This is a genomic window from Sphingobacterium sp. UBA1498, from assembly GCF_002325125.1.
GTDB lineage: Bacteria > Bacteroidota > Bacteroidia > Sphingobacteriales > Sphingobacteriaceae > Sphingobacterium.
On sequence record NZ_DCRG01000009.1, the window covers coordinates 1 to 42945 of the forward strand.

The window sequence follows — 42945 nt, forward strand, 5'->3', positions numbered from 1 at the left end:
ATGCGTAAGTTTGAAGAAAAAGCAGGTCAACTTTACGGACAGCAAAAGATTCGTGGTTTCTGTCACTTGTACATAGGACAAGAAGCAGTTGTCGCTGGAACGATGTCGGTTATTAAACCTGAAGATTCTTTAATCACTGCTTATCGTGATCACGCCCACGCTTTGGCTAAAGGCGTTTCTGCCAATGCTTGTATGGCTGAATTATATGGAAAGATCACAGGTTGTTCCAAAGGTAAAGGAGGCTCTATGCACTTCTTCTCCAAAGAGCATAAATTCATGGGTGGCCATGGTATTGTTGGTGGTCAGATTCCTTTAGGTGCTGGTATTGCATTTGCTGAGAAATATCTTGGTACAGATAATGTGAACATCTGTTATATGGGCGACGGAGCTGTACGTCAAGGTGCATTCAACGAAACACTTAACATGGCGATGTTGTGGAAATTGCCTGTTATTTTTGTTTGTGAAAACAATGGTTATGCTATGGGTACGTCTGTACAACGTACAACTAATATGCAGGATATTTACAAGATGGGCTTGGGCTTTGATATGCCTTCAGCTCCAGTAGATGGAATGGATGTTGTTGCTGTACATAACGCGATGGATGAGGCTGTTCAACGTGCTCGTGCGGGCGAAGGACCTACATTCTTGGAAATTCGTACTTATCGCTACAAAGGACACTCGATGTCTGATCCAGCGAAGTATCGTACTAAAGAAGAACTGGAAGCTTATAAAGACCGTGATCCATTGTTGTCGACTAAACATGCTATCTTAGAAAACAACTATGCTGATGACGCTTGGTTTGCTGAAGTAGAAGCTGATGTGAAAAAAGTAGTTGAGGAATCGGTTAAATTTGCAGAGGAATCTCCTTATCCAACTGTAGATGAGTTGTACAAAGATGTCTATGTACAACAAGACTATCCATTTATTTTAGATTAATACTCTTTAACTTGATAATATAACAAAGAATGGCTGAAGTAGTAAGAATGCCGAAAATGAGCGATACAATGACCGAAGGGGTTATCGCGAAATGGCACAAAAAAGTTGGTGATAAAGTGAATTCTGGCGATTTAGTAGCAGAGATCGAAACGGACAAAGCTACTATGGACTTTGAGTCTTACCAAGAAGGAACTCTTTTATATATTGGTCCTAAAGAAGGCGAAGCAGTAGCTATTGACGCTGTTATTGCAGTTTTGGGAGAACCAGGAGAGGATTTTCAAGCGCTGTTGAGCGGAGATGCTCCTGAAGCTGAGAAAGCACCAGAAAAAACTGAAGACAAAAAAGAAGAAGAAGTTTCTGCTCCAGAATCTTCGGCAAGCACAGTAACTCCTGAGGAATTAGGATGTACCGTAATCACAATGCCGTTGTTGAGTGATACCATGAAAGAAGGTGTTATTGCGCAATGGAACTTCAAAGTTGGTGATACGATCAAATCTGACGATGCCATTGCAGATGTAGAAACGGATAAAGCTACGATGGAAGTTACTGCCTATGCTGACGGTACCTTGTTATATGTAGGTCTTGAAGCTGGAGAAGCTGCAAAGGTTAATGACATTATAGCAATCGTTGGTCCTGCTGGAACTGACATTACTCCTTTGTTGAATCAAAAATCTGATGCGCCAAAGGCCGAGTCGACTGAAGCTCCTAAAGCTGATGCTACTTCAACTGCATCATCTCCTGCGGCACCGGCTGTTAGCAACGACGATTCTCGGGTGAAAGCTTCACCTTTAGCACGTAAAATTGCGCAAGAAAAAGGGATCAACTTAAGTGATATTAAGGGGTCTGCAGATGGTGGCCGTATTGTGAAGAAAGACGTTGAGTCATTCGTTCCTGCTGCTGCACAACCTGTAGAGACTAAATCCGCAGCTGCCCCTGCAGAAGCAAAAGCGATTACTTTACCTACGTATGTTGGGGAAGAACGTTACACGGAAAAACCAGTTAACCAAATGCGTAAAACTATTGCGCGTCGTTTGGCTGAGTCATTGTTTACCGCACCGCACTTCTATTTGACAGTATCTATAGACATGGATAATGCTATGGCTGCTCGAGCTCAAATCAATGAAGTTGCTCCAGTGAAAGTTTCTTTCAATGACATCGTTGTAAAAGCTGTCGCTGTTGCATTGAAAAAACATCCTGCTGTAAACTCTTCATGGCAAGGCGATAAAATACGTTTCAATGAGCATACCAACATTGGCGTGGCAATGGCTGTTGAGGATGGTTTATTAGTTCCTGTTGTACGGTTCGCAGATGGCAAATCATTGTCTCATATCTCTGCAGAAGTAAAAGACTTCGCTCAAAAAGCGAAAGCTAAAAAATTACAACCTGCTGATTGGGAAGGATCTACATTTACTGTTTCCAACCTAGGGATGTTCGGAATTGACGAATTTACATCCATCATAAACTCTCCAGATGGGGCAATCCTTTCTGTTGGAGCAATTCAGGCTGTTCCTGTTGTTAAAAATGGCGCAGTAGTTCCGGGTAATGTAATGAAAGTAACATTGGGCTGTGATCACCGTGTGGTAGATGGCGCAACTGGAGCTGCATTTTTACAGACATTAAAATCTTTGGTTGAAAATCCAGTAAGATTGTTAGCATAGTCCTTTAACAAAGGAATGAAAGCCACTTTAGCAATAAAGTGGCTTTTTTTGTTTTTTTAACTAGTTTAAGCTCTCGGAAGTGAAAGGCTGGCCATTTTATGTTGGGAAGACCATCAAGATATTGCACCTAAATAGGCTTGAATGTTTTTAAAAGGAAGACCGTAGTAAGTAGACTAGGTAACATAAACGATGAATAACAATATAGTGAGGAAAAAATTCGTTTTTTTATACTAAAATCTTCATTTTAGCATTATTATCAATACGCTTGTTCTTCGATTACGAACTTTGATAATTTTATATCATTTAATAGAAGAGAAATAGGTGATATTTATTGATATGCAATACAAATAATACAAAAATCCGGGAGACATAATATAGTGAAATTATTTTTTTTAAAGGGAATGGTCGCTCTTTTGTTGGCATCTACAGTTGCCTGTAGCTCAAAAGAGAAAAAGCAGAAGGAAGCAGCAATAGAGCAGGCAAAAGTAGATAGTACAAGACTGGTTTATAATCCCAATAATGCAGATCTGAAAATCGATGCTTTTATGAAGAATCTTCATTCAAAAGCTGCATTCAACGGAAATGTTCTTATTGCCAAAGATGGAAAAATTTTATATCAAAATACATTTGGCTGGGCTAATTACCTAAAACGGGATAGCCTAAAAATTGACGACAAATTTGAGTTGGCTTCCGTTTCTAAACCGCTTACAGCCGTGGGGACTTTAAAGTTGGTGGAGGCTGGAAAGTTGCGCCTCGATCAAACGATCAATGACTTCTATCCTGATTTTCCATATCCAGGCATTACCATAAAAATGTTATTGACTCATCGTTCGGGATTACCTAATTACGTCTACTTTTCAGAAAAACACTGGCCTGATCGTAAGAAGGGGATGACTAATCAGGATGTAATGAAAATGCTGACCGAGTTTAAGCCTAATCGCTATGGGGCACCAGGGGGACGTTTTTTTTATAATAACTCGAACTTTATGGTCTTAGGAGCTATTATAGAGAAGGTTTCAAAGCAAGACTACGCTACTTATATGAAAGATAGTGTGTTCAATGTTGCAGGGATGACAAATACGGCTGCACTTTCAAAGGCTGTATATGATAAGATTCCTACCAATGTTATTGGACACGATAAGATATGGAGGAGATCCGTTGTACAAAATTTTCAGGATGGACCACTCGGTGACAAGGGGATCTATAGTACCGTTCGTGATCTTTATCGCTTTGACCTCGCTTTGAGGGATGGAAGGTTGTTAAAACAGTCCACATTAGATTCGGCATACAGAGGATATCCCGATGCGAAAAAAGGGATTTTTAGCTATGGTTATGGCTGGCGTACGTTTGAGCATGGCAATGAACATATTGTCTACCATACAGGTTGGTGGCACGGTTTTAGACATATTTACGTAAGAGATTTAAAAAGAAATATTGTTATTGTTCTGCTTTCTAATATGACTAATGGAAGTTTGGTTAAATTGGACGAGCTATATAAAATATTGGGAATGCCCATATTGCGTAAAAATGCCTATAGTAGTCACGGTGATTTTATCATTGATGAGTAAGTTTCCCGGGGCGATCAATAGGTGATATAAACGAATATAAAAATGAAAAAGACATTGATTTTGGGTGCTAGTAGCAACCCTTCTCGTTATTCGAATAAAGCCGCAAATATGCTGCATAGGTATGGACATGATATTGTTAATATTGGTCTGAGTGGTGGTGAAGCAGCTGGAGTTTCTATTGAAAAGAAAGGCGAGGTCTACCCCGATATTGATACTGTGACGATGTACGTCGGTGAACATAATCAGAAAGAATATTATGACTATATTTTGGCAACGAAACCGAGACGGATTATATTCAATCCAGGCGCAGAGAATCCTGAATTAGAGCAGCTCGCAATGGAGCACGGTATTAAAACTGAAAGAGCCTGTACCCTGGTTTTATTGAGTACAGGACAATTTTAGACTTTGGATTTCCGAAGTAGTTCAACCGATAAGTACTTTGTGATAAAATAGTTTGTAAGACCCACAGTATTACTGTCCAGATTCAAGCTGGAAACTTTTATTTCACAGTGTTCTTTCAATATTGCCATAGTATACGAATTAATAGCCTGTTGTATCGGAATAGTGATCAATTCATTTGCTTTTGCAATTTTTCCACCTAACACGATTAATTCCGGATTGAGCAATTGTATCAGTGATGCGAATGCTTTTCCAAGATTTGTGCCCAGTTTGGAAATCTGATTGATTGCAAATTGATCCCCTTTATTTGCAGCTTCAATAATATGAGTTGGTGTTAAATGTTGTAAATCTTCTGCTAGTAATTCATTTAATTTAGTCAGTTCTCCTTTTTGGATTTCCTGCTTGGCATTGTTAACCAACGCGATGCCCGAAGCAACAGTCTCTAGGCAGCCTCTTTTGCCACAGTAACAAAGTTCACCGTTGTCGATAAAAGGCATGTGACCCACTTCACCAGAGTAGCCATCCCGGCCAAGATAGACTTCACCATTTGATACAATTCCTAAACCTATTCCCCAATCCATTAAAATAATCAGGCTGTTTTTGGTGTTTTTTGCCAAACCAAATTTCAATTCAGCGTACGCTGCACCTTTAACATCATTCAGAATGAAGACTGGCTTTTTATATTTAAGCTCGAAATAGTCCGAAATAGATTGATTTTCATCGTGTAAAAATGTCTCATTGGTACCTTCTTCTGCATTGATCAATCCAGGCATGCCAATAATCAATCCTGTCAAGTTTTCGATATCAACAGATTTGTCGATCAGGTATTGATCAATAATTTGTGTAATGGTTACTAGATTTTCTGCATTGCGGGACAATTCATTTTCAAGCTCGATCGTTTCTGCAATTACATGTTGATTATTATCCATGATGCTCATAGTAATCGAAAAGCGTTGAAGCTCAATTGATAAAACCTGAAACAATCCATCCCGTAATTTGTATAAATTAGGTTTGCGCCCACCAATAGATTCTCCTTTGTCAAATTGACGTATAAAATCATCTTCCAGTAATTCTGCGATCAAGCTATTCACTGTAGGCAGGCTTAAATATAGGTTTTTAACAATGTCATTTACCGATACAGATCCTAATTCGGCTATTAATTTTATAATGGAGAGTTTATTGAATAGATTTTTCTTTTCAGGTTTACTCTCCAATTTTTTGTTAATCAGTAAATTTACGGCTTTAGTCATAAAACATCATATTTTTGAAATAGAATCCTCAGGGCTTTAATTTAGCAAAAGTTTTGGAATCATTTGGTTATTTTCTTAATCGGTAAGTAAGTTGGCTATTTAGCAAAAAGGGGATAAGATACCTTATCCCCCCGCTGCTTATACATCTATACTATTTGAGTTTTTTTACCCGAATGTCTTTGAAGAATACTTCAGTACCGTGCCCCAAGAATCCGATATGACCAGACGTACGTTTAAGTCCAGGATGTTGTTTTCCGTCCAGGGTACCGTTTTTACTTGCCTCTGCGATATCTGCATCCACAATGGCAGTACCATTCAGGGTAACTTTGATGCGATTCCCTTTCACGATTATTTCTTCAGCGTTCCACTCACCAACTGGTTTTAAGTAGCCTTTTTTAGCAGGAACAACGCCATAAATTGAACCGTGATATTGATACTGTTTCAAGTCTTTATAGACATCTGCATCATCATCCAGCACCTGGATCTCCATGGCTTCATAGGCGGCGTCTCCTTCCAAAGGTGCTCGTATTCCTACGCCATTGTTGGCTCCGGGAGTCAATTTGAAGTCGAAGCGGAAAATGAAGTCAGCGTATTCTTCTTTTGTATAAAGATTGCCACCAAATTTTGCATTTGGGTATACCCAGATATAACCTTCGTCATTGATCACATAAGCTTGGTTTTCTGTCCACTTGTCGAGATTTGTTCCATCAAAAAGTACTTCAAAACCTTCTTTTTTCTCTTGATCGTTCAACTTAAAGATTTGTTTTCTCGGGAATTCCTTGATAAAGAGATCTCTGTAATAGACTACCGAACCATGCGCTTGTAATTCAATTTGTTCAGTGGGGAAGATTGATTGGTTTCTATCCCAGTAGTTTTCGAGAGGGACATTATCGGTTACCAACTGCCCGTTTAACCAAACTGTGACTTTATCGTCCACCATCTTGATTTTAAATGTATTCCATTCGCCAGTAGCATTATCGGCAACTTTCAGGGGTTTGCTTTCATTTTTCTGGTTGTTATATAATCCGCCAGATCCCACTTGGGCGCCTACTCTTGTATTGGCGATATCCCAAATTTGTACTTGTGGCGTGCCTCTCAGGTAAATGCCAGCATCACCCTCTATTCCACCATAGTTTTCCAATTTCCAGTCTACCAGCATTTCGAAGTCACCATATTGTTTTACGGTTGCAAGATTGTCACCTTTTCCGCTGAATACAATTTGACCATTGGCTACTGTCCAGCCTTTGCGCATGATATCGTCCGCTTTAGCTTGCGCTGTCGCTAAAGTTTTTTCGTTCATCTTACTGCGTTTGATCGGGTCGGCGACCAATCCTTTCCAGCCAGTGAGATCCTTTCCGTTGAAAAGTGCGACATAGCCTTCTTTGATGGGCATTTCAGCAAGATAACGAACAACAGCTTCTTTGAGATATCCACTTTCGCTACCGGACAATTTACCGATTACCTGTTCCAAAACTTCTCTGACCTTCTTACCGTAGAATTTATTGTCCATTGCAATGTTCATCGCTACATTAGTTGCTGTTCCGGCAAGTTGAGCATCGTTCATCAAGTCAGCTGCGAAAACGAAAGACTGATATGTTCCTGTTGGTTGCAATGCCGATAGCGCAGCTCTTTTCTGTTCTGTTGTTTTGGCGACACTGGATGCATCTCGCAACAATAAAGTTTTCTGCTCAGGTGTATTTGAAGAAGAAGAGATTGATTTGATCAATCCTCTGTATACTGTATTGAAAAGATTATCGTCTTTTTCTGTTCTGGATAGTGTTATTAATTCTGGTAAAGCGTTTGCGGAAGACCAGGTCGCCAACGACTCGATTGCTGCTGATCGTAGAGTTGTGTTAGAGTTGTTAAGATATGCAGTTACAGCTTTCAATGACTGTGCGTCGCCCAGTCCAGCAAAAATAGGGAAATATTTGGCGGTATTTGTTGCTGCTGAGTTCGATAGGCGAGCGGCGATTTTTTCAGTTAATCCTTTTGAATCTGCGCTCGACCGAATCACGTTAACTAGGGCACGTTGCAATAGCGCAGCAGATTTACTGTCTGTCGTATTGTTTAATCTATTGAAGAGTTCTTCTAAATCTGCTTCCTGCGCTACATTGGGGAGAGCTTTATTGATCCCTTCTTCTACAGCAGGATTTACACTTTTTATTGCCAATACAGCTTTGGATGACGCATTATTGGAACGTTTACTCAAAATGTCCAGCAATTGAATCTTCTTGTCGTCGTCTACATTTGCAAGGGCATTGTTGACATCGGTAACGACATTTGCATCTTTAGATGAGAGGATCAATGCCTTTACCGAATTGTTGAATTGTTGGTCGGTATTAAGAGCTTGGATTAAAGTATTGGTTTCTTTTCCCTGTGAAAGCGTATTTAATGCACTCAATCCAGCCAATTTAGTTGCCGGAGACTCAGTCTTATTGACTAACCCATGGATTAGCTTTAAGCTGCTTGCAGAACCATTGTGCGCTAAATAGTTCAATACACTTTCTTGAACTTCCGGTGTACTTTTGCTCGCTAAAGCAAGCAAGCTTTTTGCGTCACTGCCTTTGCCATATTTTCCGAGTAATTGCAATGCGATATTCCGGTAGGCACCATTATCGCTCTTTACTGCAGCCAATAAGTTCTTTCGCTGTTTCGCGGGGTCAATTGTTGTCAATAATTTGAGCGATGCAATCTGACCGTTGATCGATTTTGCTTTTTGGGATTCCTGGAAAAATTTGTTCAGAAACTTGATCGCATCTTGGTCGTGCTTGTTATCGATCAGTGCTTGGGCATAGTCAATGCCAAGTCCAACCGCATCCAATTTATCATAGCTGTATCCCGCTGCATTCAATTTTTCGTCGAATAGCGATTGAGAAGCTGTGCCACCGATTTTGCTTAATGCAATTAATGTAGTCCGTTGGAAACCCTCCGATGGATATTTTTGTATTAGTCCTAAAATGGCATTTTCGGCATTTTTATCCTTTAGATCGCCGAGAGCTGTAACAATGGCGGTGGCAGTTTTCTCTGTCGTTGACGAAGTCAAAGCCTTTTCTAATGCTGCTGTCGACTCAGGGGTACGGATAGATACCAGCGTTCTTGCTGCCGCGTCGGCCAGATAATCATTTGTTAAACACTTTGCGACAGCAGGTATAGCTGCATTATCGGCACATTGACGCAACAGGCGTAACGCAAAAACTTGATTTGTCGGTTCGTCCAATTGTGATATGGCCTTCGCCAATCCTTCAACAAAAACTCTTTTTTGTTGTTCTTTGCCGGGCTGATTTACATAGAACGAATAGCTGTTTGCCGCAAATTCTATCGGAGCATTATTGCTACCTGGTGCTTTAAGTCTCTTAAGGAAAGTGACAACATCGTCAGCAGAGAAGCCTTCTAGCTCATGCATTGCAAGCAAAAACTTTTCTTTTTCTTCGGCAGGCTGCTGTGCCAATACGTCTGCTATTTTGGTTGCAGTCGTTCTATTTTGTGGTTGCTGAGCGTAGGTTGCACCAGATATAAGAAGCAATACAGTCAGCGAATTGAATATTCTTTTCATTAGGATATCTTTTTAAATAGACCAAGGGCCTCTCATTGGTTGGTGAATTAATCTATTTGCGGCATCGTCGTTAATAAATAGCTCATTTTGGGAGTCGTATTTTAGTGATCGGTTTAGTCGCAATGCTGCTAATCCCATGTTGACCAAAGTACAAGAACGATGTCCATTGATTTCATTCAGTGCAAACTTTTCTCTTGTGCGTACAGATTCCAGGAAGTCGACAATCTGTGGTGCAGGTTCAGGGTATTGTGCAAGCTTTCTTTCCAAATCGGGTATATCAGATTGAAATCCTTTATATAATTTACCTTTTGGTCCTTCGATATAGGCTGCCTTTTCATCCTTTGCATCGCCGTCTAGAATAATCTGGCAACCATCTGCATAAGTAAATGTAATGCGTCGCCATGTACCCACAGCATCCGGATGTTGTTGCGGAGCATCAACATCGACAGTAATGGGACTTTCATTGTCTTTACCTAAAAAGTATTGAACAGGATCCATATAATGTTGTCCCATATCTCCAAGGCCACCGCCATCATAATCCCAATAGCCTCTAAAAGTGGTGTGTACACGGTGCTTGTTGTACGGTTTGTATGGCGCTGGACCTAACCAAAAATCGTAGTCAAGTTCCGCCGGTACATTCTCCTCAGGTAAATTTTCCTTTCCTACCCAATAGAATTTCCAGTCAAAGCCTGTATGTTTGCTTATCGTAACTTTCAATGGCCAGCCCAACATGCCTGTATCAACTAATTTTTTGATTTTGCTTACGGGAACATTCATGCCATAAAAGTCGTCCTTGAAACGAAACCAGGTATTTAGACGAAAGATATTGCCGTGCTGAGCGATGGCTTCTTTCACTTTTTTACCCTCACCAATAGTTCGCGTCATGGGTTTTTCACACCAGATATCCTTTCCTGCTTTTGCTGCTTCAATAGACATCAATCCGTGCCAATGTGGGGGAGTAGCGATATGCACAATATCTACTTCCGGAGATTTAATCAACTCCCTAAAGTCATGGTATTCCTTCACGCCACCGCCTAAGTCTGCTTGTGCTGCCGCCAGATGAGTTTTGTCCACATCACAAATGGCTACTGTTTTAGTTCCGGCGTAGCCAAAGTGTCCACGGCCCATATTGCCGACACCAATGACACCTTTGGTTAGATGGTCGCTCGGAGCAAGATAGCCCTGTCCTCCGAGTACAAAGCGTGGTACGATAGAAAATGCCGCAGCACCGACCACGGATTTTTTTATGAAATCACGCCTTGATGAATTCTGTTCTTTCATTTTGGTTGGATTAGTTGTTTTATAATTGATCCTTTATTAGGCTGTTAAAATTAACGGCATTGGATATTTAGTCTTAAAAATAGATAAAAAACTGGTGAATGTAAACTGATAACTAAAATTTTACGTATTGTTTATTTAGGTTTTATTAAAAAATGGCAAAAGAGTAGCTGTAAATCCATTTCTTTCCAATATAGTAGGCGATTTTTTACCTATGATGTCATTTTTGTCTGAGAATTGTTACATTTCAGTACAGTGGCAAGCCGCCGCGACAATGTGCTAGTCCAGTAAGTTTCAATTATACTTAATCGTTTTCGTAAAAGGGGCTTGATTCCGGTAAAATATTGCAGCATCTTTATTGTCACTCTGATAGCAAATCCTAAAAAATGAATTCAAGAACACCAATTTTTTGGATTGTAGAATAGGTTGTAAAATCATATGGATGTAGCTAGAAACTGCACTTCCATGATTTGTTAATCAATTCAATTTGTGTTAGGGAGAAAGGGAATTATGTCCGATCGAATTGATTCGCGGGCATCGACTGACTAAAAATCTAATAGATAATGAAACTAAATCAATCTTTTGTGTTAGTATTAGCCGCGTTGGGCATATGCCCGATTGTTCAGGCGCAAACAGTAAAACCGAATTTGTCCAAAGCCTTTATTCAGGAACAGCTGGACGCTGCTGCGAATCAGATAAAGGTTCTTGCGGCAGAAACTCCTGCAGAAAAATTTCCGAAAACCTTTGAGCAGGGTGAACACGTATTTTCTTCTTCGAGCTGGTGGTGCTCGGGTTTCTATCCAGGGACGTTATTGTATCTATATGAAGGCACCAAAGAAAAAGCATTATTGGAGAAAGCAACAGAAAAATTGACGTATCTGGAGAAAGAAAAGAACAACAAAGGCACACATGATTTGGGTTTTATGCTTTTCTGTAGTTTTGGTAATGCGCTTCGTCTTACCGGTGATACGCTAAAGTATATACCCATATTGAGCACTGGTGCGAATTCTTTGGCATCTCGCTATAGTCCTATTACCAAAGCGATCCGTTCCTGGGATCATGGATCATGGCAATATCCGGTAATCATTGATAATATGATGAATTTGGAGTTTTTGACACAGGTATCTAAGGTGACTGGAGATAAAAAATGCTATGATATTGCGGTATCTCATGCTGAAACAACCTTGAAAAACCACTTCAGAAAAGATTATAGTTCCTACCATGTGATCGATTATGATAAGAAGACCGGTAAGGCCATCGGAAAAAAGACACATCAAGGAGCATTTGATGAGTCGGCCTGGGCAAGAGGACAGGGATGGGCACTATACGGTTATACCATGATGTATCGTGAAACAAAAAAGAAAGAATTCTTGAAGCAGGCACAGCAAATCGCAAAATACATACTAAGCAACCCAAATCTGCCTGCTGATTTGGTTCCATATTGGGATTTTGATAAAGATAAAATTGCGAAGTCGGATAAAATGTATCCGAACAGAGATCTAAGGGATGTATCTGCGGCAGCATTATATGCTTCAGCATTATTGGAGCTCTCACAATATACAAAGGGAACTGAAGCGTTGGATTATTTTAATAAGGCGGAAACGATTCTTAGAAGCCTTTCGAAGGCACCCTATCTCGCTCCTTATGGTCAAAACGGGGGTTACATCTTGCAACATAGTGTTGGAGCACTACCTTTGAATTCGGAAATCGATGTCCCATTGACCTATGCAGATTATTATTATGTGGAGGCTTTGGTGCGGTATCAACGTTTATTGGATGGTGAACCAATGATTAAAGCGATTGCTAAATAAAGCGATCAAAAAATAAGGCAAATTCTTGGGAGATGAACTCGTTTTAATGACTCCGGAATAGATCAAAAAGAGATGCTCTGAGCATCTCTTTTTTGTGGAACAGGATGGCGAGTTCATTGAAAATATACCTAAGATTTAGTCGTCTGGCTCGAATTTGCTGTTTGTTCTGATGGATTATGTCCAAACTGTTTTTTAAATTCCTTACTGAAGTATTTTCTATCCGAAAATCCTACAGCGTAGGCAACCTCACTGATGTTCATGGCCGAATTCAGTAATTCTTTCGCTTTGTTTAGCCTATACATTTTCACATAGTTATTGAGCGATAAATTGGATATCGCTTTCAACTTACGATAGAGGATTGGCGCACTCATCCCCATTGTTCGAGAAATAAAATTGACATCAAAACCGTCCGATTGAAGATTTTTTTCGATCAATTGATTTAAGGAGGAAATGAATTGTGCATCAAGTTCATTGTCGAAAGTAGTGGTCTTGACCTGAAACGCCTTACTTTTCGCCTGACTGATAGCGAGGAGATTTTGCGCAGAAAGAAAGAGTTGTTTATTATCAAAAGGCTTTGTCAAATAGATATTTGCGCCGTTTTCCAACGCTAAAGTCTGCGTGTTGCTATCAGTAACTGCGGTCAGCAAGATGAATGGGATATGGCTAGTGATTATATTTTTTTTAATGGCTTCGCACAGTTGAGCACCATCCATATAAGGCATCATCAGATCCGAAATAATTAGATCGGGGACATATTCCAATGCCCTCGAAAGAGCCTCTTCACCATTGTGAGCTGTAATGATCGTGTAGGCATCTTGAAACAGACCCACCACTGTTGCTATTAATTCTTTATTGTCTTCAACAATTAAAATAGTTTTTTGAACGGAGGTATCAAGGATGCTTGGGGCTAGTACTCTAACGTCTTCTATTTCCTTTGCAGGAGTCTCTATGAGCTGAGTATCTGGCTGATTATCTGCTTTGTGTCCAAGATCTTTCGGTAGATTTATGGTAAACACAGTCCATTTTCCTTTTTCATCGTCCTGTGTAAGGCAACAGATATCCCCCTTGTGCTGTTGTACAATATGTTTGGTTAACGCAAGTCCGATTCCAGTGCCTATTGCATCTTGAGCTTGTTCTTCGCGATAGTACTCTTCAAATATTTTGAATTGGTTATCGCTTGCGATCCCAATTCCATTATCGACGATGTTAATAGTTATTGTATGGTTGTTATCGACCAAATCCAGATAAACAGTGCCTTGTTCAGGTGTGTACTTGATCGCATTTGACAGCAGGTTGAACATGACTTTATCAAATTGTATTGTATCTATGGATTGTAAGCCTACGGAATCCAACTGCCTGATGTAATAGTTGAGATGCTTTGCTTTGGCAAGATCATTTAATAGGTAGAAGGTGTCTTCTATGTATTCCCTAAAAGAGATGTCCGTTTTTTTCAGGACAAAGTGCTTGTCGTCGAACTTTTTAAAGTCGAGTAATTCGTTGATGACTCCTAGGAGTTTGTTGGCATTCTTTTTTATTCGTTTTACTTTATTTTGGGTAGCGGTAAGATGAGCTGTTTCTGATATAATTTCATCTAACGGAGCAGTAATCAAAGTCAACGGAGTACGAATTTCGTGAGATATCTGCGTGAAGAATTTTATTTTCTTTTCCTGCTCCCGTTCCGAATTGATTAACATCTTCCTTTCGACAACAAACTTAATAACCAGATGTACGCCCAGAGAAAATAATCCTGCATATATTAGATAGGCCCACCACGTTCTCCAAAATGGAGGTTGAATGTCGATATTAATCCGTAGCGGTGTACTGCTCCAAATGCCATCATTGTTACTCGCGAATATGGTCAGTCTATGTGTACCTACTGGAACATTCGTATATCGTATTGAAGGATTACTTGTTTCGATCCAATCCTTGTCAAAACCGTCGAGTTTGTATCGATACCTATTCTTTTGCGGTTTGATGAAATTAGAACCTGAGAAATTAATCGTAAGAAAGTTTTCATCGTGTCGGAGGCTGAGCTGATAGCTGTTTGCATCTTCCATTTTCTGAATCCTTCCGTAGTTTAGTGGAGTCTCTTCGAGGAAGATATTTCGGAGGAGGACATTGGGGATGTTTTGATTGAAGGTTATTTTTCGAGTATCTAGGGAAATTACACCGTTGAGTGTGGTGACAAATAATGTTCCTGTTTTGCTGGCGAAGACCTTAGCTCCAAGAAGATTTTTAACCGGTAAACCATCATATTGATTGAGCAGATAGCTATGTTTTGTCTCGGGATCAAAGCAAATGAGACCATCTTTACTGGTAAGCCATACCTTATTGTTCACATAGATGGGCCAACCTAGTGCGTTGCTTGGAAAGTAAGATACCTTGGTTAAGTGACTATGCTGATCAAAATGATATAAATATTGGTTGGATGTTAACCAGATATCCCCATTCGGATGAACATAAAATCCTCCTACCGTCAATGTATCCAATTGTTGTATCGCTTTTATGTTTGAGTCATTAGGTTTTCTTCGAAAAAGCGAACCCCCGCTCAGAAAGTAAATGTACTGTTTAGCATCAGCTTGTATATCATCGATTGTAGCTGTCTTTAAAACGGGATTATATTGCGGCTGTTTCCCTGGGTCCACGGTGTAGAGTCCTTTATTGGTTCCGAGGTAAATACGATGCGCAGGATCGACGTAAATACTGTAGATGTTATTTTTGAGATTTAGGCGATCTTTTTCCAGATAAAAGTGTTGCGCATTTCCAGATTGGGCATCGATAATGGAATAACCGCCACCATATTGTGCGGCGTAGATTTTGTTATCTTTTGTGTATAAGTCCTTAATCAGATTCGACTGGGTCAATTGTGATAATGGAGAGGTGGCTTCTGTTCGCTTGTCAATTTTATTGATTCCTTCTTCCTCCGTTCCGATCCAATAGGCGTTTTCTGATTCTGCGAAACTACTGGCAATATCGCTATTGAGTCGAAGACCAAAAAGCGAACGGGTTGAATAATGCTGTATGGGGATAAGATTGGGGTAAATAGCATTTATTCCACCAAAATAGGTTCCTATCCAAGTGATTTGTTGCCGATCGATAAAAATATCGTAGATCGAATTTTGGCTCAATGAGTTTTTGACGGAAGTATTATGTTTATAGTTTACGAACTGTGCCGATCCGTTAAAGATTGAGAGTCCTTTTAAGGTACCAATCAGTAGTTCACCATTTTTTGTCGGCACAATTTTCCGGACGTTATTGCTCAATAGATTACTATTGGTTTCATTCAAATTATTCCAGGTGTTATCCGTGAAGTTAAATTGGAATATTCCATGCAATTTTGTCCCAAGCCAAAGCACATTTTGATGAAGATATAGGGTACTGAAAATACGTTCTCTTAAGGGGAGCGGGGGCAGCATTAGATTCCGGATATGGGAGATCTGATCATTTTGCAGAGAAAAAGACTCAATGCCTTTGTAACTTGCTATTATATAAGTAGTGGGGCTGGTTTGAATAATGGATTGTACATAGGGACGGTCCAGAATTTTTTGGAGATTGTAGGTCCCGGCGGTCGGTATTGCCAGAAAGAGTCCCTTGTCCGTGCATAGAAATATTTGGTCTGATAAAAATTGGATGTCGGTGACGACGATTTTTTCCTGAAAAGGTTTTCCCTGTTTCAATACAGCTTTGCGTTTGTCGATGTCAAAAATAAATAATTGAGTTGCCGTAGCGATAAACAGGTGATTCTTTGCATTGATACCAATCTTATTAATATAATCTACTTTTTTAAAAGCAGTATCCTGCACTAAAATATTAGTGATATTCTGGGAGTCGTATACAAAAAGGTTGGCTCCGCCGCCAAACCAAAGTTTACCCTGTCTATCTTGAGCAATTGTCAATATCGCTTGTTTATCCAATACATTATCCTGGCTTAGTGTCTCAAATTTAAGATCTTGGGCATAACAAAAGGAAATGATGGATATCAACAGCAGAAATTGTCGGCACAAGATAGGTAGTATGCTCATGGTTATGGGGTCTTTGTGTCAAATTTAAGATTTTACCCCCAAATATTTAAGATTTTTACCCCCCATAATTTGCTCATAGACTCATCTTTGGCTTATTAAACAACCAATTTTTATTATAAAACTAATTTCCTAAAGTATGGCAAAGTTTTACAAAGTTGGACTGTCTGCTATGATGATGTTTACTGTGGGTGCGAGTATGGCACAGCAGAAAATTTCAATTACGGGGCGGATTACAGACAGTCAAGGAGCACCTTTATCTGGTGTAACGATTCGAGAAAAGGGTGGAAGTGCTTCTACTTCTACAAATGAGGTGGGTCAGTATACCCTCTCTGTTTCAGAAAATGGTACAATCTTGATCTCATACATAGGATATCAGGATCAAGAAATCAATCCTAAAGGACGTTCGGTCATTAATGTTACGCTAGAAAGAAATACTTCGGCGCTTGATGAAGTTGTCGTTGTAGGTTATGGTACACAGAAAAAAGTCAATTTGACAGGATCTGTCGCTACTGTTGGTGCAGATAAGCTCACCAATAGGCCAATTATGAACCTTGCGGCGGCCTTAGGTGGAACGGCGCCGGGTATACGTGTTACGCAGGGGAATGGTAATCCTGGAAGTGAGTCTGTTTCTATTCGTGTTCGTGGTACTGGGTCATTTAATAATAATGATCCGCTGATTCTTGTTGACGGTGCAGTGGCCGATATGGTTCCATTAAATACAGATGATATCGAAAATATTTCCATTTTGAAAGATGCGGCTTCGGCAGCGATTTATGGATCTCGTGCTGCAAATGGTGTAATTCTCGTGACCACCAAAAAAGGAAAGAAAGGTGAAGCGCCTAAAATCACATTCAACGCTTTATATGCTCGGGAACAAGCGCAAACTGATTTGAAGTTTATGTCGAGTACAGCGGATTGGATGGAACTACATAATATCGCTAAGGTAAACGCTAATCCAACATCAACATCTCCAGATTATACGCTTTCAACTATAGAAGACTGGCGCAAAGCAAATGCCGATCCTAACGGGATTTACACAAATCCAATCACTGGGAATAGTATTCCAAATTGGTTAGCTTATCCAAATACAGATTGGGCACAGGTTCTCTTTCAACCACAATATTATCAACGATATGGTGTTTCGGTAACTGGAGGAAGTGATAAATCTTCTTATCTCCTGTCAGCAGGGTATCAAAATAATCCTGGAACATTGGCGAATACGGGAATGAAAAGATTTAATATTCGGACCAATGTAGAAACAAAAATTGCGGATAGAATTACTTTCGGTACACAGACCTATGCAACAAAGGAGTATAAGCAGCCAGGCAGCACTTCAATGACTTATTTGCTGCAAGCTTTTCCTGGAATGACACCAATTTATGAGGGAAAATACGGTTCCAGTGAAGATCCCAACACAACAAATAAGGATAATATTCTGCAGCAGGTAGCGTCAAATGGGGGAGAAAACAACTACACACGTATCAATAGTACATGGTATGCTAACGCAGATATTTGGAAGGGAATTATTGCAGAGGCTCGCTTTAACTACAGTGAATATATTCGTGAGGATGAAAATTATTCCCAAAATTTGCCGAGGTATAGTTTTAGAGAAAGCTTTGAGAAGCCCAAAGAGGGGATAGGAAATCTGGACCAGGCAACGACTTATAGATACGCTTATAAATCATCCAATTATACAGCGAATGCATTGTTGCGTTATGCGCATACTTTTGGAAAACACGATGTTGGTGGTTTAGCGGGGTATGAACAGTATTATTCCAAAACAGGAGGATTCAGTGCTACAAAACGGGGCTTACTAGACTGGGACGTAACCGATATTACCTCTGGCGCAACCATGGAATCAATTGGAGGAGATGCAAAGGCAGAGAATGCCATGGTTTCTTATTTCGGTCGGGTAAACTATGCCTATGATAGTAAATATTTGTTCGAAGGAAACTTTCGTTCGGATGCGTCATCTAAGTTTGCTCCAGGACATCGCACCGGATTTTTTCCTTCTTTCTCGGCGGGTTGGGTTATCAGTAACGAACGTTTTTTTGATCCAGCCAAAACAACGGTTAACTACTTAAAGCTTAGAGGGTCCTATGGAACTTTAGGAAACACGATAAGTGGGAATTACGACTGGCAGACTCTTTATCAGAAAGTGAATAATGTATTCAACGAGTCGGTTGCAAATGGTGTGATTCAACAAACCATTCAGAATCTGAGTTTATCATGGGAAAAACTGACCACCTATAATTTGGGGTTAGAGGCCAGTTTCTTGGATCGTCGTTTGAGTGTCGAGGCCGATATGTATTCCCGAAAGACTTCTGATATCTTAACTGCAGCGATTATTTACATGACAATGGGAAACATCAATGCGCCGATGTCCAATACTGCTTCAATGAATAATAAAGGGATAGAGCTTAATCTGGGTTGGAACGATAAAATTGGAGAGTTTAGGTATGGCGTAAATGGTAATATTTCCTATAACATGAACAGAGTTTCGGGTTTTAAAGGCACATTAAAGTATGAGCAAGATCCATCGACCCTCGATATTTGGGGTAATCCAACTTGGCGCTATACGAATTTAGCCGATGTATCTACGGGAGGAAACGAACGTCGTGTAGAACAGCATATGCTTGATGAATGGTTTTTGAGGAGGCCTTATGCCGGTACTGGAACTTATATGAAATCTGATGGAAGTGTAGATCCCAATGGAGGACCTACAGATGGAATGATTCGTACTAAAGCCGACTTGGAATGGGTAAAATCCATGATTGCCGCAAACTATTCTTTCAATAACAATTCAGTGGGGCCTGGGGCAGCAAATATTTGGTATGGACAAATGCTTATGGCAGATGCGAATGGTGATGGTAAGTACGGTAATGATGATGACCGTGAATTCACCGGGAAGTCTTCTGTTGCCAAATTTGTGTTTGGCCTAAATCTGACAGCCGCATACAAAGGATTTGATCTAAATATGTTGTTGGCTGGTCGCGTTGGCTCTTACCATTATATTAATGAGCGTGGATCAAACGGATCAATATTAGCGAATACAGGTGACCAATTGCCAGCAGACGCTTGGACAAAATACTATTCCTATGATGCCGTAAGAGCCAATAGCGATTATGATAATTATGATCCTGCTACAGATCCAAATGCAAATATCAATGGTAAATATCCACGTTTGCTTTCCTCAAGTTCAATCATGCAGGCTAATACATTCTATTTGTACAATACCTCGTATTTAAAGTTAAAGTCTTTGCAATTAGGCTATACATTTCCTAAGAAATGGATAAATCAAGCTAAAATTAAGGACTTAAGGGTATTTGTAACAGGAGAAAACCTGTTGACTTTTAAACATAAAGATTTTCCGGGAGTGGATCCGGAACTAGGCGGTTCACTGATCGTTTATCCGATTGCGAAGCTATATTCCGCTGGGGTATCGGTAACTTTTTAACTTAATCTCCGAACAGAAGGATGAGTTAATTTGAGTTTTCAATAGCGTAAGACTAGACTAACGTCTTCGTCTTAAACGCTGTTTAGTCAAATAAAATAAAAATAGAGATGAAAAAAATATTAAAATCTGTCATAGCAATTGGTATAGCAAGTTCTTTATCGTCTTGTACAAAAATATTGGACCTTACACCTAATGACAAAATATCGTCGGGAACAATGTGGTCATCTGAAACGTTGGTTGATCAGGGGGTAATAGGCGTTTATTATTCGTTACAACGTCCGGTAAGAAGTGATGGAATTGTAGGGACCTCTGCCAATATTGGGTATTACTCTTATGAGGCCTTTGGTATGACTGGACAAGGGGAATATAATTTAAACAACCTTTTTTCCAGTGCCGTTAATCCAAGTAATTCCTATTTTTCATTCCAATGGAAATGGTTGTATGATGGGGTACATCGCGCTAATGATGCTATAGTTCACATACCAGATGCAGCGATGGATCAGCAAAAAAAGAATAAGCTGGTCGCTGAATGCAAAGTCTTGCGGGCATTCTTTTACATGCGGCTTAATGAACTGTATGGCCGGAATGGTTTGGGTGTTCCTATTTACACCGAGCCTATCAGTCCAGCAGAAGGTAACAAAGGACAGAGTTCAGAAGAAGAGGTTTGGGCGCTTATTATTAAGGATTTGACTGATGCAATCAATGAGAGCGCATTGCCAAATAACCAAATTCAAGGTGAAGGACGCGTGAGTAAAGGTGCGGCTTATGCGCTACGTGGCCGTGCTTATCTTATGACCAAGAAATACGATCAGGCAGTTGCTGATTTTGCGAAAGTCGGAGAGAGCGGCTACAAACTCTTCTCAAATTATAAGCAATTATTTAAAGTTGCCAATGAACGTTGTGAAGAGATGATTTTGAGCGTTCAGTATATTGAGGAACCATCGGGATATGGTTCAGCTGTGCAGAAATACACAGCGGCGTTTCAACAGGGAGCAAAAGATAGTCGAGGATGTTGGACAGATTTACAAGTAACTCCAGCTTTGGTCAATTTATATGAGGAAATTATTGACGGAACTACTGTCCGTCCGTTTAGTTGGTCGGATTACATTCCTGAATGGAATACAGTAAATGCTTTAGGCGCTCCCAATAGAAAAGTCTTTTTTATACGAGATCAAAAAGTTAATGGAAATGATGTTCACCCAACAGTGACCACAGTAATCAATACGGAATTAAATAAATTGAATAGTACTGCGCGGGCATTTTATCTGCCAGAAGGTAATGAGGCGCGACTGAAAGCAGCCTACGCAAATAGAGACCCAAGGTTAGCTTATAATGTCTTGACACCTTATGCATCTTTTCAAGGCGTAAATAGCAATTCTACTGCTGCAGGTGTGTATACCTATCGATTCCCCGTCACTGGTAAGTATTATGTAGACCAATCTGGAGCTGAACCCAATTTGAATAGTAGTTTGCCCAGCACTTATTATACTTCGGGAAGTGCAAATGCACAGGCCGAGTTTAAGTATATCCATCGTAAGTTTGTGGGCGAAGGATTAGAATATGCCCGTCGTGAGCAAAATCCGGTAGACGAGCCTATTATTCGTTATGCCGATGTTTTGTTGATGTGGGCAGAGGCCTTAGTAGAGATGAATGATCTATCTGGTGCTATGGCAAAAGTAAAACAAGTCAGGGATCGAGTTGGAATTCCAACAATGGCTTCTTCTTTTTCAAACCAAACTAATGCACGTAATTATGTACGAGATGAACGACGTCGTGAATTAATTGGGGAGGGCGTTAACTTTTTTGATGAAATGCGTTGGAAGACGCTGAAAGAGACAAAGTTTGATCAGAAATTTTCGCAACATGCGTGGGGAGGTAGTGAGAACACTGGAGGTACTACTTATGAATGGATAGGTGATCAATGGTACACTTGGCCAGTTCCAAAGGCTGAAATAGAATTAAATAGAAATCTGAAACCGACACCAGGATGGATTTATTAAGGAGGAAGTTTGTTATCAATCGCTCATGCAGCCGTTTGCTGGAGCGATTGGTTTACTTCGGCTAGTATTTTTATGTACAATAGATATTTTTAATTTATAAACCCTTATCGATGAAGAGAAGATCCTTATTAAAATTGTTAGGCGGAGCTGGAGTAGGCGTATTAACGGCGTCTTTACCAATGGAAGCAAAGGCAGACAATTTAGACGATAAAAGAAATTTTATTGAAAATGACCGGGCTTATTGGGTATCTATCTTACATAAGATGGCAGCCCCCATATTGAGCAATATTAGTAAACAACAGTGGCGTAAAAATATGCCGATGGAGGTAAGTCCAACTTTTGATAGCAGGGATCCCGGAGTGGGATATCTGGAAGCCTTCGGGCGCTTGTTGGCCGGAATGGCACCTTGGTTGGCCCTACCGGATGACCTAACTGAGGAAGGGAAACTGCGAAAAAAATTAAGAGAACAGGCGCTGCTCGGTATACAATATGGGGTAGACCCCAAATCTCCGGATTATTTTACTTGGCGAGGACCTTCCTCTCAGACTCTTGTGGATGCAGCGCATCTTGCACAGGCTTTTTTGAGGGCTCCAAAAGCTTTATGGGAACCATTAAACCAAGTGACTAAAAAAAGAGTCGTTGAAGAGTTCAAACTATTGCGCAAGATTAAGCCGAATGAGAGCAATTGGCTGCTGTTTGCCGCAATGACAGAAACGTTTCTTTACAGCATAGGAGAGGAATGTGTACGGGAAAAGATCGATTATGCGGTCAATAAATTTGATCAGGAATGGTATGTGGGAGATGGCTGGTATAGTGATGGTGCTCATTTTAGTTTTGACCACTACAATGGTTATGTGATCCATTGTATGCAGGTGGAGTCGCTGCGTCATAATATCCCAGCTGGTGGAAAATACAAGGAGATGTATGAGCGGGCCTATAAACGCATGCAGCGCTATGCGCATCATCTGGAACGCATGATATCGCCGGAAGGCCATTATGTCGTTGTTGGGCGTTCTTCAACGTATAAGAATGCCGCATTCCAGCCGCTGGCAACAGTTGCTTTGGAAAATAAGTTGCCCGAAGACATTTCGAAAGGACAGGTCAGGGCTGCATTAACCACGATACTCCGTCATATTTATATTGACAAAACCTTTGCGCCCTCGGGATGGCTGCGTATGGGAGTGGTAGGTGATAAACAATCCAATCTCGCAGATTACTATACAAATGCAGGTTCAATGTATGTGGCCTCCCTTTCTTTCCTGCCCTTGGGGTTACCGGCAGAGGATGAATTCTGGACCTGTGCTCCACAACCATGGACTTCCCAAAAATGCTGGAAGGCAGAGCATTTTCCCAAAGACTATTATGTAAGTTATTAAAACGAAAAAAGAATAAAAAGCAAAAGATTAAGGACTGGATGAAATGAAGATACAACACTATATTACGGGGGCTTTGATAATTGGGCTAGGAATGCAGGGATTCTCCTGTTCCAGTCAGCGGAACTTGACGCCGATGAAATTGGGACTCGACAAAGAATTTGTCCGCTTCAATTTAGAAGATGCACACAAACAAATCGCCTACCTCGCAGCATCGATCGGTGAATCGGATATGCCTACAACCTATAAAGATGGCAAATATGTAAATTGGGGTTCGAGCTGGTGGTGTTCTGGCTTTTATCCCGGTACAGTGCTTTATCTATACGAGTATACCAAGGATGAAAAGCTTTTGACGGAAGCCAAAAGTAAACTGAAGCAACTGGAGAAAGAAAAATATAACAAAGGAACACATGATTTGGGCTTCATGTTGTATTGTAGCTTTGGGAATGCATTGCGCTTGACGGGTGATTCGGTGTCCTATAAAGGAATTTTAAGTACTGGTGCAGCGTCGTTGGCAACACGTTTCCATGAAGCACCGAAAACGATTCGTTCATGGGACGGTGGCAAAAACTGGGATGGCCAGTCTTGGACCTATCCGGTGATCATCGACAACATGATGAACCTGGAATTTTTGACGGAAGTTTCCAAGATGACAGGTGATCAGCGTTATCGGGATATTGCGGTGCAGCATGCCAATACAACGATGGTCAACCATTACCGAAAAGATTATAGTTCCTACCATGTCGTGGATTACAATCCGCAAGATGGAAGTATTATTTCGAGAAAGACTGCGCAAGGAGCTTTTGATGAGTCTGCATGGGCCAGAGGGCAATCCTGGGGGCTTTATGGTTATACGATGATGTACCGCGAGACGGGCGACAGGAGATATTTGGAGCACGCGCGGCATATTGCACAGTTTTACCTGAATCATCCCAATCTTCCGAAAGATCTCATACCTTATTGGGATATGGACCAGAACAAGCTTACTCCGGATAGTAAATATTATAGCCAGAAAGACCTTCGCGATGTATCGACCGCTTCGGTGACCGCTTCGGCTTTGCTGGAACTGGCACAATACACAACAGGTAGTGAGAGCCAGCTCTATATCTCAAAGGCTGAACAAATGCTGCGGTCGCTTTCTGCTAAACCTTATAAAGCAGATTTCAAAGAAGCCGGAGGGTATATTTTAAAACATAGTGTCGGTTCTATCCCACATAAAACAGAAGTTGATGTTCCGTTAACCTATGCCGATTACTACTATGTGGAGGCATTGGTGCGGTATGACCGATTGCTCCGTGGAGAGAAGGTTATCAAGCCCTGACGAGAGGATTCTTGAGTTTTCAATAAAGTTGTTAACATTCTGTGGAAAGTGAAGTACTTATCTCGTACATCCATCTCGTGCGCTCAAATAACTACCAATTTAACACCAATACCTATATTGACAAGGGATTTATAGAGGGTTAACAGGGGGATAACAGGGGGTTAACAGGGGTATTACCTCTGTTAACCCCCTGTTAATACTTTGTAAAAGTAGTGTTACTCCTCTTTTAATGGGGAATTTGATGTTATATTAGTAATAAGTTATATACCATCAATTATAGACAAAAGGAGAAAAATCTTATGGCAATTTTACAAAATGGTCCGAACGGTGCTATTGTTGGGAAATTTGGTTCGGTGAGTGCTTATCTATTGAAAGGCCAAAATGTCGTACGTGGCGGCAAAAGAAAAAAACGAACGTCTCCGCCGAGCGAGGCCGAACTTTTAAATAGAGAAAAACAAAAAGTTGCAGGTAAGTTTGCTGGCGCCAATAAAGTAATTCTAGAGTTTGGTTATCAATCACTCGCGACAAAAGGAAGTCGTGTAGGAGCTTTCCAATTGGCGCAGCGCCACATTTTTAAAGAAACTCTTGAATTAGGTGAAGATAATAAGCCTTTTGTGAATCCTGAAAAGCTCCTCCTGTTTTCAGGTCCGCTTAACCCATTAGCTAACTGTCAAGTAAGTTTGGATGGCGATCGGATTGATCTTAGCTGGACTGTAGATGATGAATATAGAAGTAGTATATATAAAATCAATGTGGGATTGATAGACATAGAGGGCGAGTCGCGGTTGAAAATATCTATTGCCAATGTAAATCAGGGTTCCTGCTCATTTGAAGTTGAGGGGATAAGCAAGAAAGCATTCGATTGCCATGTTTATGTCGGTGTATGGGATACACTCCAAGACGACTTTTCGAATTCCATTTATTGTGGGGTTATATAATTGTTTTCGACGGAATACATAAGCTGGATTAGAAAAGTGTTATGCTTAAAGATAAAGTGTTATGCTTAAAGATAAGTTTAATGGCAAGGCTTTATGATGTAAAGCTTTGCCATTTTTGAATTATTCAACGATAACGTTTATGCCAGCCATGCTGGCCTTGTATTTGATTATTTGATCAACCCGTAGTAGCTCCAATTGCGCAGCAGGAACTCATCCCCCTTAGCAACTCCTTCTTTATTGGATTGGTTAACTAAAAGTAAGGTGCCTGCTTCAGATTTAATACAGATGTCAATGAGACGGCGACTATATAGATGAAGGCCAGAGATATCGATTCCAAGGTTGGGTTCGTTGTTAATTCAAGGGAATTTGTGCGAGATTTGAGTGATGAATTGAAAAAGTATTCAGCGCTATACCTGTGAAAACATATCTTTATATTAGTTAAAGAAAATAGAATAACTCGTACCTTTATCCAAATGACGGATATCCAGAAAAGATTTGATCGTATACTCGCTATTTATATGCATCTACAGGCCAAACCTGTTGTGACAGCGGGAGCTTTGGCAGAACGCTATGAAGTGAGCCAGCGTACGATTTACCGTGATATCCGCTCTTTGATGCAGGCTGGAGTTCCAATCTATGGCGAAGCCGGAAGCGGATACTCTTTAGTGGAGGGGTATAAAATGCCACCCTTGCAATTTACAAAAGAAGAAGCACTGAGTTTTGTGGCGGCGGAGAAACTGGTGGAAAAGTATACAGATCGGAATCTTGCGCATCATTTTACAACAGCGTTGCTGAAAATAAAAGCCATATTAAGAGGAAACGAAAAGGAGCAAGTTGCACTGGTTGGAGACAATTTTCTCGTTCGGGGCGGACGTCATCAGTTCAATGAAAAGTTGACCCATGGCACCAACATATTGATCGAAAGTATCGCTGCAAAAAAGTGCGTAGAAATTTATTATACCAAACCATCGGACAAAAATCCTGAGAAAAGGGAAATTGAAGCTGTTGGTATCTTTGTTGAAAGTAAATTCTGGTATATCCTCGCATTCTGTAAACTACGAAAGGATTATAGGCAATTTCGATTGGACCGTATAAATAATATCCGAATACTTACAGATGATTTTGGAAAAGAACATCCTGAGCTATCTTTCTTTCTCAACAAACGACATGAAGATCCGACAACTAAAGTCGTGGTACGGGTGGATAAGGAAATGGCAAGGTATATGGAATGGGACCGTCATTATTTCGGCTTTCAGCAGGAAGTGATTGCGGACGATTATGTTGAAATGCATTTTGAATGTGTAAATATGGAAAATGGATTTGCACGTTGGTATTTGATGTTTGCTGACAAAGGAAATATTATCGAGCCCGAGTCGTTGAAAGGAGTGGTAAAACGATTGCTGTCATCAGCTTTAGAACAGCTTAATCATGACAAGGTGCAGGCAGGCTTCAGCTGTATTGAAGTGGGAAAGAATACTTGCTAGGTTCTCCCTGTTGAATCCAAGCAAGTATTCTGATCGGGGTATGCCCGAAATTATCCCCTTTCCCAAAAAAACGGTGGTTGAATGCCGAGCAAGCGCAGGTAGACAAATCCCTGCCCGCGGTGATGGATTTCATTATCTATAAAATAAAGAATGCTGTGGACGACCGGCGATTTGTACTGTCCAAACAAATTGAATTCCTCAGCAAAGCGTTCTTCCGAGATCTTGTTAAATAGATCGATGAGTATTGGAGTTGCCTCGTCCCACGCTTGTAAAAGCTGGGCTTTTGTTGAATAGCTGAAATTTTCGTTTAGCTCACCACTTTTGTTATCTACGATCTCCTGTAGGCCGGGAACGGCAATTGCCAATAATTCTTTCAGCATATCCGCAAAAGTTCGCATGCCTTCTACTTTATAATTGAACAATTCTTCTTCGGGAAATTTTTCAATAGTTTGGCGGGTCAGTTTTCTATGGCCCAACCAGTGTTCAAGTAATTCTTGTTTCGAAATGATCGCTGTACTCATTTTTTCGTATTTAAAATTTAAAAATTTACATCGCCTCTTGCGTTGTAATATGCCACAAATTTAGGTGGCCCAATGACAACTGTATGGCAGTATAAATTTTGAAACTCATTTTTTTTATTTCTTTTTCTTCGAACCTTGTGATTCTTGTTGATAGGCGAAGGGGGGCAGGAGGGGTTAAGGCAGTTTTCCTGCTACAGGATAAAATAAAAAAAATAATTCATTAATTATTTGACAGTTATAAAAATGTTTGTAACTTTGCAATCCCTTAAAGGGGAAAGTATGTCTTGAGCGAAGCCCTACTGCTTCGAAGGACTTTTAATTAATTAATTTACAACATGTCAGGTATTATTGGAAAAAAAGTAGGAATGACGAGCCTGTTTAACGCTGATGGGAAAAATATTCCTTGTACAGTGATTCAGGCCGGGCCGTGCGTGGTTACGCAGATACGTACGGAAGAAAAGGATGGCTACTCGGCAATTCAACTTGGTTTCGACGAAGCTAAGGAGAAAAACACGACAGCTCCTTTGAAAGGGCACTTTGCGAAAGCAAATACAACGCCTAAGCGTAAGTTGGTAGAGTTTAAAACTTTCCCAGATGCAAAACAACTTGGTGACGTAGTTGACGTTACTCTTTTTGAAGAAGGCGAGTACGTAGATGTAGTCGGTACTTCAAAAGGTAAAGGTTTCCAAGGTGTAATGAAACGTCATGGATTTGGTGGTGTAGGTGGTGCGACTCACGGTCAGCACAACAGATTACGTGCTCCAGGTTCATTAGGTGCTTCATCATGGCCTTCACGCGTATTCAAAGGTATGCGCATGGCAGGTCGTACAGGTGGTGACAGAGTTAAAGTTCAAAACTTACAGGTGTTGAAAGTTTACGCTGAGCAAAACCTTATCGTTGTTAGTGGTTCCATTCCAGGAGCTAAAGGTTCTTATGTAATCGTAGACAAATAGTAGAGATGGAAGTTAAAGTTTTAAATTTATCAGGTAAAGAAACAGGTGCCAAGGTGCAACTTCCTGAGTCGGTATTTGGGTTAGAGCCTAACGATCATGCGATCTATTTGGATGTGAAACAATACTTAGCGAACCAACGCCAAGGAACTCACAAATCTAAACAACGTAACGAAATCGCGGGTTCTACTCGTAAATTACACAAACAAAAAGGTACTGGTGGTGCTCGTGCGGGTTCTATCAAATCTCCATTGTTTAATGGTGGTGGTCGTGTATTCGGTCCTCAACCTCGTGACTACTCGTTCAAATTGAACAAGAAATTGAAACAAGTAGCACGTAAATCAGCGTTGTCTTACAAAGCAAAAGATAATAACATTGTGGTATTGGACGAAGTGAAATTCGATGCTATCAAAACTAAAAACTATGTTGCTTTAATCGATGCGTTGAATGTAGCTGATGAGAAAACATTGTTGGTATTGCCAGCTTACGATGAAATTGTTTATAAATCAAGCAGAAACTTGAAAAAAGCAAAAGTTATTGTTGCATCTGATTTAAATACATATGATGTATTGAACGCAACAAAATTATTGTTGACAACAGATTCTGTTAAATCTTTGGAGGAAGCATTAGCTAAGTAATATGGAAATTATTAAAAAACCTATCTTGACTGAGAAAGCTTCTTTGTTAACGGAAAAATTAAACCGTTACGCTTTCAAAGTAGATCACAGAGCAAACAAAATCCAGATCAAAGCAGCTGTTGAGGCTATGTTTGGTGTTACAGTTCTTGCTGTAAACACTGCAGTAGTAGCTGGTAAAGCAAAAAGCCGTTACACAAAAGCAGGTTTCGTATCTGGTAGAGCTCCTAAGTATAAAAAGGCTGTCATTACTATTAAAGACGGCGAAACTATTGACTTTTACAGTACTATATAATAAAAAATGGCAGTTAAAAGATTCAAACCGGTAACCCCTGGTACTCGTTTTAGAGTAGGCGCAGACTACTCTGATGTTACTACAAACGTTCCTGAAAAATCGTTAGTAGTTAAAATCAACAAGAAATCAGGCGGTCGTAATAACTCCGGTAAAATGACTATGCGTTATCTCGGTGGGGGACATAAAAAAGTATACCGATTAATTGATTTCAAACGCGATAAAAAAGATATCCCTGCAAAAGTAGCTACTATTGAGTACGATCCAAATCGTACGGCTCGTATTGCATTGTTGCATTATGCAGATGGTGAAAAACGTTACATTCTTGCTCCAGCTGGTTTAGTAGTTGGTCAAACTGTAATAGCAGGTGATAAAGTTGCCCCAGAAGTTGGTAATACATTACCATTAGCAAACATTCCATTGGGTTCTATCATCCACAACATTGAATTAAATCCTGGTCAAGGTGGTTCAATTGCTCGTTCGGCTGGTACTTATGCTCAATTGTCTGCTCGTGATGGTAAATATGCCATCATCAAATTGCCTTCGAGCGAAACACGTATGATCTTATTGACTTGTGTTGCTACGATTGGTTCAGTATCGAACCATGAAAGATCTAACCAAGTGTTAGGTAAAGCAGGTCGCAAACGTTGGTTAGGTCGTCGTCCAAGAGTTCGTGGTGTTGCGATGAACCCAGTAGATCACCCTATGGGTGGTGGTGAAGGCCGTACTTCAGGAGGTCACCCACGCTCACGTACAGGTGTATTAGCTAAAGGCTTCAAAACACGTTACAAGAAGAAAACATCGAATCGTTACATCATTGAGAGAAGGAAAAAATAATGGCTCGTTCAATTAAAAAAGGTCCTTATATCGATCACAACTTAGAGAGAAAAGTTCTTTCTATGAATGAAACTAACAAAAAGTCAGTTATCAAAACATGGTCTCGTAGATCAATGATTTCCCCTGATTTTGTTGGCCATACCTTCGCAGTGCACAACGGGAATAAATTTATCCCTGTTTATGTAACAGAGAATATGGTAGGTCACAAGCTTGGTGAATTCGCTCCTACGCGTACATTCAGAGGCCACGCAGAAAAGAAAAAATAATAGGTAATGGAAGCAACAAAAAAACTTAAAAAGTCTGTCTTAATTAGACAACGCAAAGAGCAAGAGAAAGCTCAAAAAGGAGGAGCTTCGGATGCCAAATTATTGAACTGCCCGACTTCGCCTCGTAAGATGCGCTTAGTGGTAGATTTAATTCGTGGTCAACGTGTTGAAAATGCATTATACATTTTAAAACACTCAAGTAAAGAAGCTGCTGCTCGTGTAGAAAAATTATTATTATCTGCAATCAAAAACTGGGAAGCCAAAAACGAAGGTAAATCAGTGGAAGAAAGCGAACTAATTGTAAAAGAAGTATCAGTAGGTGGTGGTCGTCAATTGAAAAGATTACGTCCGGCTCCTCAAGGTCGCGGATACAGAGTTCGTAAACGTTCAAATCACGTTACGTTGGTAGTTGATAGCAAATTAAACGTTGAACAAAACTAATTTATTGAGAAATGGGACAAAAAGCAAATCCAATAGGTAGCAGATTAGGAATCATCAAAGGTTGGGATTCTAACTGGTTCGGAGGTAAAAACTATTCCGATAAATTAGTTGAAGACGAAAAAATCAGAAAATATCTTTCTGTTCGTATCGCAAAAGGTGGTGTAGCTAAAGTTGTTATCGAAAGAACGTTAAAACGTATCACTGTTACAATTCACACTGCTCGTCCAGGTATCGTTATCGGAAAAGGTGGTCAAGAAGTTGACAAGATCAAAGAAGAGTTGAAGAAACTGACTAAAAAGGATGTTCAAATCAACATTTTCGAGATCAAACGCCCTGAGTTAGATGCTAAGTTAGTAGCAGAAGGTGTCGCTAAACAATTAGAGGCACGTATTTCATTCCGTCGTGCAATGAAAACTTCAATCGCTTCTACCATGCGTATGGGTGCAGAAGGTATCAAAATCATGTGTTCTGGTCGTTTAGGCGGTGCTGAAATGGCGCGTACTGAACAATACAAAGAAGGAAGAACTCCTTTGCACACATTGCGTGCTGATATCGACTACGCTTTAGCTGAAGCATTGACTACATACGGTAAAATTGGTATCAAAGTTTGGATCTGTAAAGGTGAGGTTTACGGTAAACGTGACTTATCTCCAAACATNNTTTATTTAGATTACAACAAAAACCTGCTGAAGAAGCAGATTTAAAAAGTATACGAACATGTTACAGCCAAAAAGAACGAAGTTCAGAAAGATGCAGAAAGGCCGCATGAAAGGTAACGCTTCTCGTGGAGCGGAGTTAGCTTTCGGTTCTTTCGGTATCAAAACAATGGAGCAAGCATGGATCACTAGTCGTCAAATCGAGGCAGCTCGTATTGCGGTTACACGTTATATGAAACGTGAAGGTCAAGTTTGGATTCGTATTTTCCCTGACAAACCGGTTACGAAAAAACCTGCAGAGGTACGTATGGGTAAAGGTAAGGGTGCTCCAGAATACTGGGTAGCAGTAGTACGCCCAGGCCGTATGTTATTTGAAGCAGAAGGTGTGCCTTTGGAAATTGCCAAAGAAGCTTTACGCCTTGCCGCTCAAAAACTTCCGGTTCAAACTAAGTTTGTGATTCGTAGAGACTACGTTGAAGCATAAAATCTTGGTAATGTCATCATTTAAGCGTTAGGGCCGTTACCCCTAACGCTATATATAAACCGATGATAACCCAAATAACAACTGAAAAAACATGAAAAATTCAGAAATTTTAGAATTATCTAATGAGGACTTAAAAGCTCGTCTTGTAGAAGAGAAAACAGCCCTTACAAAATTGAAATTTGCACATGCTGTTTCAGCTATTGAGAACCCTAACGTGATCAAAGCAGCACGCAGAACTATCGCTCGTATCAGTACAGAGATCAGTGCACGCAAAGCTGCAGCTAAAAATGAAACAGCCTCTGAGGCATAAATTTAAAGTCGAAATGGAAAGAAATTTAAGAAAAACAAGAATCGGCTTAGTAGTTAGCAACAAGATGGACAAATCTATCGTGGTATCAGTGGAGCGTAAAGTGAAACACCCGATCTATGGTAAGTTCGTTAAAAAAACTACTAAATTTAAAGCTCATGACGAAACTAATACCTGCGGTATCGGCGATACGGTATTAATTATGGAAACTCGTCCGCTGAGTAAAACAAAAAACTGGAGATTAGTTGAAATTATAGAAAGAGCTAAATAACATGGTACAACAAGAATCAAGACTTAATGTAGCTGACAATAGCGGTGCTAAACAAGTTTTAGTAATCCGTGTATTGGGCGGTACGCGCAAGCGTTATGCATCAATCGGAGATAAGATTGTTGTATCGGTGAAAAGCGCTATGCCTTCAGGAAACGTGAAAAAAGGTTCCGTTTCTAAAGCAGTAGTCGTTAGAACGAAAAAGGAAATCCGTCGTAAAGATGGTTCATATATCCGTTTCGATGACAACGCCGCTGTATTATTAAATAATAATGATGAACCACGTGGTACACGTATCTTTGGCCCTGTGGCTAGAGAGTTGCGTGAGAAACAGTTCATGAAAATTGTATCATTAGCACCGGAGGTTTTATAATTATGGCACAGAAAACAAAAACAACTACGCACAAAATCAAAATTAAAAAAGGTGATTTAGTGAAAGTTATCGCTGGTAACTCTAAAGGTGTTCAAGGAAAAGTATTAACTGTTTTAGTGGATAAAAATAGAGCTATCGTTGAGGGCGCTAACATCGTGAAAAAACACACTAAACCAAGTGCAGCTAATCCTAATGGTGGTATCATTGAGAAGGAAGCTGGTATTCACATCTCTAATTTAGCTGTTATCGATCCTAAAACGGGTGCAACTACACGTGTAGGTCGTAAGTTAAACGCAGATGGTAAATTAGTTCGTTACGCTAAAAAATCAGGGGAGGAAATTAAATAATGACTTACGTACCAAGATTAAAAGTGAAATATGCGGAGGAAATCCGTAAAGCACTTCAAGAAAAATTTCAGTATAAAAGTATTATGCAGGTTCCTAAACTTGAGAAAATCGTTGTTTCACAAGGCGTAGGAGCTGCAACAGCTGACAAAAAATTAATCGATAACGCTATCGCTGAGTTGACTTTAATTACAGGTCAACAAGCTGTCGCTACAAAATCGAAAAAAGATATCTCGAACTTTAAATTACGTAAAGGTATGCCTGTAGGGGCACGTGTTACTTTGCGTGACAACAATATGTTTGAGTTCTTGGATCGTTTGGTAGCCGTATCGCTTCCACGTATTCGTGACTTCCGCGGTATTAACGATAAAGGCTTTGACGGACGTGGTAACTACAACTTAGGTATCACTGAACAGATCATTTTCCCTGAGATCAACATTGACAAAATCAACAAGATCCAAGGTATGGATATCACTTTCGTGACTTCTGCTCAAAATGATGTCGAGGCTTTAGAATTGTTGAAACAATTCGGTTTACCATTTAAAAATCAAAATACTAATAACAATGGCTAAAGAAGGATTAAAAGCACGCGAAGTAAAACGCGCTAAATTGGTAGCTAAATATGCAGCAAAACGTGCAGAATTAAAAGCTGCTGGCGATTACGCTGCATTAGATAAATTGCCTAAAAATGCTTCTCCAGTACGTTTACACAATCGTTGTAAATTGACTGGCCGTCCTAAAGGATATATGCGTCAATTCGGTATCTCTCGTGTAACATTCCGTGAGATGGCTTTAGATGGCAAAATCCCAGGGGTGAAAAAAGCTTCTTGGTAATTAAAAAAAAATACTTAATTTTGCCCGGGCAATTCAACTTAGGATTGCCGGGTTTTTTGCATTTTAAAATCGTTTAACAGATAGAAGGTCCCATACCAACGGTTGGGAGGGAAACCGCTGTCACAAATTTTCATATATAATGACTACAGATCCAATTGCGGATTACCTTACACGAGTAAGGAATGCCATCAAGGCCAACCACAGGGTTGTTGAAATTCCTGCATCGAACCTAAAAAAAGAAATCACTAAAGTTCTTTTTGATAAAGGTTACATTGCTAATTACAAATTTGATGAGAATGGCGTACAGGGTACGATCAAAATCGCATTGAAATATAACCCAATTAGCAAAATTCCGGCTATTCGTACGTTGACACGTGTGAGTAAACCTGGTTTAAGAAAGTATGCAAGCGTTGATACTATGCCCCGTGTTTTGAATGGTTTAGGTATTGCTATCTTGTCAACATCTAAAGGTGTAATGACAGATAAAGAAGCTAGACTTCAAAATGTTGGTGGTGAAGTTTTATGTTACGTTTATTAATCTAGGTAAAAGCACAAAGAAATGTCAAGAATTGGAAAAGCGCCTATCGCTATCCCTGCTGGGGTAACTGTTACTATTTCGGACAAAAACTTAGTTTCAGTAAAAGGTCCTAAAGGCGAATTAACACAACAAGTTGACCGTGACATCACGATTGCTCAAGAAGAAGGCAATATCGTTGTAACACGTCCAACTGATCAAAAGAAACACAAAGCATTACACGGTCTATACCGCTCCCTGTTGGCTAACATGGTTCACGGTGTGACTGAAGGTTACAAAACTACGCAAGAGTTAGTCGGTGTAGGTTACCGTGCTTCAAGTACTGGTAACGTATTAGAGTTAACTTTAGGTTTCTCTCACCAGATTGTTTTTGTATTGCCAAACGAAGTTAAAGTATTAACTACTGCTGAAAAAGGTAAAAACCCTACAATCACTTTAGAGTGTGCCGATAAACAATTGATCGGACAAGTAGCGGCTAAAATCCGTGGCTTCCGTAAACCAGAACCTTACAAAGGAAAAGGTGTTAAGTTTGCAGGTGAAGTATTGAGAAGAAAAGCAGGTAAATCAGCTAAAAAATAATAATCATGGCAGGACAAAAAGCATCTCGTAGAGAGAGAATCAAAAAAGGAATCAGAAAAAACCTTGCTGGAACGTCTGAACGTCCACGTTTATCGGTTTTTAGAAGTAACAAAGGTATCTATGCGCAAATCATCGATGACAATGCAGGTAAAACATTAGTTGCTGCATCTAGCTTATCAAAAGAATTTGCTGCATCAGGTAACAAAGTGGAACAATCTAAAGCTGTCGGTAAATTGGTTGCTGAAAAAGCAGTAGCAGCAGGTATTAATAAAGTAGTTTTTGACCGTAATGGGTACTTATACCATGGCCGTATCAAATCTTTGGCTGAAGGTGCTCGCGAAGGCGGTTTAGACTTTTAATCATAGAAAAAAATGGCATTAAGCAATATAAAAAGAGTAAAATCAAGCGAAATTGAATTAAAAGATCGCTTAGTAAGTATCCAACGTGTAGCAAAAGTTACTAAAGGTGGTCGTACTTTCAGCTTCTCTGCAATTGTTGTAGTAGGTGATGAAAACGGTATTGTTGGTTATGGTTTAGGTAAAGCTAAAGAAGTAACTGAAGCAATCACTAAAGGTATCGATGACGCAAAGAAAAACTTGGTAAAAGTTCCTATTATCAAAGGTACTGTTCCTCACGCACAATATGGTAAATATTCTGGTGGTTCAGTTTTGATTAAACCAGCAGTAGGTGGTACAGGAGTTTTGGCTGGTGGTGCAATGCGTGCAGTATTGGAGTCTGCTGGTATCAAAGATGTATTGGCTAAATCATTAGGTTCTTCTAACCCGCACAACGTGGTAAAAGCAACTGTAGCAGCTTTATCAGATATGCGTGATGCATATACAGTAGCACAACACCGCGGTGTCGATTTGAACAAAGTATTTAACGGTTAATTATCATGGCAAAAATCAAAATCACCCAGATAAAGAGCGTTATCGACAGAAGCGAGCGCCAAAAGAAAACTATTGAGGCATTAGGTTTGAAAAGAATCAACCACTCAGTAGAAGTTGAAGCTACTCCATCAATTATTGGAATGGTACGTAAAGTAAACCATTTAGTAGCTATCGAAACTATTTAATATNNATTATTTTTTAATCGCTAGTACCTGTTTAGTGAGAGCGAAGGGCTAGCACAATTTAGTTTAAAAATGAACTTAAGTAATTTAAAACCTGCAAAAGGTGCAGTAAAAAGTAGCAAACGTATTGGCCGTGGTACTGGTTCTGGTCGTGGTGGTACTTCAACACGTGGTCACAAAGGTGCTGGTTCTCGTTCAGGTCACTCTACGAAAATCGGTTTCGAAGGTGGTCAAATGCCTTTGCAACGCCGTGTGCCTAAATTTGGTTTCAAAAACATCAACCGTGTTGAGTATAATGGTGTAAACTTAGATACTTTACAAGCGTTGATCGAGAAATACAATTTGACAGCTGTAGATTTCGACGCATTGAAAGCTCATGGTTTAGTGTCTAAAAATGACAAAGTTAAAATCTTGGGTCGCGGTGAGTTGAAAGCTAAAGTTGAAGTAACAGCGCACGCGTTTACTGCTTCTGCTCAAAAAGCTATTGAAGCTGCAGGCGGTTCTATCGTTAAAATTTAATAAATGAAGAAACTAATCACAACCTTAACCAATATTTGGAAAATCGATGATTTACGTACGCGTATTCTAAATACCTTACTTTTTCTTTTGATTTACCGTATTGGATGTCACGTGGTATTACCAGGTGTAAATCCTCATGCGCTGGCTTCTGGTCAGAAAGAGGGTTTATTGGGCTTACTGGATATGTTTGCGGGTGGTTCATTCTCCCGTTCAGCTATCTTTGCTTTAGGGGTAATGCCATATATTTCGGCATCCATTGTTGTTCAATTGCTGGGCATCGCGGTTCCTTATTTCCAAAAGATGCAGAAAGAAGGGGAAAGTGGTCGTCAAAAAATGAACCAAATTACTCGCTATTTAACTTTAGGGATTACTTTGCTTCAAGCTTTTGCCTATGTGCGTACTCAGATCGAGCCAAGTGCTAAGACAATTGCAGATCCATTGTTCACTATTCTTACTGCAGTAGTTTTGACAGGCGGTACTTTATTTGTGATGTGGTTAGGGGAAAAAATTACAGATAAAGGTATCGGTAATGGTATTTCTTTGATCATCATGACTGGTATTATCGCTCAATTGCCAAGTGGTATCACTGCGGAATGGGTTTCGAGAATGGCGAAAGGTGGTGGTGGTCCAATTCCATTGTTGCTCGAATTTGTGGCTTTGTTCTTTGTTGTGATCTTTACGATCTTGATCGTACAGGGGGTTCGTAAAATCCCTGTGCAATATGCGAAGAAAATTGTTGGAAACAAGCAAGTCGGTGGGGTGCGTCAGTATATTCCTTTAAAGGTAAATGCTGCAGGTGTAATGCCTATCATTTTTGCGCAGGCAATTATGTTTGTGCCGATGAGTTTGGGGCAGTTCTTCCCAAATCTTCAATCGGAGTTTTTGACTTCGTTGAGTAACTATACTTCTGTAGCGTATAACGTAACATTTGCGGTGTTAATTATCGCATTTACGTTTTTCTATACAGCAATCATGGTGAATCCTCAACAGATGTCGGACGACATGAAGAAGAACGGAGGTTTTGTTCCGGGTATTAAACCGGGATTAGAGACGAGTAATTTTATAGACCGCGTAATATCAAATATTACATTTCCTGGCGCGATTTTCTTAGCGATCATTGCTATTCTTCCTGCTATTGCAAGTTTGTTTGGTATTAATAATCAATTTGCGCACTTCTATGGAGGTACGTCTTTATTGATTTTAGTAGGTGTGGTGTTGGATACTTTGCAACAGATTGAATCTCATTTGTTGATGCGTCATTACGATGGATTAATGAAAACAGGTCGTATTAAAGGCCGTTCGGCTGCGTCTGTTGAGGGAATGGATCATTCGGCAATTTAATTTCTTTAGATGTCTAAAGTATTTTATAAGTCAGCAGAAGATATAGAGCAATTGCGAAAGTCAGCAGATGTTCTTTCGCAATTGCTTGGTGAAATCGCAAAAGTGATTAAGCCCGGGGTAAAGACTATATCTCTTGATAAATTAGCTTATGAGTATATTCATGATAATGGAGGGACGCCAGCGTTCTTAAATTATCAGGGATTTCCATATTCTTTGTGTATATCTGTCAACGATCAAATTGTACACGGTTTTCCCAGCGATTACGAAATTAAAGACGGAGATCTTGTTTCAGTCGATGGAGGTGTTAATTTGAACGGTTTTATCAGTGACTCTGCTTATACCTTTGGTGTAGGTGAAATATCTGAGGAAGCACAATTGTTGTTGGATGTAACAAAGGAATCATTGTACAAAGGTGTTGAGCAGGCTGTTGCTGGTAAGCGTGTTGGAGATATTTCTTCGGCTGTCCAGGAATATGTGAGCAAATTCGGATTCGGAATTGTTCGGGAACTGGTAGGACATGGTGTAGGTTACCACTTACACGAAAAACCTGAGGTTCCTAATTATGGGAAACGAGGTGCTGGCCCAAAACTGGAAGAAGGTTTGGTCATTTGTATCGAACCGATGATCAACGCAGGGCGTGCTGGGGTTCGTTTTTGGGACGATGGTTGGACAGTAAGTACAGTGGATGGAAAATTATCAGCGCACTTTGAACAAATGGTTGCAATCCGAAAAGGAGAACCCGATGTGTTGCTGACATTCGAACATGTTGAGAAAGTTTTGGGTAAAAAGTAATTGGTTTTCAATTATTTTATTTATCTTTGCACTCCTGTTCGCAGGCTTTTAAATTAAATTTAATCGAGAATATATGGCTAAACAAGCCTCAATAGAACAAGACGGTATAATTAGAGAGGCACTTTCTAATGCTATGTTTAGGGTAGAGTTGGAAAATGGACATGAAATCATTGCCCATATTTCTGGTAAAATGCGTATGCACTATATCAAAATTTTACCTGGTGATAAAGTTAAATTGGAAATGTCTCCGTATGATTTGACTAAAGGAAGGATTACTTATCGCTACAAATAGCAGTAAGCCCTTGTATTAGCACAAGCTTTTGAAAAAATAAATATCATGAAAGTAAGAGCATCAATAAAAAAACGTAGCGCGGACTGTAAGATCATCCGTCGCAAAGGTAAAGTTTTTGTAATCAACAAAAAGAATCCTAAGTTTAAACAACGTCAGGGTTAATTCATTAAAAAAATAATAGCTTAATATTATATGGCAAGGATAGCAGGTATTGATTTACCTAAAAACAAAAGAGGTGTGATCGGCCTTACCTATATTTTTGGTATCGGTCGTACAAGAGCTGAATATATCTTGGAAAAGGCTGGTATCAGCGAAGATGTGAAGGTACAAGAATGGAATGATGACCAATTGGCAGCAATTCGTACTATCATTAACGACGAACTGAAAGTTGAAGGAGCATTGCGTTCCGAAGTTCAATTAAACATCAAACGTTTAATGGATATCGGTTGTTACCGCGGATTGCGTCACCGTAAACATTTACCAGTTCGTGGTCAACGTACTAAAAACAACTCACGTACTCGTAAAGGTAAACGTAAGACAGTTGCAAACAAGAAAAAAGCTACTAAATAATAAATAAGAAATGGCTAAAACTAAAAAAGCTGCAAAAAAGCGTATCGTTGTTATCGAACCTGTAGGTCAGGCTCACATTAACGCAACGTTTAATAATATCATTGTAACTTTGACGAATAATCAAGGTCAAACTATTTCTTGGTCTAGTGCTGGTAAAATGGGTTTCCGTGGTTCTAAAAAGAACACGCCATATGCTGCTGGTCAAGCTGCACAAGACTGTGGAAAAGTTGCACACGACTTGGGTCTACGTAAAGTTGAAGTGTTTGTAAAAGGTCCTGGTGCTGGTCGCGAATCTGCAATCAGAACATTACAAACTGTGGGAATTGATGTGACTACTATTAAAGATATCACTCCACTTCCTCACAACGGTTGTCGTCCTCCAAAACGTAGAAGAGTTTAATTAATTTAAAGATAAGATTCATTGGCTATAGGCTGATAGATACTTTAATTGTAAAAAAAAATGGCTAGATATACAGGACCTAAGTCCAAAATTGCCCGTAAATTTAGAGAGCCGATCTTCGGCCCAGATAAAGCGTTAGAAAAGAAAAATTACCCTCCTGGACAACATGGAGCTTCTAAACGCAGAGGTAAACAATCTGAATATGCTATTCAGTTGTTAGAAAAACAAAAGGCAAAATACACTTATGGTGTATTAGAGCGTCAATTCGCAAACTTATTTGCTAAAGCTTCCTCTAAACAAGGTATTACAGGTGAGATCTTCTTGAAATTACTAGAAGCTCGCTTGGACAACGTAGTTTACCGTTTAGGTATTGCTACTTCTCGTGCCGCTGCTCGTCAGTTGGTATCCCATAAACATGTTACTGTTAACGGCGAAGTTGTTAACATTCCATCATATAGCTTACGTCCTGGTGACGTTGTAGCAGTTCGTGAACGTTCTCAAACGCTTGAGGCCATTACAAATTCAGTTGCAGGTCGTACTGTAAATAAATTTTCTTGGTTAGAGTGGAATGCGAAGGAATTGAAAGGTACTTTCTTAAGCTATCCAGAAAGAGCTGATATTCCTGAAAACATTAAAGAGAACTTAATCGTTGAGTTATACTCTAAATAATAAATAAAATAGAAGAATGCATAGTCCAATTTTGGGGTATGCATCTTCTATTGTATTACTATTATTATTACAAATAAAAAATTAAAAGAAAATAAATGGCAATTTTAGCATTTCAAAGACCGGATAAAGTTATCATGCAAAAATCTACGGATTTTGATGGTACGTTTGAATTTCGTCCATTGGAGCCTGGTTTTGGTGTAACCATTGGTAATGCTTTGCGCCGTATTCTATTGTCCTCTTTAGAAGGATATGCAATTACGTCGATAAGGTTTTCTGGCGTTTCGCACGAATTTTCAACGATAAAAGGTGTTGTTGAAGACGTAACTGAAATTATCTTGAACTTGAAACAAATCCGTTTCAAAAAAACAGGTGAGATTGGCGACAACGAAAAGGTATTTGTAGTAATCAATGGTCAAGAACAGTTCTTAGCTGGTGATATCACCAAGTTCTCTAATAACTTTACGGTCTTAAACCCTGACATGGTAATCTGTAACATGGATAATTCAGTGACAATTGAATTGGAATTGAGTATTGCCAAAGGTCGTGGATACGTAAATGCTGATGAGAATAAAGTCGTTGATGCGCCAGTAGGTGTTATCGCAATCGATTCGATCTTTACTCCGATCAAGAATGTTAAATATACCATTGAGAATTACCGTGTAGAGCAAAAAACTGACTACGAGAAATTATTGTTGGATATCTCTACTGATGGCTCAATTCACCCTGAAGAGGCGCTGAAAGAAGCTGCTAAAATCTTAATTCAACATTTTATCTTATTCTCTGATGAGAATATGCTTCTTGAGTCTCAAACTAAAGAAGAAACTAAAGTTGTTGATGAAGAAATCTTACACATGCGTAAGATCTTGAAAACAGAGTTAGTAGATCTTGATCTCTCCGTGCGTGCATTGAACTGCTTGAAAGCTGCTGATATTCGCACATTAGCTGAGTTGGTTACTTACGACGTAGCTGATATGTTGAAATTCAGGAACTTCGGTAAAAAATCGTTAAGTGAAATTCAAGAGTTGGTGAAATCGAAAGGTTTGTCATTCGGAATGAACTTGGCAAAATACAAATTAGACGAAGAATAATTATTTAATAAGCGACCACTATATATAATTCCTCTTGTGCTAATGGCTCAATTTGATGGAATATAAACCATTGAATGTGTAGTAGATTAGGGAATGCAAGAACGGTATATGTAGTATAATAAAATCCAAAATGAGACACGGAAAAAAAGTAAATCACTTAGGCCGTACGGATAGCCATAGAAAAGCAATGTTGGCTAACATGGCAACGTCATTGATCAAACACAAACGTATTACAACTACTTTGGCTAAAGCAAAAGCGTTGCGTACGTATGTTGAGCCTTTGATTACTAAATCTAAAAATGATACGACTCACTCTCGTCGTACAGTATTCGCTTACTTGAAAGATAAAGATGCAGTTTCTATCTTATTCCGCGAAGTATCTGAAAAAGTGGCTAATCGTCCAGGTGGTTATACACGTATCATCAAAATGGAAAACCGTTTAGGTGATAATGCAGAAATGGCTTTCATCGAGTTAGTTGATTACAACGAAATCTACGGTAAAAAAGCTGCTGCTTCTGAGAAAAAAGCTACTCGCCGTCGTGGTGGTGCTAAGAAAGCTGCTGCTGCCGAAACTGAAGCTCCTGCAGAAGTTAAAGCTGAAGTAGAAGGTGAAGAAAAAGTTGACGGAGAATAGTCTTCTTCTGATATAGCATAAAAAAGTCCTCTTTTTAAGGGGACTTTTTTTATTTTATAACCATTCCTACCGTTATAACTAATATATTTGTATTGCTAAAATCTGATAGCTTTTTCTATTACTAGCTATTTCGTTTATCAATCTATAATTCATTAAGATGAAACCATTTAATGTTTATCCCATTAATCCCATTAACAT

The 42945-nt window shown here is 39.7% G+C and carries 45 protein-coding genes; 40 read left to right on the plus strand and 5 right to left on the minus strand.

Annotated elements, in window-relative coordinates:
* The 4 genes from pdhA to B3139_RS07595 form a co-directional block, all read left to right on the plus strand.
* Positions 1-936, plus strand: a 936-nt coding sequence (gene pdhA / locus B3139_RS07580; protein ID WP_293881481.1) for a pyruvate dehydrogenase (acetyl-transferring) E1 component subunit alpha, incomplete at its 5' end; no start/stop codon positions are given.
* A 29-nt stretch (positions 937-965) separates the two neighbouring features.
* Positions 966-2594, plus strand: coding sequence for a pyruvate dehydrogenase complex dihydrolipoamide acetyltransferase (locus B3139_RS07585; RefSeq protein WP_293881482.1), 1629 nt, complete (start codon positions 966-968; stop codon positions 2592-2594).
* 377 nt (positions 2595-2971) lie between these two features.
* Entirely contained in the window at positions 2972-4162 is a 1191-nt protein-coding gene (locus tag B3139_RS07590) for a serine hydrolase domain-containing protein (protein WP_293881483.1), read from the plus strand.
* 42 nt (positions 4163-4204) lie between these two features.
* Entirely contained in the window at positions 4205-4564 is a 360-nt protein-coding gene (locus tag B3139_RS07595; protein ID WP_293881484.1) for a CoA-binding protein, read from the plus strand.
* Here the strand turns inward: B3139_RS07595 and B3139_RS07600 are convergent.
* The 3 genes from B3139_RS07600 to B3139_RS07610 all read right to left on the minus strand — a co-directional run bounded on the left by B3139_RS07600 (position 4561) and on the right by B3139_RS07610 (position 10645).
* A complete protein-coding gene (locus B3139_RS07600; protein WP_293881485.1) occupies positions 4561-5811 on the minus strand; it encodes an ROK family transcriptional regulator in 1251 nt (416 codons plus the stop codon). The genes B3139_RS07595 and B3139_RS07600 overlap by 4 nt on opposite strands.
* Positions 5812-5962: 151 nt before the next feature.
* On the minus strand, positions 5963-9364 hold the full coding sequence (locus B3139_RS07605) for a DUF1080 domain-containing protein (protein ID WP_293881486.1): 3402 nt from the start codon (positions 9362-9364) through the stop codon (positions 5963-5965).
* 12 nt (positions 9365-9376) lie between these two features.
* Positions 9377-10645, minus strand: coding sequence for a Gfo/Idh/MocA family oxidoreductase (locus B3139_RS07610; RefSeq protein ID WP_293881487.1), 1269 nt, complete (start codon positions 10643-10645; stop codon positions 9377-9379).
* A 560-nt stretch (positions 10646-11205) separates the two neighbouring features.
* On the opposite strand from B3139_RS07610, the gene B3139_RS07615 reads away from it, so the two are divergent.
* Entirely contained in the window at positions 11206-12453 is a 1248-nt protein-coding gene (locus B3139_RS07615) for a glycoside hydrolase family 88 protein (RefSeq protein WP_293881488.1), read from the plus strand.
* Positions 12454-12581: 128 nt separating this feature from the next.
* Here the strand turns inward: B3139_RS07615 and B3139_RS07620 are convergent, their stop codons facing one another.
* On the minus strand, positions 12582-16475 hold the full coding sequence (locus tag B3139_RS07620; protein WP_293881489.1) for a hybrid sensor histidine kinase/response regulator transcription factor: 3894 nt from the start codon (positions 16473-16475) through the stop codon (positions 12582-12584).
* A 136-nt stretch (positions 16476-16611) separates the two neighbouring features.
* On the opposite strand from B3139_RS07620, the gene B3139_RS07625 reads away from it, so the two are divergent.
* The 6 genes from B3139_RS07625 (at position 16612) to B3139_RS07650 (ending at position 27048) form a co-directional block, all read left to right on the plus strand.
* A complete protein-coding gene (locus tag B3139_RS07625) occupies positions 16612-19932 on the plus strand; it encodes a SusC/RagA family TonB-linked outer membrane protein (protein ID WP_293881490.1) in 3321 nt (1106 codons plus the stop codon).
* Between the two features lie 107 nt (positions 19933-20039).
* A complete protein-coding gene (locus B3139_RS07630; RefSeq protein WP_293881491.1) occupies positions 20040-21932 on the plus strand; it encodes a RagB/SusD family nutrient uptake outer membrane protein in 1893 nt (630 codons plus the stop codon).
* Positions 21933-22042: 110 nt separating this feature from the next.
* A complete protein-coding gene (locus tag B3139_RS07635) occupies positions 22043-23308 on the plus strand; it encodes a DUF2264 domain-containing protein (protein ID WP_293881492.1) in 1266 nt (421 codons plus the stop codon).
* Positions 23309-23351: 43 nt separating this feature from the next.
* A complete protein-coding gene (locus B3139_RS07640) occupies positions 23352-24626 on the plus strand; it encodes a glycoside hydrolase family 88 protein (RefSeq protein WP_293881493.1) in 1275 nt (424 codons plus the stop codon).
* A gap of 299 nt (positions 24627-24925) precedes the next feature.
* Positions 24926-25564 (plus strand): hypothetical protein, encoded by a 639-nt coding sequence (locus B3139_RS07645; protein WP_293881494.1) that lies wholly within the window; start codon positions 24926-24928, stop codon positions 25562-25564.
* A gap of 473 nt (positions 25565-26037) precedes the next feature.
* The gene (locus B3139_RS07650; RefSeq protein WP_293881495.1) at positions 26038-27048 is read left to right on the plus strand and encodes a helix-turn-helix transcriptional regulator; all 1011 of its coding nucleotides are present in this window, start codon (positions 26038-26040) and stop codon (positions 27046-27048) included.
* Between the two features lie 50 nt (positions 27049-27098).
* On the opposite strand, the gene B3139_RS07655 is transcribed toward B3139_RS07650, so the two are convergent.
* Positions 27099-27569 carry a DinB family protein gene (locus B3139_RS07655; protein WP_209577697.1) on the minus strand — a complete coding sequence of 157 codons (471 nt, stop codon included), beginning with the start codon at positions 27567-27569 and terminating at the stop codon, positions 27099-27101.
* Between the two features lie 335 nt (positions 27570-27904).
* Here B3139_RS07655 and rplC point away from each other — a divergent pair, with 335 nt between their 5' ends.
* From rplC to rplQ, 29 genes are all read left to right on the plus strand, one after another.
* Positions 27905-28522, plus strand: coding sequence for a 50S ribosomal protein L3 (gene rplC / locus B3139_RS07660; protein ID WP_046674864.1), 618 nt, complete (start codon positions 27905-27907; stop codon positions 28520-28522).
* 5 nt (positions 28523-28527) lie between these two features.
* The gene (gene rplD, locus B3139_RS07665) at positions 28528-29157 is read left to right on the plus strand and encodes a 50S ribosomal protein L4 (RefSeq protein ID WP_209577699.1); all 630 of its coding nucleotides are present in this window, start codon (positions 28528-28530) and stop codon (positions 29155-29157) included.
* A 1-nt stretch (position 29158) separates the two neighbouring features.
* On the plus strand, positions 29159-29449 hold the full coding sequence (rplW, locus tag B3139_RS07670; RefSeq protein WP_046674866.1) for a 50S ribosomal protein L23: 291 nt from the start codon (positions 29159-29161) through the stop codon (positions 29447-29449).
* 6 nt (positions 29450-29455) lie between these two features.
* Positions 29456-30283 (plus strand): 50S ribosomal protein L2, encoded by an 828-nt coding sequence (rplB, locus tag B3139_RS07675; RefSeq protein WP_046674867.1) that lies wholly within the window; start codon positions 29456-29458, stop codon positions 30281-30283.
* The gene (gene rpsS / locus B3139_RS07680) at positions 30283-30549 is read left to right on the plus strand and encodes a 30S ribosomal protein S19 (RefSeq protein WP_002997495.1); all 267 of its coding nucleotides are present in this window, start codon (positions 30283-30285) and stop codon (positions 30547-30549) included. The genes rplB and rpsS overlap by 1 nt, the downstream gene beginning before the upstream one ends.
* Positions 30550-30555: 6 nt before the next feature.
* The gene (gene rplV, locus B3139_RS07685) at positions 30556-30990 is read left to right on the plus strand and encodes a 50S ribosomal protein L22 (protein WP_070570408.1); all 435 of its coding nucleotides are present in this window, start codon (positions 30556-30558) and stop codon (positions 30988-30990) included.
* Between the two features lie 11 nt (positions 30991-31001).
* Complete coding sequence (gene rpsC, locus B3139_RS07690; RefSeq protein WP_349676340.1) at positions 31002-31694, plus strand: 30S ribosomal protein S3; 693 nt, start codon at positions 31002-31004, stop codon at positions 31692-31694.
* Positions 31695-31707: 13 nt separating this feature from the next.
* A complete protein-coding gene (rplP, locus tag B3139_RS07695; RefSeq protein ID WP_046674870.1) occupies positions 31708-32130 on the plus strand; it encodes a 50S ribosomal protein L16 in 423 nt (140 codons plus the stop codon).
* 91 nt (positions 32131-32221) lie between these two features.
* Positions 32222-32440 carry a 50S ribosomal protein L29 gene (gene rpmC / locus B3139_RS07700; protein ID WP_153844935.1) on the plus strand — a complete coding sequence of 73 codons (219 nt, stop codon included), beginning with the start codon at positions 32222-32224 and terminating at the stop codon, positions 32438-32440.
* 13 nt (positions 32441-32453) lie between these two features.
* Complete coding sequence (gene rpsQ / locus B3139_RS07705; protein WP_046674872.1) at positions 32454-32708, plus strand: 30S ribosomal protein S17; 255 nt, start codon at positions 32454-32456, stop codon at positions 32706-32708.
* A gap of 1 nt (position 32709) precedes the next feature.
* Positions 32710-33078: a 50S ribosomal protein L14 gene (gene rplN / locus B3139_RS07710; RefSeq protein WP_046674873.1), complete on the plus strand. Its 369-nt coding sequence runs from the start codon at positions 32710-32712 to the stop codon at positions 33076-33078.
* 2 nt (positions 33079-33080) lie between these two features.
* A complete protein-coding gene (gene rplX, locus B3139_RS07715) occupies positions 33081-33425 on the plus strand; it encodes a 50S ribosomal protein L24 (protein ID WP_070570406.1) in 345 nt (114 codons plus the stop codon).
* Entirely contained in the window at positions 33425-33994 is a 570-nt protein-coding gene (gene rplE / locus B3139_RS07720) for a 50S ribosomal protein L5 (protein WP_046674875.1), read from the plus strand. Before rplX ends, rplE begins: the two co-directional genes overlap by 1 nt.
* The gene (gene rpsN, locus B3139_RS07725; RefSeq protein ID WP_209577701.1) at positions 33987-34256 is read left to right on the plus strand and encodes a 30S ribosomal protein S14; all 270 of its coding nucleotides are present in this window, start codon (positions 33987-33989) and stop codon (positions 34254-34256) included. Before rplE ends, rpsN begins: the two co-directional genes overlap by 8 nt.
* A gap of 136 nt (positions 34257-34392) precedes the next feature.
* The gene (gene rpsH / locus B3139_RS07730; RefSeq protein WP_223584601.1) at positions 34393-34794 is read left to right on the plus strand and encodes a 30S ribosomal protein S8; all 402 of its coding nucleotides are present in this window, start codon (positions 34393-34395) and stop codon (positions 34792-34794) included.
* 21 nt (positions 34795-34815) lie between these two features.
* On the plus strand, positions 34816-35370 hold the full coding sequence (gene rplF, locus B3139_RS07735; protein WP_209577702.1) for a 50S ribosomal protein L6: 555 nt from the start codon (positions 34816-34818) through the stop codon (positions 35368-35370).
* A complete protein-coding gene (rplR, locus tag B3139_RS07740; protein WP_370877906.1) occupies positions 35367-35729 on the plus strand; it encodes a 50S ribosomal protein L18 in 363 nt (120 codons plus the stop codon). The genes rplF and rplR overlap by 4 nt, the downstream gene beginning before the upstream one ends.
* Before the next feature lie 12 nt (positions 35730-35741).
* Complete coding sequence (gene rpsE / locus B3139_RS07745; RefSeq protein WP_209577706.1) at positions 35742-36260, plus strand: 30S ribosomal protein S5; 519 nt, start codon at positions 35742-35744, stop codon at positions 36258-36260.
* Positions 36261-36265: 5 nt separating this feature from the next.
* Complete coding sequence (gene rpmD / locus B3139_RS07750; protein WP_046674880.1) at positions 36266-36445, plus strand: 50S ribosomal protein L30; 180 nt, start codon at positions 36266-36268, stop codon at positions 36443-36445.
* 69 nt (positions 36446-36514) lie between these two features.
* Positions 36515-36961: a 50S ribosomal protein L15 gene (rplO, locus tag B3139_RS07755; protein ID WP_046674881.1), complete on the plus strand. Its 447-nt coding sequence runs from the start codon at positions 36515-36517 to the stop codon at positions 36959-36961.
* A 3-nt stretch (positions 36962-36964) separates the two neighbouring features.
* Positions 36965-38302, plus strand: coding sequence for a preprotein translocase subunit SecY (gene secY, locus B3139_RS07760; protein ID WP_209577708.1), 1338 nt, complete (start codon positions 36965-36967; stop codon positions 38300-38302).
* Between the two features lie 9 nt (positions 38303-38311).
* Complete coding sequence (gene map, locus B3139_RS07765; protein WP_209577710.1) at positions 38312-39094, plus strand: type I methionyl aminopeptidase; 783 nt, start codon at positions 38312-38314, stop codon at positions 39092-39094.
* A 73-nt stretch (positions 39095-39167) separates the two neighbouring features.
* The gene (infA, locus tag B3139_RS07770; protein ID WP_002997456.1) at positions 39168-39386 is read left to right on the plus strand and encodes a translation initiation factor IF-1; all 219 of its coding nucleotides are present in this window, start codon (positions 39168-39170) and stop codon (positions 39384-39386) included.
* Between the two features lie 45 nt (positions 39387-39431).
* Positions 39432-39548 (plus strand): type B 50S ribosomal protein L36, encoded by a 117-nt coding sequence (ykgO, locus tag B3139_RS07775; RefSeq protein ID WP_013665024.1) that lies wholly within the window; start codon positions 39432-39434, stop codon positions 39546-39548.
* 30 nt (positions 39549-39578) lie between these two features.
* Complete coding sequence (rpsM, locus tag B3139_RS07780; RefSeq protein WP_209577713.1) at positions 39579-39956, plus strand: 30S ribosomal protein S13; 378 nt, start codon at positions 39579-39581, stop codon at positions 39954-39956.
* Between the two features lie 10 nt (positions 39957-39966).
* Positions 39967-40356 carry a 30S ribosomal protein S11 gene (rpsK, locus tag B3139_RS07785; protein ID WP_046674885.1) on the plus strand — a complete coding sequence of 130 codons (390 nt, stop codon included), beginning with the start codon at positions 39967-39969 and terminating at the stop codon, positions 40354-40356.
* A gap of 60 nt (positions 40357-40416) precedes the next feature.
* Positions 40417-41025 (plus strand): 30S ribosomal protein S4, encoded by a 609-nt coding sequence (gene rpsD / locus B3139_RS07790; RefSeq protein WP_293881583.1) that lies wholly within the window; start codon positions 40417-40419, stop codon positions 41023-41025.
* Positions 41026-41120: 95 nt separating this feature from the next.
* The gene (locus B3139_RS07795; RefSeq protein ID WP_046674887.1) at positions 41121-42113 is read left to right on the plus strand and encodes a DNA-directed RNA polymerase subunit alpha; all 993 of its coding nucleotides are present in this window, start codon (positions 41121-41123) and stop codon (positions 42111-42113) included.
* A 130-nt stretch (positions 42114-42243) separates the two neighbouring features.
* Positions 42244-42747 carry a 50S ribosomal protein L17 gene (gene rplQ, locus B3139_RS07800; protein ID WP_209577717.1) on the plus strand — a complete coding sequence of 168 codons (504 nt, stop codon included), beginning with the start codon at positions 42244-42246 and terminating at the stop codon, positions 42745-42747.
* Positions 42748-42945 lie beyond the last annotated feature (198 nt).

What these genes read in the sequence shown, in the direction of transcription:
- B3139_RS07585 (WP_293881482.1), top strand. Translation starts at nt 966, where the DNA reads ATGGCTGAAGTAGTAAGAATGCCGAAAATGAGCGATACAATGACCGAA.
- B3139_RS07595 (WP_293881484.1), top strand. Translation starts at nt 4,205, where the DNA reads ATGAAAAAGACATTGATTTTGGGTGCTAGTAGCAACCCTTCTCGTTAT.
- B3139_RS07600 (WP_293881485.1), bottom strand. Translation starts at nt 5,811, where the DNA reads ATGACTAAAGCCGTAAATTTACTGATTAACAAAAAATTGGAGAGTAAA.
- B3139_RS07605 (WP_293881486.1), bottom strand. Translation starts at nt 9,364, where the DNA reads ATGAAAAGAATATTCAATTCGCTGACTGTATTGCTTCTTATATCTGGT.
- B3139_RS07610 (WP_293881487.1), bottom strand. Translation starts at nt 10,645, where the DNA reads ATGAAAGAACAGAATTCATCAAGGCGTGATTTCATAAAAAAATCCGTG.
- B3139_RS07615 (WP_293881488.1), top strand. Translation starts at nt 11,206, where the DNA reads ATGAAACTAAATCAATCTTTTGTGTTAGTATTAGCCGCGTTGGGCATA.
- B3139_RS07620 (WP_293881489.1), bottom strand. Translation starts at nt 16,475, where the DNA reads ATGAGCATACTACCTATCTTGTGCCGACAATTTCTGCTGTTGATATCC.
- B3139_RS07625 (WP_293881490.1), top strand. Translation starts at nt 16,612, where the DNA reads ATGGCAAAGTTTTACAAAGTTGGACTGTCTGCTATGATGATGTTTACT.
- B3139_RS07630 (WP_293881491.1), top strand. Translation starts at nt 20,040, where the DNA reads ATGAAAAAAATATTAAAATCTGTCATAGCAATTGGTATAGCAAGTTCT.
- B3139_RS07635 (WP_293881492.1), top strand. Translation starts at nt 22,043, where the DNA reads ATGAAGAGAAGATCCTTATTAAAATTGTTAGGCGGAGCTGGAGTAGGC.
- B3139_RS07640 (WP_293881493.1), top strand. Translation starts at nt 23,352, where the DNA reads ATGAAGATACAACACTATATTACGGGGGCTTTGATAATTGGGCTAGGA.
- B3139_RS07645 (WP_293881494.1), top strand. Translation starts at nt 24,926, where the DNA reads ATGGCAATTTTACAAAATGGTCCGAACGGTGCTATTGTTGGGAAATTT.
- B3139_RS07650 (WP_293881495.1), top strand. Translation starts at nt 26,038, where the DNA reads ATGACGGATATCCAGAAAAGATTTGATCGTATACTCGCTATTTATATG.
- B3139_RS07655 (WP_209577697.1), bottom strand. Translation starts at nt 27,569, where the DNA reads ATGAGTACAGCGATCATTTCGAAACAAGAATTACTTGAACACTGGTTG.
- rplC (WP_046674864.1), top strand. Translation starts at nt 27,905, where the DNA reads ATGTCAGGTATTATTGGAAAAAAAGTAGGAATGACGAGCCTGTTTAAC.
- rplD (WP_209577699.1), top strand. Translation starts at nt 28,528, where the DNA reads ATGGAAGTTAAAGTTTTAAATTTATCAGGTAAAGAAACAGGTGCCAAG.
- rplW (WP_046674866.1), top strand. Translation starts at nt 29,159, where the DNA reads ATGGAAATTATTAAAAAACCTATCTTGACTGAGAAAGCTTCTTTGTTA.
- rplB (WP_046674867.1), top strand. Translation starts at nt 29,456, where the DNA reads ATGGCAGTTAAAAGATTCAAACCGGTAACCCCTGGTACTCGTTTTAGA.
- rpsS (WP_002997495.1), top strand. Translation starts at nt 30,283, where the DNA reads ATGGCTCGTTCAATTAAAAAAGGTCCTTATATCGATCACAACTTAGAG.
- rplV (WP_070570408.1), top strand. Translation starts at nt 30,556, where the DNA reads ATGGAAGCAACAAAAAAACTTAAAAAGTCTGTCTTAATTAGACAACGC.
- rplP (WP_046674870.1), top strand. Translation starts at nt 31,708, where the DNA reads ATGTTACAGCCAAAAAGAACGAAGTTCAGAAAGATGCAGAAAGGCCGC.
- rpmC (WP_153844935.1), top strand. Translation starts at nt 32,222, where the DNA reads ATGAAAAATTCAGAAATTTTAGAATTATCTAATGAGGACTTAAAAGCT.
- rpsQ (WP_046674872.1), top strand. Translation starts at nt 32,454, where the DNA reads ATGGAAAGAAATTTAAGAAAAACAAGAATCGGCTTAGTAGTTAGCAAC.
- rplN (WP_046674873.1), top strand. Translation starts at nt 32,710, where the DNA reads ATGGTACAACAAGAATCAAGACTTAATGTAGCTGACAATAGCGGTGCT.
- rplX (WP_070570406.1), top strand. Translation starts at nt 33,081, where the DNA reads ATGGCACAGAAAACAAAAACAACTACGCACAAAATCAAAATTAAAAAA.
- rplE (WP_046674875.1), top strand. Translation starts at nt 33,425, where the DNA reads ATGACTTACGTACCAAGATTAAAAGTGAAATATGCGGAGGAAATCCGT.
- rpsN (WP_209577701.1), top strand. Translation starts at nt 33,987, where the DNA reads ATGGCTAAAGAAGGATTAAAAGCACGCGAAGTAAAACGCGCTAAATTG.
- rplF (WP_209577702.1), top strand. Translation starts at nt 34,816, where the DNA reads ATGTCAAGAATTGGAAAAGCGCCTATCGCTATCCCTGCTGGGGTAACT.
- rpsE (WP_209577706.1), top strand. Translation starts at nt 35,742, where the DNA reads ATGGCATTAAGCAATATAAAAAGAGTAAAATCAAGCGAAATTGAATTA.
- rpmD (WP_046674880.1), top strand. Translation starts at nt 36,266, where the DNA reads ATGGCAAAAATCAAAATCACCCAGATAAAGAGCGTTATCGACAGAAGC.
- rplO (WP_046674881.1), top strand. Translation starts at nt 36,515, where the DNA reads ATGAACTTAAGTAATTTAAAACCTGCAAAAGGTGCAGTAAAAAGTAGC.
- secY (WP_209577708.1), top strand. Translation starts at nt 36,965, where the DNA reads ATGAAGAAACTAATCACAACCTTAACCAATATTTGGAAAATCGATGAT.
- map (WP_209577710.1), top strand. Translation starts at nt 38,312, where the DNA reads ATGTCTAAAGTATTTTATAAGTCAGCAGAAGATATAGAGCAATTGCGA.
- infA (WP_002997456.1), top strand. Translation starts at nt 39,168, where the DNA reads ATGGCTAAACAAGCCTCAATAGAACAAGACGGTATAATTAGAGAGGCA.
- ykgO (WP_013665024.1), top strand. Translation starts at nt 39,432, where the DNA reads ATGAAAGTAAGAGCATCAATAAAAAAACGTAGCGCGGACTGTAAGATC.
- rpsM (WP_209577713.1), top strand. Translation starts at nt 39,579, where the DNA reads ATGGCAAGGATAGCAGGTATTGATTTACCTAAAAACAAAAGAGGTGTG.
- rpsK (WP_046674885.1), top strand. Translation starts at nt 39,967, where the DNA reads ATGGCTAAAACTAAAAAAGCTGCAAAAAAGCGTATCGTTGTTATCGAA.
- rpsD (WP_293881583.1), top strand. Translation starts at nt 40,417, where the DNA reads ATGGCTAGATATACAGGACCTAAGTCCAAAATTGCCCGTAAATTTAGA.
- B3139_RS07795 (WP_046674887.1), top strand. Translation starts at nt 41,121, where the DNA reads ATGGCAATTTTAGCATTTCAAAGACCGGATAAAGTTATCATGCAAAAA.
- rplQ (WP_209577717.1), top strand. Translation starts at nt 42,244, where the DNA reads ATGAGACACGGAAAAAAAGTAAATCACTTAGGCCGTACGGATAGCCAT.